This window comes from Anabaena sp. CCY 9910 (assembly GCF_963920875.1).
Taxonomy (GTDB): Bacteria; Cyanobacteriota; Cyanobacteriia; order Cyanobacteriales; family Nostocaceae; genus Trichormus; species Trichormus variabilis.
In genome coordinates this window covers 1-57,671 of sequence record NZ_CAWUDJ010000035.1, presented here as the reverse complement: position 1 = coordinate 57,671, position 57,671 = coordinate 1, and the positions used below count along the sequence as shown (strand labels likewise).

The 57,671-nt window shown below is 42.0% G+C and carries 40 protein-coding genes and 1 tRNA gene (1 of these 41 running past the window's edge); 20 read left to right on the top strand and 21 right to left on the bottom strand.

Translation table 11 applies throughout. From position 1 onward, the window contains the following. Positions 1-479: the 5' portion of a class I SAM-dependent methyltransferase gene (locus ACM5QX_RS21860; protein WP_414755471.1), read on the bottom strand. It extends 142 nt beyond the left edge of the window; 479 of the gene's 621 nt are visible here — the first part of the coding sequence; the start codon lies at positions 477-479; the stop codon falls past the left edge of the window. Positions 480-638: 159 nt separating this feature from the next. Here ACM5QX_RS21860 and ACM5QX_RS21855 point away from each other — a divergent pair, with 159 nt between their 5' ends. Then, positions 639-1,094: a DUF1392 domain-containing protein gene (locus ACM5QX_RS21855; protein ID WP_414755470.1), complete on the top strand. Its 456-nt coding sequence runs from the start codon at positions 639-641 to the stop codon at positions 1,092-1,094. Between the two features lie 3 nt (positions 1,095-1,097). Here ACM5QX_RS21855 and ACM5QX_RS21850 read toward each other — a convergent pair whose 3' ends face one another. The 6 genes from ACM5QX_RS21850 to ACM5QX_RS21825 all read right to left on the bottom strand — a co-directional run bounded on the left by ACM5QX_RS21850 (position 1,098) and on the right by ACM5QX_RS21825 (position 7,011). Next, positions 1,098-2,036, bottom strand: a complete 939-nt coding sequence (locus ACM5QX_RS21850) for an ABC transporter permease (RefSeq protein ID WP_414755469.1) — start codon at positions 2,034-2,036, stop codon at positions 1,098-1,100. 133 nt (positions 2,037-2,169) lie between these two features. Continuing rightward, complete coding sequence (locus ACM5QX_RS21845) at positions 2,170-3,222, bottom strand: ABC transporter permease (RefSeq protein ID WP_414755468.1); 1,053 nt, start codon at positions 3,220-3,222, stop codon at positions 2,170-2,172. Positions 3,223-3,327: 105 nt separating this feature from the next. Beyond that, positions 3,328-4,080, bottom strand: a complete 753-nt coding sequence (locus ACM5QX_RS21840; RefSeq protein WP_414755467.1) for a DNA polymerase beta superfamily protein — start codon at positions 4,078-4,080, stop codon at positions 3,328-3,330. 1 nt (position 4,081) lies between these two features. After that, the gene (locus tag ACM5QX_RS21835) at positions 4,082-4,270 is read right to left on the bottom strand and encodes a hypothetical protein (protein ID WP_414755466.1); all 189 of its coding nucleotides are present in this window, start codon (positions 4,268-4,270) and stop codon (positions 4,082-4,084) included. A gap of 215 nt (positions 4,271-4,485) precedes the next feature. Next, positions 4,486-5,961 carry an ABC transporter ATP-binding protein gene (locus ACM5QX_RS21830; protein ID WP_414755465.1) on the bottom strand — a complete coding sequence of 492 codons (1,476 nt, stop codon included), beginning with the start codon at positions 5,959-5,961 and terminating at the stop codon, positions 4,486-4,488. Then, a complete protein-coding gene (locus ACM5QX_RS21825) occupies positions 5,962-7,011 on the bottom strand; it encodes a BMP family protein (RefSeq protein WP_414755464.1) in 1,050 nt (349 codons plus the stop codon). 111 nt (positions 7,012-7,122) lie between these two features. Here ACM5QX_RS21825 and hetI point away from each other — a divergent pair, with 111 nt between their 5' ends. After that, complete coding sequence (gene hetI, locus ACM5QX_RS21820; protein ID WP_414755463.1) at positions 7,123-7,836, top strand: 4'-phosphopantetheinyl transferase HetI; 714 nt, start codon at positions 7,123-7,125, stop codon at positions 7,834-7,836. 36 nt (positions 7,837-7,872) lie between these two features. On the opposite strand, the gene ACM5QX_RS21815 is transcribed toward hetI, so the two are convergent. From ACM5QX_RS21815 to ACM5QX_RS21775, 9 genes are all read right to left on the bottom strand, one after another. After that, positions 7,873-8,736: an SDR family NAD(P)-dependent oxidoreductase gene (locus ACM5QX_RS21815; protein ID WP_011319363.1), complete on the bottom strand. Its 864-nt coding sequence runs from the start codon at positions 8,734-8,736 to the stop codon at positions 7,873-7,875. Between the two features lie 460 nt (positions 8,737-9,196). Further along, positions 9,197-10,717 carry a thioester reductase domain-containing protein gene (locus tag ACM5QX_RS21810; RefSeq protein ID WP_414755462.1) on the bottom strand — a complete coding sequence of 507 codons (1,521 nt, stop codon included), beginning with the start codon at positions 10,715-10,717 and terminating at the stop codon, positions 9,197-9,199. 207 nt (positions 10,718-10,924) lie between these two features. Beyond that, positions 10,925-12,583, bottom strand: a complete 1,659-nt coding sequence (locus tag ACM5QX_RS21805) for a PfaD family polyunsaturated fatty acid/polyketide biosynthesis protein (protein ID WP_414755461.1) — start codon at positions 12,581-12,583, stop codon at positions 10,925-10,927. A 131-nt stretch (positions 12,584-12,714) separates the two neighbouring features. Then, positions 12,715-16,044: a PfaB family protein gene (locus ACM5QX_RS21800; RefSeq protein ID WP_414755460.1), complete on the bottom strand. Its 3,330-nt coding sequence runs from the start codon at positions 16,042-16,044 to the stop codon at positions 12,715-12,717. A gap of 192 nt (positions 16,045-16,236) precedes the next feature. Further along, complete coding sequence (locus ACM5QX_RS21795) at positions 16,237-17,598, bottom strand: polyketide synthase (protein ID WP_414755459.1); 1,362 nt, start codon at positions 17,596-17,598, stop codon at positions 16,237-16,239. A gap of 526 nt (positions 17,599-18,124) precedes the next feature. Then, positions 18,125-19,837: an SDR family NAD(P)-dependent oxidoreductase gene (locus ACM5QX_RS21790; RefSeq protein ID WP_414755458.1), complete on the bottom strand. Its 1,713-nt coding sequence runs from the start codon at positions 19,835-19,837 to the stop codon at positions 18,125-18,127. Between the two features lie 157 nt (positions 19,838-19,994). Further along, the gene (locus tag ACM5QX_RS21785) at positions 19,995-25,289 is read right to left on the bottom strand and encodes a beta-ketoacyl synthase N-terminal-like domain-containing protein (protein ID WP_414755457.1); all 5,295 of its coding nucleotides are present in this window, start codon (positions 25,287-25,289) and stop codon (positions 19,995-19,997) included. 417 nt (positions 25,290-25,706) lie between these two features. Beyond that, positions 25,707-25,985, bottom strand: coding sequence for a hypothetical protein (locus ACM5QX_RS21780; protein WP_010999474.1), 279 nt, complete (start codon positions 25,983-25,985; stop codon positions 25,707-25,709). Positions 25,986-26,963: 978 nt separating this feature from the next. Then, positions 26,964-28,307, bottom strand: coding sequence for a ParB N-terminal domain-containing protein (locus tag ACM5QX_RS21775; protein ID WP_414755456.1), 1,344 nt, complete (start codon positions 28,305-28,307; stop codon positions 26,964-26,966). 939 nt (positions 28,308-29,246) lie between these two features. Here ACM5QX_RS21775 and ACM5QX_RS21770 point away from each other — a divergent pair. The 7 genes from ACM5QX_RS21770 to ACM5QX_RS21740 all read left to right on the top strand — a co-directional run bounded on the left by ACM5QX_RS21770 (position 29,247) and on the right by ACM5QX_RS21740 (position 37,628). Next, positions 29,247-30,449, top strand: a complete 1,203-nt coding sequence (locus ACM5QX_RS21770; RefSeq protein ID WP_011319355.1) for an ABC exporter membrane fusion protein — start codon at positions 29,247-29,249, stop codon at positions 30,447-30,449. Between the two features lie 75 nt (positions 30,450-30,524). Next, the gene (gene devC, locus ACM5QX_RS21765; protein WP_414755455.1) at positions 30,525-31,703 is read left to right on the top strand and encodes an ABC transporter permease DevC; all 1,179 of its coding nucleotides are present in this window, start codon (positions 30,525-30,527) and stop codon (positions 31,701-31,703) included. A gap of 66 nt (positions 31,704-31,769) precedes the next feature. After that, a complete protein-coding gene (locus ACM5QX_RS21760; RefSeq protein ID WP_414755454.1) occupies positions 31,770-32,771 on the top strand; it encodes an NAD-dependent epimerase/dehydratase family protein in 1,002 nt (333 codons plus the stop codon). A 113-nt stretch (positions 32,772-32,884) separates the two neighbouring features. Beyond that, positions 32,885-33,352, top strand: a complete 468-nt coding sequence (locus tag ACM5QX_RS21755) for a DUF2141 domain-containing protein (protein WP_414755453.1) — start codon at positions 32,885-32,887, stop codon at positions 33,350-33,352. Positions 33,353-33,594: 242 nt separating this feature from the next. After that, complete coding sequence (locus tag ACM5QX_RS21750; RefSeq protein ID WP_414755481.1) at positions 33,595-34,854, top strand: glycosyltransferase; 1,260 nt, start codon at positions 33,595-33,597, stop codon at positions 34,852-34,854. Between the two features lie 191 nt (positions 34,855-35,045). Beyond that, entirely contained in the window at positions 35,046-36,275 is a 1,230-nt protein-coding gene (locus ACM5QX_RS21745; protein WP_414755452.1) for a glycosyltransferase, read from the top strand. An 87-nt stretch (positions 36,276-36,362) separates the two neighbouring features. Beyond that, positions 36,363-37,628 (top strand): glycosyltransferase, encoded by a 1,266-nt coding sequence (locus tag ACM5QX_RS21740; RefSeq protein ID WP_414755451.1) that lies wholly within the window; start codon positions 36,363-36,365, stop codon positions 37,626-37,628. 213 nt (positions 37,629-37,841) lie between these two features. Here ACM5QX_RS21740 and ACM5QX_RS21735 read toward each other — a convergent pair whose 3' ends face one another. Then, complete coding sequence (locus tag ACM5QX_RS21735; RefSeq protein WP_414755450.1) at positions 37,842-39,071, bottom strand: tetratricopeptide repeat protein; 1,230 nt, start codon at positions 39,069-39,071, stop codon at positions 37,842-37,844. A 334-nt stretch (positions 39,072-39,405) separates the two neighbouring features. On the opposite strand from ACM5QX_RS21735, the gene ACM5QX_RS21730 reads away from it, so the two are divergent. Further along, entirely contained in the window at positions 39,406-40,005 is a 600-nt protein-coding gene (locus ACM5QX_RS21730) for a chromophore lyase CpcT/CpeT (protein ID WP_414755449.1), read from the top strand. Positions 40,006-40,108: 103 nt separating this feature from the next. Here ACM5QX_RS21730 and cpdA read toward each other — a convergent pair whose 3' ends face one another. Beyond that, a complete protein-coding gene (cpdA, locus tag ACM5QX_RS21725; protein WP_414755448.1) occupies positions 40,109-40,909 on the bottom strand; it encodes a 3',5'-cyclic-AMP phosphodiesterase in 801 nt (266 codons plus the stop codon). Between the two features lie 431 nt (positions 40,910-41,340). Between cpdA and ACM5QX_RS21720 the strand changes: the two genes are divergently transcribed. Continuing rightward, positions 41,341-41,412: transfer RNA gene (locus ACM5QX_RS21720), tRNA-Cys, on the top strand. Between the two features lie 13 nt (positions 41,413-41,425). Here the strand turns inward: ACM5QX_RS21720 and ACM5QX_RS21715 are convergent. Next, a complete protein-coding gene (locus tag ACM5QX_RS21715) occupies positions 41,426-41,632 on the bottom strand; it encodes a hypothetical protein (RefSeq protein WP_414755447.1) in 207 nt (68 codons plus the stop codon). A gap of 1,138 nt (positions 41,633-42,770) precedes the next feature. Here ACM5QX_RS21715 and ACM5QX_RS21710 point away from each other — a divergent pair. The 4 genes from ACM5QX_RS21710 (at position 42,771) to ACM5QX_RS21695 (ending at position 50,716) form a co-directional block, all read left to right on the top strand. After that, positions 42,771-45,326 carry a CHAT domain-containing protein gene (locus tag ACM5QX_RS21710; protein ID WP_414755446.1) on the top strand — a complete coding sequence of 852 codons (2,556 nt, stop codon included), beginning with the start codon at positions 42,771-42,773 and terminating at the stop codon, positions 45,324-45,326. 188 nt (positions 45,327-45,514) lie between these two features. Further along, the gene (locus ACM5QX_RS21705; protein WP_414755445.1) at positions 45,515-46,501 is read left to right on the top strand and encodes a DUF928 domain-containing protein; all 987 of its coding nucleotides are present in this window, start codon (positions 45,515-45,517) and stop codon (positions 46,499-46,501) included. Positions 46,502-46,598: 97 nt separating this feature from the next. Further along, positions 46,599-49,406: a CHASE2 domain-containing protein gene (locus ACM5QX_RS21700; protein WP_414755444.1), complete on the top strand. Its 2,808-nt coding sequence runs from the start codon at positions 46,599-46,601 to the stop codon at positions 49,404-49,406. After that, positions 49,403-50,716, top strand: coding sequence for a response regulator (locus ACM5QX_RS21695; protein WP_414755443.1), 1,314 nt, complete (start codon positions 49,403-49,405; stop codon positions 50,714-50,716). Before ACM5QX_RS21700 ends, ACM5QX_RS21695 begins: the two co-directional genes overlap by 4 nt. Positions 50,717-50,980: 264 nt before the next feature. Here ACM5QX_RS21695 and ACM5QX_RS21690 read toward each other — a convergent pair whose 3' ends face one another. Continuing rightward, complete coding sequence (locus ACM5QX_RS21690; protein WP_011319329.1) at positions 50,981-51,172, bottom strand: hypothetical protein; 192 nt, start codon at positions 51,170-51,172, stop codon at positions 50,981-50,983. A 54-nt stretch (positions 51,173-51,226) separates the two neighbouring features. After that, the gene (locus ACM5QX_RS21685; protein ID WP_414755442.1) at positions 51,227-52,294 is read right to left on the bottom strand and encodes a glycosyltransferase family 4 protein; all 1,068 of its coding nucleotides are present in this window, start codon (positions 52,292-52,294) and stop codon (positions 51,227-51,229) included. A gap of 451 nt (positions 52,295-52,745) precedes the next feature. Between ACM5QX_RS21685 and xth the strand changes: the two genes are divergently transcribed. From xth to ACM5QX_RS21660, 5 genes are all read left to right on the top strand, one after another. Then, positions 52,746-53,528, top strand: coding sequence for an exodeoxyribonuclease III (xth, locus tag ACM5QX_RS21680; protein WP_414755441.1), 783 nt, complete (start codon positions 52,746-52,748; stop codon positions 53,526-53,528). 171 nt (positions 53,529-53,699) lie between these two features. Next, positions 53,700-54,575 (top strand): SDR family oxidoreductase, encoded by an 876-nt coding sequence (locus tag ACM5QX_RS21675; protein WP_414755440.1) that lies wholly within the window; start codon positions 53,700-53,702, stop codon positions 54,573-54,575. Between the two features lie 97 nt (positions 54,576-54,672). Continuing rightward, a complete protein-coding gene (locus tag ACM5QX_RS21670) occupies positions 54,673-56,169 on the top strand; it encodes an HlyD family efflux transporter periplasmic adaptor subunit (RefSeq protein WP_414755439.1) in 1,497 nt (498 codons plus the stop codon). Next, on the top strand, positions 56,147-56,278 hold the full coding sequence (locus tag ACM5QX_RS21665; protein WP_414755438.1) for a hypothetical protein: 132 nt from the start codon (positions 56,147-56,149) through the stop codon (positions 56,276-56,278). Before ACM5QX_RS21670 ends, ACM5QX_RS21665 begins: the two co-directional genes overlap by 23 nt. Before the next feature lie 507 nt (positions 56,279-56,785). Then, on the top strand, positions 56,786-57,671 hold an 886-nt coding region (locus ACM5QX_RS21660), incomplete at its 3' end, for a tetratricopeptide repeat protein (protein ID WP_414755437.1).

The window sequence follows — 57,671 nt, the reverse complement described above, 5'->3', positions numbered from 1 at the left end:
TCGGCTAAGATTTTCTGAATTGGGGTTAGGCGATTCTGCCAGACTTGTACATTAGGCTTATTACTCAGTCCATGTTCTAGAAAAAAGAACTTACCGCCTGGTTTTAGTACCCGATAAACTTCCTGTAGGGCTTGTTCTACATTGGCAATACTGCATAAAGTCCAAGTGCTGACCACACTATCAAAGGTATTATCTGTCATAGGAAGATTTTCGCCTGATAGCAGGAGTTGTTGAACTTTAATCCCAGAGTCATCAATACGCTTTTGTGCTAGGTTATTCATCCCAGGATTCACGTCAACCGTGGTGATTTCGTGAATATGCGAAGGATAGTAAGCCAAGTTTAATCCAGTGCCAAAACCGATTTCTAGTACTTCTCCTGTTACGTCTGTTAGTAGTTCCTGACGATATGTAGCTAGGGTGGGGTCAGATAAGCTCCAGTCTAAAAGACGCGGTAAAATGACTTGCGAATAAAAACCCATAATTTTCATCCCTCCATAATTCGATTCTTTGCTGTTGGGCTAACGAAGTTATTGATTGGGGTGTGGTCTCTGTTGTCTTATTTTAAACAGATGGGAATTATGTTCCGGATATTACTCGCGTAAACGAGTCTATGTATAAAAATAGAACCGAAAAGCATCATGATGAATCAGATTACGACTTTAGAATCTTGTTGGCATATTTCTCCTGCTTGGGGTGCAGTCATACCTCCATTAGCTGTTCAAATTAGAGAAGAGGTATTGTTAAGCCCTGATTTATCAGGCTATTGCTGCGGAGTTCATTGGGAAGAGGAAGAATGGATTTATGCAATAGTTTGTCATAACAAAACTCTTTATTTACGAAGTGGTGAATTTTCACCAACAAGTGTACTCAAAAGTCAAATTGTTTCTCAGCAGGCTTTTCAATTAGGCGATGTGGTTGAGGTTGATTTTAGTGAACAGCCAAATCAGCGTATTATTCAAGGGGTTTTTAGTCTAAAACAAAATTGGCTTTATGCTGTGGAATGGCGATCGCCTATTTTGGAAGAAACTGCATCGGCTCAAAGTAGACTGATATGGTTGGCTGATATTGATTTGGTCGGTGTGAAGGTATGCTAGTTGTTAAATATCTTGGGGATGTTCTGGTGAGTAAGTAACACCGTTACCTTGGGGAGGTTTAGATTTACCAGCTAATCCTACTAAGGCAAAGAAGGCGATCGCATAGGGTAACATAGCAAGAAACTGATAAGGGATATTTGCACCCAAGGCTTGAATGCGTAACTGCAAAGCTTCTGTAGCGCCAAATAAAAAGCAAGCTAGAATAATACCTAAAGGATGCCACCTACCAAAAATTAAAGCAGCGATCGCAATAAATCCTTTACCTGCACTCATATTTTCCGTGAAAAATTTTATCTGTACTAAGGTGAGATAAGCACCGCCTAGACTGGCTAGACAACCACTGATAAATACAGCCACATATTGCACTTTTGATACTGACACACCAGCAGTTGCAGCTGCTTTGGGATATTCCCCTACTGCCCGTAAAGTTAAGCCAAAGCTAGTATGAAATAAAATATAATTACTTAAAATCACTAAAACTATTAGTAAATATACGAAAATATCTTGTTGAAATAATAAAGCTCCAAGTATGGGTATATTTGCTAGACCAGGAATAATAATAGGCTCAATTCCTGGTAATCTTTGGGTGCCACTACCATGAAATACTAACCGCGCTAAAAATGATGTCAACCCGGCCGCTACCAGATTAATTGCTAGTCCTGAGACTAGTTGATTGACGTATAAGCTTACACATAAAAAAGCGTGGAGTAAACCGACTAATCCCCCAGCAATTAAAGCACAGAAGACACCTATCCAAGGATTACTTGTGTAAAATGTGGCTATTGCACTAGTAAAAGAACCAGTTATTAACATCCCTTCTAGGGCAATATTGAGTACTCCTGAACGTTCTGAATACATTCCCCCAAGGGCCGCAAATGCTAGGGGTATGGCTAGGTTGACACTAGCAATGAGGTAATCGGAGAGGAAGTTAAGGTGATTCATGGTTTTTAAACGCAGCGAAAAGTTCTGTTCGCGTAGCGTCTCCGTTAGGAGAAGGAGGGTTTCCCTCCGTAGGAAACTTTTCAAGACAGAGTATCGCTAAGGAAAGCGCGGAGGAAGGCTGAGAGTTTTGGCGTTAAATCTCCGCGTTACTTTGCGTTTTGATTCGTGTTTCTACGGCGAGGCTGATGGCGATGAATAAGACAGTGAATCCTTGGATGGCGTAAACTACGGTGACGGGAACACCTGCGCTACGTTGCACAACGTTTGCACCACTACGCAAAGCCGCGAAAAATAGAGAAGTTAAGACTACACCGCTAATACTACCGCGACTTAGGAAGGCGATCGCAATAGCATCAAAACCATAACCAGGGGAAACTTGTTCAAAGAGGCGATATTTCAACCCCATGACTTCTGATGCGCCTGCTAAACCAGCTAAACCACCAGCTAAGGACATTACTAATATGGTGGTATTTTTGACGGAAATTCGCGCATAATGGGCGGCTGTGGGGTTAAAACCAACGGCGGAAATTTGGTATCCTAGAGGCGATCGCTCTAATAAAATCCACAGTAGTCCGGCGGTGAGTAAAGCTAGTAAAATACCTACATGGGCTAGACTTTGGGGTAGAATTATCAGCAATTGTGCAGATTTAGCAATCAATGGCGAATAAGGACTAGGTGCGCCTGGTGCTTTTAAGGGGTTCTGTACTAAGTAGCTGACTAAATTCACTGCGATGTAATTTAGTAATAGGGTGGTGATAACTTCATTGACTCCCCGCACGGCTTTGAGATAACCGGGTATCCAACCCCAAATTGCACCAAATCCAAAACCTGCGACAAGGGCTAGGGGAATATGTAAGATAGGGGGTAATCCTTGCACATATAACCCAACTAACGTGCTACCCAATGCACCGAGATAAATTTGCCCTTCGCCACCGATGTTAAATTGACCAGCTTTTAATGCTATTAAGACACCTAAACTGGTGAATAAGAGGGGTGTCATTTTGGTGAGGGTGTTACCAAAACCGAAGTAAGTAGAAAGGGATTCTTGGAATAAAGCTGTGTAGGCAGTGATGGGATTTGCCCCAGCAAGTAGGATGAGGATAGCACCGACGATGAGAGCAGAGGCGATCGCTATGAGGGGTGATAGGATTGGTAACAGGAGTTGAAAGCGTTTATTTGTGATCATGATGCGATGATTGCCATCCCTCAACCCCAAAAAATGAGTATCAGCATTCCTGAACTCTCCTGAGATGTTTCTGGATTGTTTAAACCAATATAATACGCTTTAGCTTTAACTTTTTATTCTCAAACGTATCAGCAAATTATGTAAAGCCGATTTCGCCGCAGGTGCTTCAGGTAGTGTACTTGCCTCATACGCTTCTTGCAAGCATTGGCGCAATCGTTCATATTCTCGATGATGAAAAACCGCATCAACATTTGATAGAGTAGACTTTTCTACATCTGCTAATTTTTGAGCAATTAAATCAGGAATATATGGCAATTTAAAATTCTCATTGAGTTTAATTAAGTTAGCCTCAACTATTCCTGTTTGCATTAGGTAAATCCCAGTCAATAATACTCGATAAGTATAAAGTAATGGCTTGACTCGATGTGGCTTTTCTTTTTCAAAAATTTTCCATTGTGTTGCCGCAAAACCAAAATAATGATGGCTATGATGACGAGTTATACAATCTTTGCTAATTACTTTTAGCTCTTGGTGTTCCGGCGTAGTTTTTAATATTAAAGGCGAATAAAGTTGCTCTAGTACATAGCCGTTCTTTTTCAAAAGTAGTAAAGAGAATTTTCTAAGATCGTGAGTTACTAAATCAATTTCTAAAGATTCCCGAAGCTCAGAAAATTCAATAGTTTCAGCCCCATTTTGTAATCCCACCACTTCTTGTACTGGTAAGATATGTACCCCGCGTAGATCATAGTCAGAATCTGGTGACGGAAAACCATATAAATGAGATCCGCTAATGGTGGCAAATAAAAGCGGGTAAGGTTGTTGCTCAATGATAGTATTGATAGAAGCTATAGAATTCATTTTATTTGCTAGAGTTTTGCTGAGTCTGAATCACTGGAATCTTATCAGCAGTTAAAGTTACAACCTTCCTATCTTGCATAATACTAATCGATTGACCAAGCTTACGATGTCGTTCTATAGCTGCGGCAATTGCGGCTTTAACTCCAGCGTCAATTTTACTAGATAAAAATTCTAATTCGTGGTCAGCCATTCTTATCCTCTGATTTGATTCCAAATTTTACTTTCATAGACAACAAGTTGTTGACTATAGTTATATTCAGCCACCAAGCTAGCATCATTACTAGAGTTATTATAAATAATCCAGCGATCGCACAAAGGTAAATATAGAGAAATTAAATTTACTCTCCCTCTCTCGTAGCGTCTCCGGAACTGTTTGCACCACCAATGATGTACAGACTTGGCATTTTATTCTCTGGGTGTTCCGCCAGTCATCAATAAACCAATTTCTTCTATTGTCGCCGTCTGTGCATCCAAAATAGCGACAAACTTACCTCTGTAGATTACAGCAATGCGATCGCTCATTGCCATGATTTCTTCTAACTCAGTAGAAATATACAATATTGCCGCACCGCGATCGCGTTCTGTTAACAAACGGGAATGAACTGCACTCGTCGCCCCGACATCTAAACCCCGTGTGGGCTGCATCGCTACAATTAAATCTGGTTGTCCCGCCAGTTCTCGCGCCAAAACTACCTTCTGTTGATTTCCCCCCGATAGTTGGCTTACCTGGATATCTTCCCCAGTCGCCCGGATATCAAATTCCTGCATTGCAACTTGGGCATGATGTTTAATTACTAATGATTTTAATAAGAAATGCCGACAGAAGGGTATATTTTTAAAAACATTTAAAATTAAGTTTTGGGCAATGGTAAATTGTAAAATCAGTCCCATTCTTTGCCTATCTTCAGGAATGTAACCTATTTTTTTTTGAGGAGAAGAGCTATTAAGTTGAATTGTACCATTGAGGATGCCTCTTAAATTGGCGATCGCATCAGCTAATTCTCGCTGTCCATTCCCATCTACACCAGCAATTCCCAAAATTTCCCCAGCCAGCAATTGAAAGGAAACATTGTGGACAGCAAGAATACCCCTATCATCAGCAACTTGCAAATTTTCTACCGACAGTATGAATTTTCCAGGTACAAATGCAGACTTATTGACTTGTAAAACTACTTCCCGTCCTACCATCAATTCTGCTAATTTTTGAGGAGTCATATCTTTAGTTGTCGTTGTCGCCACAACTTTACCTCGTCGCAACACTGTGACGGTATCGCAGAGATTGATTACCTCTTCTAACTTATGACTAATAAAAATAATCGTATTACCAGCCGCCGCCAGTTTTCGCAGGATATTAATTAATGATTCTACTTCTGTGAGTGTGAGAACGGCTGTTGGTTCATCGAGAATTAATAGTTTAGCTTGACGATATAAAACTTTGAGGATTTCTACTCGCTGTTGTGTCCCTACAGGTAAATCCTCTACTTTAGCTGTGGGGTCAATTTCTAATCCATAAGCTTGGGATAAAGCTGCAATTTCTTGTTGTCTTTGTCGCAGATTTAAACGCCAACTATTTTCCCTACCCAAGATAATATTTTCAGTTACAGTTAACTGTGGCACAAGCATGAAGTGTTGATATATCATACCTATGCCGAGTTTTATGGCTTGATTTGGCGAAGTAATTTTGACTGGCTGATCTTGTAAATATATTTCTCCTGCATCAGGCTGATATAGACCATTAATAATATTCATTAAAGTGGTTTTACCAGCACCATTTTCACCTAGAATTGCATGAATTTTACCAGCATCAACACTCAAGCTGATATTATCATTAGCAATAAATGAATTAAAGCGTTTACTAATATTTTCTAAACGTAAATACATTTAGGCTTTTTTGATACAACGTGTATTTTTACCAGCTTCCTGACAAGTTACAAAAGTGATTTTCTGATCGACAATTTCCTGTTTTATTTTTAAAGTATTTTGTTTTATAGCTTCCGGCACTGCTGCACCAAATTTACCTAAAGATAATATATCTTCTCGTTCCAAACCGATAGTATATATCTGCCCTTTCAATTGTTTTTGTTGGGCAAGTTCCGCTAAATAAGCTATGGCTATATCTAAGCGTTTAACTGCACTAGTTAAAACTGCTTTAGGGGCAATATCTAACTGGTCTTTGGTATTCCCAAAAGCATAAACACCCTTATCGCTAGCTGCTTGTAAAACTGCGGGTGAGGCGCTATCAAACCATTGATAAATGACATCAACCCCAGAGGAAATTAAAGCTAGTGTCGCTTCTTTTGCTTTAGCAACATCACTCCAATCGCCCGTAAATGTGGAGATAATTTGCATCTTGGGGTTAACGGATTTTGCCCCTAATTCAAATCCTCTTAGTTCTTCCTGTGTGGCGGGAAATTCTTGTCCAGCAATATAAGCTAATTTATTAGATTTAGTTACAGACGCGCCAATAATGCCACATAAATAACTACCTTGCAAGTGGTCGATTCGCAAAGAGGCGATATTTTCTGCTTTGGTATTACCATTTACACCCACAAAAAATGTATTGGGAAATTGCGGCGCGACTTGTTCTATCGCTGCATCAAATTGTCCACCGTGGGCGAATATAAGATTATAACCCTTACGGGCAAAGTCTGTTAATGCTTCTGTTTGGTCAGCTTGGGCGACTTGTTCCACATAGGCGACTTCTACATTGAGCTTTTGTTTAGCTAAGTTTAGTCCTTCATAGCCAGACTGATTCCAAGCTTGATCTGTGATTGCACCAGGTAGGGCGATCGCTATTTTAAACCTTTCCTGTCCACTACTAGCCGTTGGCGTAGAAGTTTGATTACTACTGCAAGCTTTTAGTAATAGAGTAGTAGTAAAAGTAGCTGCACCATATAATACAAATTTACGCCGGCTAAAGTCTTGCTGCATATACTGCCTTTCGAGGTGTAGTCATTTTAGTAACTTAATATAAGTCTCTACGACAAAAGTTTAATAAAAATCTTATATTAATAATTGCATTCATTTATTTTTAATTGTTAATTGTTGCAGCATACTTGGCTACCAAAACCCCCAAATTTAACCTTATTATCAGATGAAGTTCATCTCTGGCGCATTCCCCTTGACAGACCAGAATCACAACTACAGCATTTAGCCGCCACCTTATCTAGTGACGAATTAGCCCGTGCTAACAGATTTTATTTTCCCGAACATCGGCAACGCTTTACTGCTGGTCGTGGTATTCTCCGCAGTATATTGGGACTTTATTTGGGGGTGGAACCAAAGCAAGTTAAATTTGAATATGAATCCCGTGGTAAACCAGTATTAGGCGATCGCTTTGCTGAGAGTGGTTTATTATTTAACTTGTCACACTCCCAGAACTTGGGTTTGTGTGCAGTCAATTACACGCGCCCAATCGGCATCGATTTAGAATATCTCCGCCCCACATCTGATTTAGAATCCCTTGCCAAAAGGTTCTTTTTACCGCGAGAATATGAGTTATTGCGATCGCTACCCGATGAGCAAAAACAAAAAATTTTCTTTCGCTACTGGACTTGTAAAGAGGCTTATCTTAAAGCAACGGGTGACGGCATCGCTAAATTAGAAGAAATTGAAATAGCACTAACTCCCACAGAACCAGCTAAGTTACAGACAACTCCAGCGTGGAGTCTCCTAGAGCTAGTGCCAGATGATAATTGTGTTGCTGCTGTTGCCGTGGCGGGTTTTGGCTGGCAGCCAAAATTCTGGCAGTATTGATATAATCAAAACCTCATTCCCTAAGCAACTGCGGTGTCATGAGCGATGAGACTCGACAGCTACATAGCCGTCTTTGACTCTATTTTCAGCTCGTTTTTGATTGAAATCCACTACCCCCAACCAACGATAAATTCTATCCACCGAAGTGGGAGAAATTTGCCCTATAGCCAACATGAATTTTGTCAAACTTTCCGTGATGGGATTTTGATTGACAACAACTTCAGATGTTTTCTTTTTAATAGCTTTGACGACGGCATTTGCTACACTTTTGGGCGTAGAAATACCTGCTAACTTGGGCGCAGAGACGCGAGTATCAACAGTCATCCCAGTTTGCGAGACATAGCCTGGACAAACCACCGAAATGTTGACACCAGTACCAACTAATTCCTGACGCATCGCATCAGTCCACATAATCAAACCTGCTTTGCTAGCTGAGTAAACGCTGTTGAAAGCAACGCCCTTTTTACCAGCTAAAGAAGCAATATTGACAATTCGACCACTACCGCGTTCCATCATGCTGGGTAGTAACAAACGTGTTAATTCCATAACAGCCAATAGATTAGTGTTGAATATTGATTGAATTTCCGCTAGAGAATAATTCGCAAAAGCTGCGTTAATTTCTATGCCAGCATTGTTAATCAAGACATCAATAGGGCCGACAATATCTTGAGCCTGCTGGACAAGAGCCGATAATTGTGATATGTTCCTCACATCAAAAGGAATAGCGATCGCTTTACCACCCGCAGCCTTAACTACATTACAGGTTTGAGCTAATCCTGATTGAGAACGAGAAACACAAACTACCGTTGCCTGTTCTTTCGCCAAAGCACGAGCAATGTAGACACCAAGACCGCGTGAAGCGCCGGTTAACAGTACTGTCTTACCTGTAAGAGTTGTCATTGTAACCTGCTAGTCTCCAAATTCTGAGCCGCAGGATTTACGCATCGATATCTTGGGTAAACTCTGTGTAGCCTAATTTAGACATGACCACAGATATTTGAAACCATCAAACTACCCACCCATCCACAACTAAATGCGATAAAGACAGCTACACTTTAAACTCGCTCATAGAACTTACGCGCGTAGACTGCACTTGTTTGGCAAAAACTAGGATAACTCACTCATAACAGTGTTGATCGCCTATGTTGCAGAACAGGCATTCATTTATTTAAGCTAGGGATTTGTTCAATGAGGTTTAACCTGAATTCAACTCCATTTATAGCATTTATTTAAGGGGGGTAGTGTTATTGATAAACCTTATTTAATATCATGCAACAGGAAAAACCCAGTTTCTCAGAAAAACTGGGTTACACGCATGAAATAAACCATCTGTAGAGACGCGATTCATCGCGTCTTCTCCTCAAGCCAAGGTCAAGAACCCAGTTTGAATCAAGTAAGCTGTGTAAGTCATGAATAATTTGCCATCAATCGGTGGGCAACCAATAGAAGTACCAGCTAGGGCTTTGAGGGTGTCTTGACAGCTAATGTGGGGTCTTCTGGCTTTGAGGTACAAATCGGGGATAGTGAGTTGTTCATCAGACCAGCGTTCTAGGAGGAAAGGACGCAAGGTGTATAAAGGATTATCTACAGAAGTGGCATTTGCAATTAACTCTGCTTGCCATTCTTCGTAGGGAAGGGTTTTAATCTCGTAGCCAAAGGAACGTACCCAGTCAACTAAGACACTTAAAGATACTGGTTCTGGGTGTTGTAAGTGGAAAGCTTTACCTAGCGATTCCTTTTGCATAGATAGATGCACAATCGCTTTGCTGACATAATCTACAGGAGACATATCTAGCATATACTCTACATCGGGAAAGCATTTCATTTGCAAACAACCCTTAACCATCAAATTGATAAAGTCGTGGGTGTTGCCGATACCAGTGGCACTATCTCCACCAATTAAGGGTGGTCTATGGATAGTAACAGGTAAACCGCGATCGCTCGCAATCTTCACCAACTTTTCTGCAACCCACTTGGTTTGGGAATAACCAAGGAAAATCCCTTCCCAATGGCTAAAATCATCACTTTCCTTGACTACCTTACCAGCATAGACAGGTGATTCAAACACCGCCACACTAGAAACATAATGCACAGGCTTAACCTTAATTTGGCAAGCCAATCTTAAAACCTCTTGAGTTCCCAATACATTCGCAGCCTTCAAAGCTGAGTAAGGGAAAACATAATTCAACAACGCGCCACTATGATAAATAGTGTCAATTTCCGCCGCCAAAGTCTGAAACTGTGTAGAACTTAAACCCAACAAAGGTTCCGCTAAATCACCCACAACAGGAATAATTCTCGACGCATATTCTTCCTGCCAAATCGCGTAACCTTCCAGATTAGTTTGGATTTTAGCTTTACCTGCTTGAGCATCAGCAGCGCGTACCAAACAATATACATCAGCCTGAGTTTTTTGTAGCAGTTCCCGAATTAAGAAAGCGCCTAAAAACCCAGTCCCCCCAGTCAGAAATACTTTCTTAGGTTGAGTTACCGGAAAATCAACCGGGATAGCACCACCAGGATGAATTGTGGGGTCAAGAACCACCTCAGCTTGTAAGTCGAGGACTGGTGTACCATTGCTGTGGCTAGCAGTAGCAGAATCTGTATCTTGTTCCTCTGATTGTTCTGCCAACTCTTCAGCTAAACGTTCAGACAATGACTCAATAGTAGGGTAATGCCACAACAATAAAGGTGAAGGTTGAAATCCCAACAATTGCTCTAGTTTACTAACTAGAACCATTGCCTGTGCCGAATCCAAACCATAGCTTTCTAAATTGATAGTAGCATCGATTTCATCACCATCCACTCCCAACAATTCAGCTAGATTAGCTATCATCCAAGCTTGAATATCTGCTGCACTATAATTTTGTTTTAGACTCATTATGAAATCTCCGAATTATTTAGTAAGTCAAGTTGTCGATTTATAATCTTGGTAATTAGTAATTAGTAATTGGTAATTGGTAATTGGTGTTTTACCGTGAATATTTCAACTATTACCCATTACCATTCGGACTTCAGCGTGAGAACTACTTCGACTCTTCGACAAGCCCACAGCCCATTACCATTACCCATCACCCATTACCCCTTCCTAGTAACGAACCGGATGATATTGACAGTAGTAATCAGGAATTTGCATTCCTTGAATTTTCAAACTTTGAATGCGATATAAGAATGTCGCACCAGTCATAATATGATGAGCCACATCCACAACCCGCCGATTATTTGCTTCTGCCAAATAAGAACCACGCACCCAGTCATTAAACCCACCCATTGCCGGGCCGCACCAAATTTGATAATCTACTTCTCTCCCTTTTTCTCCAGCACTAGACCAACGGGAAGACAAACCTAAATACCAACGGAAAATCAACGCCATTTTTAATTTAGGATTATTAACTGCCTTACCCAATTTCTCAGGATTTCTCTGAGATAAATAAGCCGCAGTTCCTTCCCAAACTTCAGCAATTGTCTTGCGAAAAACTTGTTTTTCTAACTTCTCTCGCTCACCTAAAGGAATTGCTTCAATTGAGTCATAAGTGCGGTACAACTCATACAACTTTTGCGCCCGCATAGCAAACATTGTCCCCCGTTTGAGGACTTGTAATTTCACTCCCATTTCAAACATATCGGCGGCGGGAGCCATAATTACATCAGCCATTTCCGCTTGCGCTAATAATTGCTTGGTATGGTCACAAGCACCCGATTCAATACAAGCTTGATTCACCGAACCAGTCACCACATAAGCAGCACCCATGATAAAAGCTGCTAATGCTGATTCTGGTGTGGCAATTCCTCCGGCTGCACCGACTCTAATAGGTTGCGAGTAATTATATTGTCTTTGAATTTCATCCCGCAAAGCAATAATAGAAGGCAGCAAACAAACCAAGGGACGATTATCTGTATGACCGCCAGAATCAGCTTCTACAGTAATATCATCCGCCATCGGTACATTAGCAGCCAGCTTGGCTTGCAACTCAGTAATTAAACCTTGTTCCAGCAGTTCTTTAATGATTCTGGCTGGTGCAGGCTGCATAAACTTACTCGCAACTTCCCGGCGAGAAATTTTGGCAATGACTTTATTTTTAATTTGAATTTGATTGGCATCATTTAAACTTAACCCCGCCACCCGATAATAAACAATGTTGGCGGTTAAATCTAAAAATGCTGAAGCTTCTACAGTTGTTACCTCATATTTGAGGTATAAATCCACTGCCCGGCGTTCAATTGCCATATCGTTGGGGCTGTGAATTAAATTGAAGGCATAGGGGCCATGAGGTAGCGCTTGTTGAATGCGATTAATAGCTACTTCTAAACGTTCTGGAGGTAAACCACCTGCACCAAAAGAACCGAGAATTTTTTCTCTACCTAAAGCAATGACCATTTCCTCAGAAGCAATACCACCAGCCATTGCTCCAGTCATATAGGCAGATTGTACGCCGTAAAATGAGAGAAAATTGGGGTCGCCTAATTGTTGAATGCGGATAGATGGTAGAGATGTTAAAAGTTCTACTTGTCCTGTTGTTCCAAGTTCAGCCGCAGATAAATAACCGTCATTTGTGAGACCAATCTTGCCAGCAACCTTCACAATATAACAAGGTTTATCTAAAGCCAGTAATTTATTTTTTATGGCTGTGTGGTCAAAAGATATGCAGTCTAAAGAACCTTTCCAAGCTAGATTTTGATATGAGGTATAAGCTAAAAAGCCTAAGCCATTATCATATTTATTTATCAACGCATCAACAGTGGTCACGGTCGTTCCCTCGCACGATTAGCAATGAATTACTACCTATTGGTAATGGGTAATGGGTAATAGGTAATGGGGAGTAGAGAATGACCAATTATCTATTACCAAATCCCCCTCAAACTAAAACTCTTACTAAACTAGTTACCGTCTTCCTGCAATAAATCTTCGGCACAAACCATTTGTAATTGAATAATTTCGCTCATTTGCTGACTAAAATCTTGTCTGGCTTTTAAGAAGGCTGTGTGATTTTGCGTGATTTGCAGATTATTCGCATTCAGTTTTTGATACTGAGCCTTATTTAAATCCAACATATTGATGATGGTGGCAAATTCGATATCGGTGGTGGTATTGGAGAGAAAATCTGCCGATTTGGCTGATTGAGTTGCAGTTAACTCAGACGATTTTAATGGTTCTTCTGGCTTTAAACCGTGTTCAATGATATTTTCTGTGGAAAATGGTTTTGGCCTTGGTAGACTTTTTTGATGAGATAAATACGTTGAATTAATACCTAAAGCATTACCAGAGGGTGCTATATTTTGTGGCTTTTTCTCCCTAATTTCTGCAAATAGCTGGAGGTTTTCTGGACTCAAGATTTTGCCACTGATAGAGTCACCACCCACAGTTATCTTCCGCAGTGTGACTTTATTTAAGTTGCTAGTTTCAATCACTGAGCTGTACAGTGGCGACAAATCCACATTCACCCGATGACTGACAAGTTTAGCTAAAGCTTTCACAAAAGAAGTATGGTCATCAATTCCCCGACGATTGAGGGAGACGGTGATGTGTTCTTTGTCTTCTAAAATTTTGTCAATCCAACGAGAACAAACACTACCAGGGCCAGCCTCAATGAAGATTTTTGCCCCGTCGTCGTAGATGCGGTTGACTAACTTGGGAAAATCTAGTTCTTGAGACAACCCAGTCGCCAGACTGTTAGCAACAACTCCAGTCTCCAGCTTTATCGGTTGATACTCAGCCGCAGAGTAGAAGGTGATATCAGCAATATCTTGGACTGGTAAGCTATTTAATTCAACAAACTCATCATACTCCGATCGCATGGCCTGACAGTGAATTACATGATCAAAGGGCGCTGTGAAAGAATTACAGCCAATAGTTTTAATCACCCTTTGACAAGCGGCTGGGTCGCCAGCAATTAATACTTCTTCCGGTGTATTAATTTGCGTCAGATATACGCGGGGTTCGTTTCGGATAGCATCCCGCACCTGGAGGGGACTAGCCATCAATACATAATTACCCCATAAATTATCACCTGAAGCCGTAGTAGCTTTTGGTAATCCCCAATACTCACGCACCGCATTTTTCGGCCCGGATAACCTATCACCAAATAAAGTTGATGAGTTAAAAGAGTTACTAACTTCCGAAAAATTGCTCCAAATCCCTTGAGCAACCATCATACTGGTTTCACCCAAGCTATAGCCAAACACATATTTGGGGTGGACTTGAAAATCATCCCGAATAATTGTCGTCAGCAATCTGGTGCAGAAAATTTCTGCTTCAAACATTGCTAGGGAATCGCTCAAAAGTTTTTTCTCTAGCTGTTCTAATTGCCTAGTAGGTAACTTATTCAAGCTTCTGGGGAAAACCAATCTTTCAATATCCGCAGCTCGTTTGTAGAGGCTTTTGACAAAGGAATTGTCATGGAGTTTGGGGAAGAGGCGGAAAAGATTGCGCCCGATACCTATGTAGGAATTCACCGCCGCCGGATACACATAAGCCACTTCGCCCTTTTTACCCAAGGGTTGGGCTGTGAAATAACTACCTACAGGGGTTTGCCAATCTGTACCCTTATCAAAAGCTGTGTTAATACCTTTCCGTGCCGATTCGATTTCTCGGAGGAGTTCTTTTTTGTTCCGCCCCGTAATTGATACCGCGTAGTTAGCTTGTGATTGTTGCTGGAAAGTAGTAAAAGCCAGGCTAGCACTACGAGAAAAATCAGCACTCTCAGCAATACTCTTTTGCAGCTTATCTAAAGCCTCTAATAGGCTTGTCCGGTCATCACCAGCCACCGGGAACAGCAAAAAGGGCATCTGTTCCAAATACTGATTAGGGCGTTCGCCTTGATTGGTTTCTTCCGACAAGATGACATGGGCATAACTACCATCACAGCCCATACCATTAATCGCCGCTATGCGTCGGGAGGCGTTCTTACTCAAAAACCAAGGTCTAGATTCTGTGACTACATAGAAGGGGCTACCCTCAAATACTTGGGGAGTCTTCACGCCAGACCAGTTAGGAGTAGCCGGGATATATCTGTAATACAAACACAGAGCCGTTTTAATTAAACTGGCAATTCCCGAAGCCACAAAAGTATGACCAATGTTCGCTTTGACACTGCCTATAGCACAGTGCAAACCATCACCCACCGATGGATAAGCCTGGACTAAACCAGCGATTTCCGCCTCATCTTCCTGGGAAATCCCACTGGCGCAAACCTCCACATACTTGACTTGCTCTGGTGGTACACCTGCCATCTTTAAGGCTTGCTGACAGGCTTGGTTAACACTGTCCCCATCGACTTTGGTGTGGGATTGTCCAATACTAATAGCATCAATTACAGCATAAATGCGATCGCCATTTTCCATCGCTTGCTGATGACGCTTGAGAACAACAGCACCCGCCCCTTCTCCCACCGTCCAACCATTGGCTTTTTGGTCATAGCTGAGAGTATTAGCACCAGTGTTAATTGGTGCAGATTGACTACGTAATAATACGCTTTCCACACCGCCAGCCAAATCTACCGCGCCCACAACCACTGCATCCACTTCTTGAGTCATCAACAGCATTTGGGCAACTTCCACCGCCTTAAAAGCCGAACTTTCTACAGCCGTGAGAGTGAAAGAAGGACCGGTGAAATTCCACAAAGAGGAAATCCGACTAGCCATAATATTGGTGATGTAGCTCAAATACTCACCAATTTCCACCTGATGGTGGACACTGTCTTTAACAATACTTTCCAGTTGGGAAACTTGTGGTGATGGTAAGGTAATTTCCGCCGCATTCAAACCATCTTTAACTTGCCAAGATGAATCCCACCGTTGTTGTAGCTTGTGTACAGACAATTCGGCTTCAGCCGCAATAATCACAGCTACATTGCCACCTTCAGGAATTTTCGCATCTTTCAGGGCGCGATCTGCTACTGTCAACAGTAGCAATTGTTGAGGGTTGAGTTTTTCGACTTCGTTGGGAGGAATCTTATAAGCGAGAGTGTCTAAATCAAAATCTTTGATATAAGCACCTATAGGGGCTTTGGCATCAGTTAAACCATACTCTTGCAGTAAGTCTTTCTGCTCGTCAATACCGTACCATCTTTTCGGCGGTAGGGTAATGAAATGCTGCTTACCGTCATAAATACTGCGTTCAAAAGCATCTAAGCCATTGCACTCACCAAAGAAGGCATCCATACCTACAATGGCGATTTTTGCTGTGTTGTTATTTTCTGCTGCAAACATCACTTTACTATTAGCCTGTCAAGGTTGAATTGATAGAAGAAAGGCAGGAGGCAGGAGGCAGAAGTGAGTAGATGTAGGGTGCGTCAGTGCAATAAAACCTAAACATACTCAGAAATTATTCATACTGACGCACTCTACTAAACTAATCAGCAACGCCTATTTTTTGGTGTTCCCTTAGCCCTCAAGTCCTGATTACGAATCTGCTGCTTTTTCCAAAATCAGATGGGAGTTAGTACCACCAAAACCGAAAGCGCTTAAAGCTGCGTGTTTAGTTCCTGTGTTGTTAGGCCAGGCTGTGGGAGTCCGAACAATGTTTTGGGGAGAAATGACATTGTTTTCAGTACCTATAGGGTCATTGACATTAATCGTGGGTGGAATCACACCATAATTCATGCCGTAAATCGCCTTCGTCAAACTCACCATCCCCGCCGCAACTAATAAGTGACCTACATTAGCCTTGCTTGAACCTATTAATGGTGCGGCTTGATGTTCTCCAAAAAAGGTTTCGATGGAATTAAATTCGGTGGTATCTCCTAACAAAGTGCCGGTAGCGTGACACTCCATATAATCTATAGCTTTAGGGTCAAGTTGGGCTTCTTTATAGGCTCTCTCAAAAGCTGTAACTTGCCCTTTAGTGTTGGGACTGAGCAAATGCTTACCTTTCCCATCATTAGAAAGACCATTACCGCAAACTGTAGCCAGAATGTTATCCCCATCTCTCACAGCATCGCTATATCGTTTTAGCATTACCATACCAATGCCTTCGGATGTAACTAAGCCTCTGGATGATTTATCTAAAGGAGAGCTAATCCCATTTTCTGGATAGCCTTGAATCCCAGAAAACAACATCCGCAAAAACAAAGGGTCTGAGCAACTAATAGCGCCAGCTAACATTACATCAGCTTTACCTGTCCACAGATAATGAGATGCCAACTTGATAGCGTAGAAAGCAGAAGAACAAGCCGCATCGATACAGAAATGAGTACCTGATAGAGAAAAAGCCTGAGCAACTAATGCGGCTGGTAAACCAGATATCATCGCATTATGTAGAGATGGTTTAGTTGCTGTAGGTAAAGCAGCCAGATGAAAATCTTGATTTTGTAAAAGTTCGGCAACAGCAGGTTCTATAGTTTGTCGATAAATTGGTGTAACCAGTTGAGTAGAAAGCTTAGTTGGGAAAGAGAGAGTACCTAAAATGACTCCACATTTAGATAGGACATCTTGATTTCCCCAATAACCACTATGTTTTATTGCTTGTTTAGCCGCATATAGCGACCATTTGAAGGTATTATCCAAGCTTTCCACATATTCTGATGGCAGATTGTATTCACTAGCATCAAATTGGAAGTTTTGAATAAATCCGCCCTTGAGAAAATAAAATTTTTCCGGCTTGCCTTTTACCGGGTCGTAAAATATTGTGGGATCTACACCCATTTGGGCAACAGTTACAGATGATGTCGAATCTTTCTGCTCGGTGAGATTCTGCCAAAATTGCTCAGGATTATTAGCATCAGGAAACAGGCATGATAAGCCAATGATGGCGATTTTTTCCACTACTGATATCCTCGTTAGGGTATAACGAATTACGAATTCTTGGATTTACTAAGACCCGTTGGGGTGGGTGTAGGGGTTTAGGGGTGTAGGGGTGTAGGGGTGTAGGGGTGTAGGGAAAAAAGACGCTTCCTCTACTCAAATCTTGCACCACTTTCTTATTGACAAAATAACAGCCCCAAAAGCTTACTATTTCGTAGGGTGGGCAATGCCCACCACCTACCGATTGAGAAGATGCAAGATATGAATCTACACCTATATCCTTAATACCCCTAATGAAGCTATTCCCCAAACTTAATATAAGAACCTGCTTTGATTTTTGTCCGCGCAGTTTGGCGTAGCTATTACTTAGAATCAAATCGCAGTCTTACGGGATTTACGCCACTTTACAGACAAGCAAAGATGTGAGGCTAATTTCATTTCGGCCTACTATAGCAATCCTAAATCATTTAGGATATTTTGAGGGTTTTATTTTAAGAATTGGGGAGTGAGGAGAAGGTCACCCCCTACGCCTTAGCGCTTACTTTGGTTAGTGTAAATTCATCGGTGCAATGATTGCTTTCGCTTGGTAAATACGGAAGTAGATTTTTCCATCTCGGTCATGGAGGATGATATCAGCTGTGACACCAGATGGTGTTTTGTTTTCGATTTCGCAAGAAACATAAAATGGTTTGTTGCGAGGGATGGCTCGAAACTGCTCTGATTTGGTTATTTGTCCGGGTAAGCATACTTCTTGATGTACATGACTCAACCATAACCATAGGGGTTGTGTACTCAAATCTGTGGCGTACGGATTGTGCCATTTGACGGGGAATTGTCCTTGAACTTCGAGGGGAATTTCTGCCCAACAACATTCAACAGTAATTTTTCGGGAATTGATATTTAAAACTCTGGTGATTTCTTGGAAAGAGATTCCATGAAATAGGGATAAACCACCTTTTTGATAAAAATCTTTACCGATCGCCCCAATAGTATGATCTTCAGTCATATCAAGGGATTCATATACTGGCGCTGCTGGTAACTCTCGCACTATGGTGATGTGGGCGCTGAAATGATAATGAATTTTCCCTTCTGGTGTCTTGCTAAGTACCTTGGTCTTAAATTCGATGGATTCAGAACCATGTTTAGCAACTTCTTGTATTTCTAAAATATGTTCGCTAGCTACCTTGTCATTGAAAGTAATACCTTTCAAAATTTTAAAATCTTGACAACGGAAATACCTGTAACCGGGATAACACTCCTCACAAGCATTAATCATCCAAGACATCCCACAGGTAGCCGGTAATACGGGAGTACCAGCAATCACATGGTCTAGGAGAAAGGGATTAGCCTCTACAGTCATGCGGCGACGGATGCGATAGCTGCGTAACTGGGGGTCAATGTTTCCCGGTGCGGGGATGATAGGGCTACCAATGACCACCTGTGTAGAATCATGGTGACTAGGATGTAACTCATTTACCAGCATCTTTGTCCCCACATCCACAGGGATAATATCAATTCCCCGTTCTGCAAAGGCTTTTTTCAGTTCTGGTGTCACCATTCCGCTATCCCAACCGCCCCAATTAATAGCCACAACATGACACTGGGGATAGTTTTGCTTAATCAAATGGGCAGACTTATTGAGAATTTCATTAGCGATCGCATAATCCGATTGCCCCATATTCCCATAAAATCCAGCCACAGAAGAAAACAACACCAAATGTTCTAACTGATTAGCATCCACACAGGACAGCAGATTTTCTAATCCTTGCACCTTGGCAGTATAAACCTTCTCAAAATCCTGGTCTGTCTTCTTCTCAATCAACTTATCCGCCAAATTACCCGCACCGTGGATAATACCCGTAATTTTGCCCACAGCCGCTAACTTTTGACGTAATTCAGCCACATTAGTCACATCAACATCAATATATTCTACCTGCGATCCTGTGGCAGCGATCGCCTCCAAAGTCGCCTTAATTTCCCGACTAGAAACAATCTTGTGATAAACTTTTTGCACACTCATCGGCGTAGGCTTTTCCCCTTGCGCCACCAGGTGTTGCATAATAGCTTTTTTTAAAACCGATTCCTCAACACAATCACGAGCAAAATCCGGCTCATTTTCAATAACTTCCGACCGACCAAGAAGAATAAAACGACAAGGCTGGTGCTGCGCCAATTCAATCACACACTGCGCTGTAATGCCCTTCGCACCGCCACTTACAACAAAAACCGAAGCAGGACGAACTTGAGTGAGTATAGCCATATTATCAAAAACATTATATTTGAAACTTTTGCGCCCTTCCTTCTTTGCGCCTACCCTGCGGGTTCCGCTTTAGCGGTATGCGCCTTTGCGTGAGATAAAAAAGTATATTTCTCAACGCAAAGGAACGCGGAGGTAAGCGCAAAGTTTCGCGGAGTAATTAACTGATGAGGGTGACACGGCCTTGGGAACCGTAAGCGACTTCAGGGATATAAAGGTTGGAGTCGTGTAGTTCGTCGAGAATAAACTGTGCTGACTGTTGAGGATTCAACGCGGGGCTTAAGTCAATCCCTCTGGTGAAGACATTTGGCCATTCCCATCTCAGGGTTTTCACTAGTCCAAACAACCCGCCAGCGATCGCGCCAAAATTGGTGTTATGCTCTAACCCAAAGGCTCCATCTAATCGGGTCACTGTGACGAAACAACTACGCTCGTAACGTCCGGCTTCGGTGAGGGATTTCTTCAGGTATTTCGCCATGAAGAATACGTGCTTGACAATATTCTTTTCTTTTGGTAAGTAAATTCCCAAATTTTGGAACGCTGGGTGGATGTGGATGAAAGCGCCAATCTTGCCGTAGTTTGTGGCGATCGCTGATAATTTGTGTTGGAGTAATTCTTCACTCATATCTGCGAGGGTGACGCGGTGGACGCTGGTGGGTAAAGTGGACTGCTGGGGAACGAGGGATTGGGGGAAGCTTAAGACTACGACTTTCCAACCACGCTCTGTCAGAGATTGGGCTACTTGGGAGGTGGTGAGGGAACCATCATCGGTAATTAAACAGATGTGTCCCTCTGGTAAAGAAAAGTCTAAGCTATCCGGTGTTGGCAGGTATTTGAGTTTGGCTGGACGGCGAGGAACGTTGCCGATTATGCTGACTGGTTGCCAGTCCCGCTCAGACTGAGACTTTTTTTTTTCACCTCCCGCCAGCTTCTGGAGGTAGTCAACAATTTGCCGAATGGTGCGGAGGTCGCCTAATTCCTCGATGTTGGGCTTGGGTAGGTTGGGGTACGCTTCCTGCATTGCTCCCAGGATTTCTACCCGTTTGATGGAGTCAATCCCCAGGTCTGCTTCCATGTCCATATCGAGTTCTAGCATTTCCACTGGGTAGCCAGTCTTATCGCTAGTAATGTTGAGTAGGGTTTGTCCTAAGTCTGCGTAGTCTGAGGTGTTGGTTGGGGCTGCCGGTGCTGGAGTTGCAGGGATAGCTACAGGCTCAGGCACAACTACGGGGGCTGGTGTAGGTATACTTGCAGTGACTACCGGTGTTGGCATCTCGGCTGCTTGTTGCGCTTGCTGAATGGCAATGCCTACAGATTGGCTAATAGCGGTGTTAGCTTTGAGATAATCGACAATCTGTCCGATGGTGCGTTTTTCTGCGAGTTCTTCTAAGTTGGGCTTGGGTAGGTCGGGATACACTTCTTGTAATCCGCCTAAGATTTCTACCCGCTTGATGGAGTCAATCCCTAAGTCCGCCTCCATGTCCATTTCCAGTTCCAGCATTTCCACTGGGTAACCAGTTTTATCACTGATGATTGCTAGAAGATTCTTATCCAAGTCAGCAACATCAATAGCTGGTGTAATGACAGGAGCGACTACAGGTGCAGGTGCAGGAGTAAATTCTACAACTTGGTTGACTACAGGTGCGGCAATTACTGGCTCAGGCTCAATTGTAGAGACGACAGAAGCGGGTGCTGTCACCACAGGCTCGGACTGAATTTCCCAGGTTGTGGGTGCGGGGGGAATGGGTGCGTCAACTATGCTAAAGCCATTTTTGACTACAGACTCAGGTTGAGGTTCAACGATTTTGGGGGTGGGAGTTACAGGTGCTTCGATGGTGAAAGCAGGAACTTCCTTGACTGGGGTTGGAGTTGCTGGGGGATTCACCTGACCAGACAACACCATTGAGTATTGTTGTTGAATCAGTTCAAAAAATTCTCTGGCGTATGCTACCTGTTCCTGGAGATATTTTTCATGGATGCGGAGGGTTTCGCCTTGTTGGGAATGAAACTGCATCATGCTGCGATCCAAGCTTTCCATCACCACTAGTTTCAGCTCGGCAGCTTCTTGGGAAGATTTGGCGTTTGCAAACAAGGCGTTTTGTTGCTGCATCAGTTGGAAGAATGCTTTGGTGTATTCCAGCTGATGGTTGAGGTAAGTACCATGAACTTGGAGATTCTCAGTTTGGTTTTGTTGGAACTGAGTTGTCAGGTACTCTAGGCTTTCTAGCACTCGCTTGTAGTTGTCCAGTTTTTCTGGTGTTTGCATCTTCTTTTCTTCGACTAGTTGAGGTGAAACGATCGCAGAATTCATTTCAGGTTTGGCAGGGGTAACACTAGTAGAGTTATTAATAATTTTCGGCAGTTCGGAAATTTTGCTGTGTCCGTTACCGTTTGTCTCTTTGAGGGGGGGAACTGTGACAGTAGGTGCAGGAGGTAAGGAGACTTTGAACCCATCGTTCATTGCGTCTTCCCATGCCTTTTTGGTTTTTTCCGATCTGTAGTTGATACCCCGTAAGGTGACGCTCAGACCTTTCTTGGTTTCAGTTGGGGGTAGTGCAGGTGGGGCTTGATATGGGTCGAGGTTCTGCAACTGCATCCCAATCACGCGCATTTGTACGGCTGCTTCCCGCAGAGAGCGATCGCTGTTCTTTTGGGTGCTGGGGTTCAAGGATACGGTGATGTGGGGGCGATCGCCAAGGATATCTTTCACTAAGTTGGTAAGTATCCGCTTCGGCCCAAACTCTACAAAGCAATGACCACCAGCAGCGTAGATATTTTCAATTTCCTGTTTGAACAACACCGAGTTAGCCAGGTGAGTTTCGAGGATTTTTTGAATCGCTTGGGGTTCTTTGGGATAAGGCTTACCTGTAACGTTGGTGAATACAGGGATTTTCGGCTCGTTGAATTGGACTGACTTAGTAGCGATCGCAAAGGATTTTTGGGCGAAAGCAATCAGTGAGGTGTGGAAGGCGGCGGACACTGGTAAGGGTACAGCCGCGTAACCTTGGGCTTGTAAAGCTTGACGAACTTTAGCGATTTCGGCGGTCGGCCCTGCTAAGACAATCTGGGTGGGAGAATTGTAATTAGCAATGCTAACTTGAGGAAACTGTTTGAGGATGGGTTCAATTTTGCTCAGGTCTTCCTTCACCGCCAGCATTGTCCCTGCATCATGGTCTGGGTCTTCTGGCGCAGCCATTGCTTGACCCCTAGCTTTCACTAGGTACATATAATCTGCGTCACTCAACACACCCGCAGCCCACAAAGCGGTGATTTCCCCAAAGCTGTGTCCGGCGACAAAGTCAGATTTAAACCCAGCTTGCTTCAGGATGGCATACAACCCAGCGCTAAATGCCCCAATCGCTGGCTGTGCGTATTCTGTGCGTTGCAGTGCAGCCACTTGAGCATTTTTCTCGGCTTCAGAGAACACAGGATGGGGGAAAACAATTTCCGACAGAGGGCGTAAGTTATCTTTGAGTAACAACCCATCCATGTAACCGAACAGACGGCGCAAGGTGGGGAAGTTCATCACCAGTTCCCGTCCCATTTCCAGGTATTGGGAACCCTGACCGGAGAACAGGGAGACAACTTTACCGCCTAATTCCATACCAGAGGCGCGGTAATAAATCCCTTGGGGATGTTCCCAATTTGCTACACCAGCTTTATGCTTCAGCCAGTCAATGCTGGTTTGCATAAACTTGCAAGCTTCTTGCAGATTCTCGGCGACAAAGCCGACCCTAGCTGCATTTTGGGGAATTTGTAACGCTTGACAATCCTGCACCAATTGGGAATAGTGCTTGTCACCACCCTCTGATTGCAACTTACCTAAAACTTCCTCACATTGTTTGAGGAGTTCCGCCGGGTTCGCCGCAAACAGTAAGATTTCACTGGCGCTGTTGTGTAAGCGGTAAGGGCGATTTTGTTCTGCTTCGTGTTCTTCAAGAACTACGTGGTAGTTTGTTCCACCAAAACCGAAGGAACTCACCCCAGCCCTTCTTGGTGCTTCCCCTTCTGGACGAATCCAAGGTCTGGTTTCAGTATTGAGATAAAAAGCGGATTCTGTAATGTTGAGCTTGGGGTTAGGCTCAGTGATGTTAATTGTCGCTGGTAATACTTTATGATGCAGTGCCAAAGCTGTTTTAATCAAGCTGGCTGCACCAGCCGCCGCTTTGGTGTGACCGATTTGAGATTTCACACTACCCAAAGCAATGTGCTGCTTTTTCTTGTCGTGTTCGCCAAAGAAATCTCTTAAAGAACCGAACTCGGTGGGGTCGCCAGCCATTGTCCCAGTACCGTGGGCTTCCATTAGACCGACTGTAGCGGGAGAGAAACCTGCATCTTCATAAGCACGGCGTAGGGCGTTGACTTGTCCTTCCTTACGAGGTGCATATATACTCTTGTAGCGTCCATCACTGGAAGTACCAATCCCTTTGATGACTGCGTAAATGCGATCGCCATCACGTTCTGCATCTTCCAAGCGCTTCAGCACCAGCATACAAATACCTTCACCCAACATCATCCCGTCGGATTTAGCATCAAAGGGTTTGACGTTATCACCAGGCGATACGGCTGGGGTTTTGCTGAAGGAAATATAAGCCATGATGGTGTTATCAGTATCCACACCACCAGTCAGCATCATATCCGCGCGATGTTCGACTAGTTCACTAATCGCCATCTTCAACGCACCGAAGGAACTCGCGCAAGCCGCATCCACGACGCAGTTCATCCCGCCAAAGTTCAAGCGGTTGGCGATGCGTCCAGCTACGACGTTAGCTAGCATACCGGGGAAGGCGTTTTCATCCCACTTGACGTAAGCGCTTTTGATTTTATCGACGATTTTTTTGGTGTCTTCGTCGGAAAGTCCACTATTTTTGAGAACCTTTTCCCAAATAGGATATTCTAACCGTGCAGACAATGGCATACCCAATTGTTTCGCCATCGCCACACCTAAGATTACCCCCACCAAATCGCGGTTAAATTCGCGGGATTCGCCGTAACCTGCATCTTCCATTGCTTCTTTCGCAACTACTAAACTTAATAGTTGGGAAACGTCGGTTACTTCCAAGATGCTGGGAGGAATCCCAAATTCCATTGGGTTAAAATCAACCTCCGGAATAAACCCACCCCGTTTACAATAGGTTTTATCTTCGGTGGTTCTGGGGTTGGGGTCGTAGTAATCTTCAACGCTCCAGTGAGTAGAGGGAACATCAGTAATACAATCAATTTTGTTAACTATGTTTTGCCAATACTCCCGTAAATTTCTCGATTCGGGTAGTAGGGAAGCCATGCCAATAATGGCAATAGGATTATGTTGTAGCTGTCTATTAATTTTGTTGATTGACATTGGTTTTTCTGATTTCATTTTCTTTTCCTCAATACACCTCAACAAAGCCTTTTCGCAGTTATTTATTTGGGCTTCTAACTCCGCTAAGGCTGTATCAATTGGATTAGCAGACATAGGACATATACTGTTCTGAAGTACTGTGAAAATTGCAGCTACAGTAGTTTCTGTTGCTCAGTTAAAATAAGCGATTCGTTCTTGTTAGCAACTAGCTATCCTATGTGCGTTGGCACAGCCGATATCAATTCAAAATTCAAAATTCAAAATTCAAAACTTATAATTTATAATTTAAAAACCCATCTTCTCTCAGGTTTTCGAGTTTGAATTTATGAATGAATTTTGGAGAATTGCTATTGCTGTAGGTCAGGCTAAATGCTTTTTTGAAACACCACACTATACATACTGGTCATTCAACCCTGTTAATTTGAAGGGTCTAGGGGTCTGAGGGTGTGGGGGTGTAAGGGCTGAAGATTTTTATAACCTACACATATACCCCTATACCCATGCACCCCTATACCCTGAATCAGTAGAATGTTATCCAACGCTTGACTCTTGATATTGTGGTAATAGGTCAATCACGTTGTTGAAACTGGTAAAATAATCTTGGATAACGGTAGCTGCTTGACCAGTAAATTCTATCCATTCGTAATGGTAGAGATTTTGAGCAATTGTATCCCACTGGAACGATGGCAACTGAGGAGTAGCTATTAGGACAGAAACGCTTTTTTCTCCCAAACTAGTTTGATTTTCTAGCTTCACCGCAGCCACGTAGCTGGTATTAATGACAACGTTCTGTATCTTGATGAATGCCATAGCCAGTTTCAGCGTCCAGGATAATATATGTTATGGGATTTGACCCAGAAAATTTGACAAGTTAGTTACAGAAAGAACATCACCTTAACTCCGAATTCACACCATTATTTGAAAGACTAATCAAGCATATAAAAGGTGATGGTGATGCAGTAATTAGAAGGCAGGAAGTCGGTAACAGCAGGCAGAAGGGAAATAAAGTCTTGTAGCTTTTTCCATTGAGTAGTTATTTCTGCCATTCTCACCAGGTTTAGTTTTTACTGTTACAGATGCGATTAAATAACTAATTTGCCTTGCCACTTTTTAACGTTGAATTAATACAAACAATAGCACAGTTCATGGAAACTAAATCATTTGTTTAAATTATTTTTATAAAAAAACTAGTTGTTTGTTGATGAAATTTACAGTTTAGATATAGTAGAAAGGTATAACTAAGAACCCATAAATATAAACAGTTAAGTTGCTTGATCCAAGCTGTAAGGCTAACTACATCTTGATATACAGGGAATTTCAGTTATTTGTTACATCAGTAATCATTCTGGAAACTAATAAATTTAATGACTTAAATCTATAGATTAATTTTTCAGCATAACGACATAATTAAGCTGTCATTTTTGAGGGTTTTTTAATATAAATGACCCATGAACAAGCATGAGTATTTATCAAGCAAATATCGATTTTATTGATTGTGCATAATAAACATATAAAAGGCTTGTTAGGAATTACCTAAATTGCATCTACCTAAATTAGTATTTGGTAAACAAGCTACAGAATAAATTTTAATTCGTAATAGTCTGGGGCAATACTAACTTATACCAATTCAATTAATGATTGCAGCACATCCTTGGGTGTAGACGCGATGAATCACGGGATGTAGACGCGATGAATCGCGTCTCTACAAATGGTTTATTTATCACATTCTTTTTTTCAAATTGGTATTAATGCTTTTATGGTCATCTATTTTGGTGTATTGATGAGTGATTATGCTTTTTTAATTTTGGTTTCACTAGTAACTGATTTTATGGCTTTTTTACTAGTCCATTTTTGCCATCTGCCAATACCTCGACTAGTTAGTTCTGCATTACTGTCGCCAATAAAACAAATTCTTCCCATCCTCTCACAAGTAATCAAAATTTCACCATGTCCCATAAATGGAGCAATCACAAAATGATTAGGACTGGTGTACAAATTGATCAAATAGTTAACAATTCCTTCCACGCCCTCAATATTAATTGGCGTTTGCGGTTTAGCTATTACCTGATGAGAAAAAATTCCTACATAAAGATTGCCTAGTAATAATTCATATTGAAAGGGCATTTGACTACGCTTGTAAAATTCGTAAATATGTCCTTCCGAACGGATAACCGCCACAACTTTGGCTTCATCTACCAAGTAATTATGCTCCCATGTGGGTGAGAGAGTAGCGATCGCCAGCGCTGCATCTGAAGGTAATAAATTGCGGAATTCCCCCTTGGCTGTGTCGCCACAATATACTAAATGTCTGCCTAATATCCATTCATCACCAATTTGAGTCCTGGGTTCATCGGCGGTGACTGGTTCTGTTTGGCGTTGAGTTTTCTTCGCTGCTAACTTCGCTTCCTTTTGAGCGATCGCACTTTTATAAGCCAATAACTGCGCGGCTTTCTGCTTTACCTTTAACTCTTCAATTAACTTTGCTTGTCGTTCCGCTTCTTCTTGATCACCCTGAGTCTTGGCTAACTCCCAAGCCTGCTGTGCTTCCTCTGCCAAATTTCGCTCCTGTGTCCCCGCCCTCGCCACCTGTAACAAAGCTGTGGGACTATCCGCAATGGGTGTACCCTTAATTAACTCCTTGACTTCCGGATGAATACTTTTGGCAATTTGCTTACCATGCTGAAAGGTGCGTTCCGAGTAACCAGCCTCTTTCGCTAACTCTATTGTTCTTTTAGGTGGTGAAATGGTTTCACCACCTTTAAAAGTATGTTGATTATCCCCAACTTTCGCCCGCAGTCCCATACGTGCTAGAATTTGGTCACGTTCCAACCACAACTCTGAACGCTCCAAAGGTTCTAACTCATTGCGAATCAAATTCTCATCGATTTCGGCTAACCTGCCTTGGTCAGCATCATCGTAATTAACAATATTGCACTCAATGGCCTCTAACCCCAACAACTTACAAGCTGTCAGCCGGTGTAGTCCAGCAATCAAGGTAAGGCGTTGATCTACCGTGATAGGGTTTAATAGACCATTAGTCTTGATGGACTCCTTCAATTCATCAACTTTCTCACCCTTGACCGGACGGCGGTTGCGACCAATTTTAATTTGGTCTATGGGTACTGTAGGCATAGTTATACCAATTCAAAATTCAAAATTCAAAATTAAGGAAGCCAAGCTGAATTATGGTTTTGGAGTATATATCTGTCCCATTCTTTTCTCAAAGAGGTACTACTATTTTTTAGGGCAGTCAATTATCACACCAAGCAAATACGACTAAGATACATCTAATAAGTTTCATCAGTATCTAGAAATGATGATTTTCCCCCCAGAATCTATGAGAATGTCTTATACTACACAGCTAGGGCAAGAATAATGCGTCGATAATACAGTGGTCAATCAGCCAATGTCAGCGCCATTCTTGACGGTAGAGTTTTTTGCTAGATATTCACAGGCGATCGCTGATCAAAAGAGCATAAATACCTTCGTTGCGTCCTCTCGGTTCTCAGGACTTGAACGCTTTACTTTTAAATACAGGCCAGTCCATTCGCATTGACTTATACCAACTCTCTATGAAGTTGCGCCAAGTAAATGATGTAGAGACGTTGTATGCAACGTCTCTACAGTACAGAATAAAGTGCATCCTCATCAAGAAACGGTATTAGTACTCTGGCAAGTCAACTTTGTAAGGTTAATAACAGCAAAAAAACCTCCTTCGCCCCCTGCTTCCCCTAGCCGAGAAATTTTGGGTTGGTAAACTCTAGGGACTGGAATTTTCACTCAGCAAGGCCACTACATTAACAGCATTTTCAAGTCAGTCCCGATGAAAAAATTTCACAGTCATAGATAAAAGATATCCTTCCCCTACACCCCCATACCCTTACACCCCTACACCCTCTTTCCAGACAGCCACCAAACATGAAAAAGTTTTTCCCCTACACTCCTACACCCTGTTTTCAAAAAACCATTTAAGAAAAGAGTCTTTGGCGAATTGCCGATGAGTAGCAGTTTACCAATATAGCCATCTGGGCTACCTCCTAAATAATTACAATTAGAAAATGGAATGAAAATATGGCAGTAAATAAAGAACGCCAATTATTTATCAAACCCCAAGGTCGGTGGCGGTTGATTTTGGCAGCATCCCTCACCTTAGCGGCTGGGCTAATATCCCTCTATAGTTTGTCTTCCAATCGATTTTCCGCACCAGTAAAAACCCCTGTTGCCAATACTCCCAAAGCAGCACCAGTGAGAGTTGCTGTCACCGCTTTAGGACGCTTGCAACCACAAGGTCAAATCACTACTTTATCTGCGCCTAGTTCCACCAACGGTATCCGTGTAGATAGACTATTGGTGAAAGAAGGTGACGAAGTACAAGCAGGACAAGTATTGGCATATCTGGAAGATTATAGCCGTGCGACTTCAGCCCTAGAACAAGCTTTAGATAAACTGCAAATTGCCAAAATCAGACTTGCACAAGTAAAAGCAGGTGCTAAACCTGGAGACATTGACGCTCAAAAAGCAACTGTTGCTCGTTTAGAGTCGCAACTAAAAGGAGAAGTTGCTACCCAACAAGCAACAATCAATCGCATCAACGCTGAACTCAACAACGCCCAAACTGAAAACGATCGCTATCAAAAATTGTTCAAAGAAGGCGCTGTTTCTGCATCTGTATCCGACAGTAAAGCCTTACAACTCAAAACTGTTGAACAACAACTCACAGAAGCCAAAGCCTCTCTCAGTCGCTCTCAAAACACCCTGGCTGACCAAATCAAAGAAGCTAAAGCTAAACTCAGCAGCGTCAAAGAAGTACGGGCTGTAGATGTAGACTTAGCCCAGATGGAAGTGAGAAGCGCTGTTACAGCCGTCAAACAAGCCAAAGCTGATCAGGAGTTAACTTACATAAAAGCTCCCATCGATGGCAGAATTTTAAAAACTCATGCCAAAACAGGGGAAGTTATCCCCAGTAGTGGATTTGCTGATATTGGTAAGACATCGCAGATGTATGTAATTGCCGAAGTTTACCAAACTGACATTCAAAAAGTGCGTGTAGGTCAAAAAGCAACAATTACCAGCACAGCATTTTCTGGCAAACTCCAAGGAACTGTTAAAGAAATTGGTTGGCAAGTTGATAAACAAAGCATCTTCAGCCTCAACCCCAGATCAGATACCGACCGGAGAATCATTGAAGTTAAAGTCTCCATTGATAACCCCGCAGATAGCGAAAAGGTCGCACGTTTAACCAACCTACAAGTTGATGTATCAATTCAAATTTAATTGTCATTAGATTATGGACAACTGTACAGACGCGATTAATCGCGTCTCTGACAACTATCAATTGACACAATCAATATGAATTTTAAAATTCCTTTAGCATGGCTACAGCTAGTCCAACAGAAAATTCGTTTTCTTATAGCTGTAGCTGGCATTGCTTTTATTGTCTTACTGATGTTTGTGCAGCTTGGTTTCCAAGATGCGCTTTACTCCAGTGCTACCGCAGTACATCAAAATCTACGCGGTGACTTATTCTTAGTCAGTTCACAATATAAATCTTTGACAGCAAGTCAAAGTTTTTCTCGCACTCGATTGTATCAAGCTTTAGGGTTTGATGGGGTAGAATCAGTTAGCCCCATGTATTTGCAGTTTGCAAAATTAAAAAATCCGGAAACTGGAGAGAAATATTCAATCTATGTAATTGGTTTTGACCCTGGTCAGCCAGTGATGAATATTCCAGAAGTGGAAGAAAATTTAGACAAGCTCAAAATTCCTGATGTCATGCTTTTTGACAGAGATTCCCGGCCAGAATTTGGCCCAATCGCTGCCAATTTTAACAAAGGAGATACAGAGCAGACAATTGAAATTTTTCCCTTCGATGCGCCTATTGGCTATAAAGTCAGAGTAGGTGGACTATTCAGTTTAGGCCCTTCTTTTGGCGTTGATGGTAACTTAATTGTCAGCGATTCCACATTTCTCCGCATCAATCCTAATACCCGCCCCGCAGAAAAAATTGATATTGGTGCAATCACTCTTAAAGCAGGTGCTGATCAAGAGAAAATTGTTGCTAATTTAGAAGCTAATTTACCTAATGATGTGAGAGTTTTCACTCGTAAAGGCTTCATCGATTTTGAAAAACAATATTGGTCAGTTAGAACACCAATTGGTTTTATTTTGAACATAATGCTAACAATGGCTTCGGTTGTGGGTGTGGTGATTGTTTATCAAATTCTCTACAGTAATATTGCCACCCAATTTATTGCTTACGCCACCTTAAAAGCTATTGGTTACCCTAATATTTACCTCTTAAATGTGGTATTTCAACAGGCTTTAATTTTGGCATTATTAGCTTACATCCCAGGATTTTTATTTGCCGTAGGCTTATATGATTTTGCGATGACAGCTACTAAGTTACCAATTGTGATGACGGCAAATAATGCCCTCATCGTCTTTGTATCAGTAGTCTTAATGTGCATCACTTCTGGCGCATTGGCTATTAACAAACTTCGTTCTGCTGACCCGGCTGATATTTTTTAGGGAGTAGAGAGTAATTTCTCTCCTGGGTTGAGAATGGAAATTTTAGTAAAACAATAACTCTGGATTATGGATTTGCAAAATAAAACTCTGCTGATTACTGGGATTGATGAATTTATCGGTTTGCGTGCAGCTGAGTTGGCGATCGCGCAGGGAATGAAAGTGCGTGGACTGCAAACTTCCACTAATAAAGATAAAGCGCAGAAATTAGGTGCTGAGGTGATTGTTGGTAGGATAACTGATGAAGCGATCGCCCACAAGGCTTGTCAAGGAGTAGACATTGTTCTACATACAGAACAATTGACAGAAGAAGCAGGCCCCATCAAGAATTTTCGGGAAATTAACGTGGCTGGTGCAGTCAATATGGCTAAGGCTGCCAAAAATGCTGGTGTGAAGTGCTTTGTGCATCTTTCCAGCGTCATGGTTTATGGGTTTAATTATAGCGATCGCATCACTGAATCTGGGACACTCTCCGGTGATAACAATCCCTATTGTCAAACCAAAATCGAAGCTGAAACCGAACTTTTACCCCTCAATTCTCCACCCGATTTTGGCTTAATTATCATTCGCGCTGGCGATATTTACGGGCCGGGAAGTATTCCCTGGATAGTTAGACCAATATTGATGATGCGGCAAAAATTATTCGCCTATGCTAACGAAGGTCAAGGAGTTATCAATCATGTGTATATCGATAACTTAATTGATGCCATCTTTTTAGCAGTAGAAAAAGATGCCTATGGGGAAATATTTAATATCACCGATGGCGAAGAAACTTCTTGGAAAGAATACTTCATGCGCCTAGCGGCAATGGAAGGTGCATCTGCTCCTATGTCTATACCAAAGGATGAGATGAAGTTGTTTTTAAAACTGCGAAATCAGGGACAAAAACTATTTCGCAAAAAAGCCGATATTCTGCCAGAATCAGTGGACTTTATGACTCGTCCCTATGCCTATTCCATCACTAAAGCCCAAACAATATTAGACTATAAACCAAAAGTTGACCTAGAGAAAGGTTTAAGTCAAACAAAAATTTGGTTGCAAAATACCGACATTCAGAAGTTAGTTAAATAGTGGTCTGGATAGATTAAAAAATTGGCAGTCGTGAGCAAAATAATTCCCTGCTCATTTCTTTGACTGCATTTTCCTAGAATTAACCATCTCAAATAATCTGAGGAATAGCAATTATGTTGAGTATTTCACGTTTGCGCTACTTTTTATTAGCTGCTGTATTAAGTCTTGTTTCCTTAAAAACAGCGAACGCAGAAACTACAACTAAATTAACTGTTGTAGTCAACGGGATACGCCAACAAAAAGGCGCGATATGCTTCCGGGTGTACGCCAGTGAAAAAGGATTTCCCATGAGTGATACTAGCGAAATCCAAAGTGGTTGTACAAGAGTTACAGGTAAGACTGTAACCAAAAGTTTCTCTGGCTTGAAACCAGGTAAATATGCGGTGGCGATCGTCCATGATGAAAATGGCAATCGCAAGTTAGATACAGACTTTTTTGGTATTCCCAAAGAAGGTTTTGGAATTTCTAATAATCCCATAGTGTCTATCCAAACAGGAACACCAGCATTTAGCAAGTCAAGTTTTACAGTCACAAAAAGCACCAGCGTTAATATTTCCGTTAAATACTCACTTGATCCATAAGGAGTAGAGATTGGGGACTGGGGGGAAATAAATATTTAGGACTTACGCACTGAACCAAAAAAATCTTTTGAGGGTAGTCTATAGTCCACAATCCAAAAATCTTGATTTTGACTATTGACTATGGACTATTGACAAAAAAGCCAGAAAATTTAGTAACACTACGTAAGTCCTATTATTTACTCCTCACTCCCTATCTTGACCATTACACAAGCAAGACAAAATTTGCCGGAGACAAAGATGTGATGAAAGAGTTGGCAATTTTCTTGTCTAAGTCTTTGCTGGGGTGGTTAGTTATTCAGATGTGTCTTTCATTAGTATTTTTGCTGTATGTGCGGACATGGCGGTCTAAAAACATACCTGATGAGCAGTTACCAAAAGCGGCGGTAATTATTTGTTTACGAGGAGCCGACCCTTTTTTACCCAACTGCTTAGAAGCATTATTACAGCAAAATTACCCAAATTACGATTTAAAGGTAGTTGTTGATAGTCAGGATGACCCTGCTTGGAAGATTGCTAGTGATAGCATCGATAAATTAGCCGCAACCAACGCTCAAATCAACCATTTGCGAGTTATTCGCCACAACTGTAGTCTTAAGTGCAGTTCTCTAATTCAAGCTATTTCCGATTTGGATGATTCTTATCAAGTAGTTGCTTTAGCCGATGCAGATACAATCGTTCATCCTCATTGGTTGCGGGAATTAGTTAGCCCTCTGGGTGACCCCAAAATTGGGGCGACGACTGGTAATCGTTGGTATGTTCCTACTAACCGCTATTGGGGTTCTTTGGTACGTTACACCGGGAATATAGCTACTGTTGTGCAGATGTACCTATTTGGTATTCCCTGGGGTGGGACTCTAGCTGTGAAAACAGAGGTGTTGCGTCAAACAGGACTGCTGGAAAAGTGGGCGCAATCCTTTGGCGAGGATTTAATGATACCCAATGTGCTGAAAAAGCATGGTTTACGGGTTAAATTTGTGCCTTCTTTGATTATGGTCAATCGTGAAGAGTGCGATTTGTTGGGAATTATCGAATATCTCCAGCGCTTTCTGCTTTATTCTCGGCTTTATCATCCCCAGTGGCTAGCTATAGTTAGTGAAGCTGTTTCTAGCATTTTGTTCCCCACTTTAAGCATTATTGTGTTTCTGTTGTCTTTGGGTGATGCCCAATGGGATGTAGCAGGTTTATTGTTAAATTCCTACAGCATTTATACTCTGGGATTGCTGTTACTCATGCTGGTGATGGAGATAGGACTACAACCAGTAATTTGCGCTCAAGGTCTGCCAGGGACACAGTTATCAATTGCCAGGATGGGCAAAATGTTGCTGGCAATTCCCCTAACACAATGGGTATATGGGTTAGCAATGCTATCTTCTGTGTGGATATCAACTGTTAAATGGCGGGGCATTATTTATCGGATTCATAGCCATGACGATATCCGCCTAGTTGAGTATCATGCCTATGATTTTTTAGATCAACCTATTGATAGCAAAATGTCTCTGTGAAGAATAGCAATAGGGGTATAGGGGTATAGGGGTGCAGGGGTTTAGATGTTCAAAAACCTCACACCCTCACACCCTCACACCCCTATACCCTCACACCCTTACACCCTCACACCCTCACACCCTCACACCCTCACACCCCTATACCCTCACACCCTTACACCCTACTAAATTGTGTAGAGGTAATCAATAAAATGGACGAATTGGCGATATCAATATCTAAGTTATTGGTGATTTGGTTAGTTGTTCAGGTGGGCTTGGTACTAAGATTTTTGTGGTCTTTGAACTTACGCTCCCATAGCTTACCTGATGAGAAGTTGCCAAAAACGGCAGTATTGTTATATTTGCGGGGGGCAGATCCGTTATTACCTGATTGTTTGCGATCGCTCCTCCAGCAAAACTATCCACGCTATGATTTAAAGCTGATCGTCGATAGTGAACAAGACCCAGCTTGGCAAGTTGTCAACGAGACTATTAAAGAAATCGGGGCAAATAATTTTCAAATTAATTATTTGCGGACTATCAACCAAACTTGTAGTCTCAAATGCAGTTCCTTAGTGCAAGCTGTTTCAGAATTAGATGATTCTTATCAGGTAGTGGCTTTAGTAGATGCTGAGACTATCGTCCATCCCAATTGGTTACGAGAATTAGTTAGCCCTCTGACAAATTCGACGGTAGGAGTAACTACAGGTAATCATTGGTATGTACCTACAGGCGTGTATTGGGGGACTGTGGTTCGGTACATTGGCAATATCTCGGCGATCGTCCAGATGTACCTATACGGCATTCCTTGGGGTGGAAGTTTAGCTATAAAAACGGAAGTGCTGCGCCGAACAGGGTTGTTAGAGAGGTGGGAACATACCCTGAGTGAGGATACGATGCTATCTAGCGTCATGGCTAAATATAATCTTCAGGTGAAGTTTGTACCTTCTCTGATTATTGTCAATCCACAAGAGTGTGATTTACCAAATTTAAAATACTCGTTCCAGCGCCAACTACTTTTGTTCCGACTTTATCATCCTTGGTGGTGGGTGTTAGTAGGTGAAGCGGTTTTAACAATAGGGCTACCTCAACTTCTCTTGTTTGTGTGGTTTATCTCATTTTTTAGTGGGCAAGGAGATACAGCCATTTTTGCTTTGAGCTGGTATGTCATTTATATATTGGCATTAACTATGCTCATCCTGTTTTTAGAGTTGGGTATACAACCAATCATCCGTTCACAAGGTAAACCTGTAACTCAACTGTCAGCATCGCTCATCTTGAGAATAGTAATGGGAATACCACTTACACACTGGGTTTATGGCTGGGCAATGATCACCTCTCTACGGATGCAAACAGTTAATTGGTGTGGTGTCACCTATGAAGTTAACGGGCCTGTGAATATTCGCCTAGCTGATTATCGTCCTTATCAACCACTGAATTAACCCATAACTCCTGACTATTGACTAATAAACAATAGGGCGCTTGCAAATACCAAATTTCCCTAAGAAATACGAAAATTTACTAAAAATATGCAGAAATCAAAGCTTCGCATTGCGCTGTTTAGCGGATTGTATGCACCTTTTTTAACTGGAGTTTCAGTTGCGGTACACCAGAGGGTTCATTGGTTGTTAAAACAAGGTCATGAGGTATTACTTGTTCACCCCCAAATTAACGACAAGTTCCCCAAAAATGTGGGAAGCCGCCCAATGGCGGGACTAGATGAACTAAAACCTTTCCCCAATTTTTCTTCCTTTGCATTTCCCACACAGCCACTGATATTTTATAAGTCTCTTCCCCAACCTTTAAACTATCGCCATTGGAGTGATAGTAAATTACTTTCAGACTTCCAACCAGATATCATCGTAGTGGAAGAAGCAGCACAAATGCGGGGTTTATACTCAGGTTTGTTGCAGGGTTATGGTCGTCCTGTAGGTGTGAAATATGCTAAACGCACCCATACACCCATTATTTCCGTCTTCCACACAGACATTGTTGCCTATATCAAATATTACTTCGGTGATATTTTCTTTAGCTTGGTGCGCCCTCTGATTCCACTGTTAGTAAAACAGTTTAGTGACAATTATGACTTGAATGTGTTTCCTTCACGAGAACAACTCAAGAAATACCACAACTTAAAATGTCAGCGTAGCGAATATGTGCCTTATCAAGGAATTGATTGCGAGAAATTTCATCCCCGCAACATCATTCACAACCCAATTCCCAACGATAGTAGACCTACTCTATTATTTGTAGGACGCATCACCGCCGAGAAAAATGTCACCCAACTCATAGATATGTATCCTATGATTGCTGCCAAAATTCCTGATGTGCATTTGGTAATTATTGGTAGTGGGCCTTTAGATGAAGAAATCCGCAGACGCGTGCAAAAATTTCCTTCCGGTATTACCTTCTGGGGTGAGTCTCACGGTACAGAACTTTTAGGTTGGTTCGCCCGCGCCGATGTTTTTGTCAATCCTTCTGTAACAGAAAACTTCTGCACCACAACCAACGAAGCCTTAGCCTCTGGTACTCCCGTCGTTGCAGCGATCGCACCATCAACTTCAGAACAAGTTTTCCCTGGTCTGAATGGTCTTTTAGCAGAACCTAATAGTCCACAAGATTTTGCTCAAAAGATAATTACAATTTTGGAAAATCCTGAACTCAAATCTGCCTTGAGTGAACAAGCCCGTCCTTCCATACTGGGTTATGATTGGTCAGCTTGTATGGAAAAGTTTGAAAGCAAACTGTATGAATTAGTGCAATCTTCCGACAAGCAAGAAGTAACTTCTGTGTAATATTGAGTTCAGTTACTGACTGAAAATATGGTGAACTTGGTTGGTAATAGGTAATAGGTGAACATCTAATATAGGAATCCGATTTGATTATTGAACAAACATAAGTATGTGTAGGGTGGGCAATGCCCACCAAAACCCGGATAAGGTGAGCTACATATAATTCACAAATCAAATAGTAGTTCCATATAAGCCACCCATTACCAATTACCAATATTAAATACTGTTAATTTGCTGTGTAAAATAAGCTTCTTGATGTTTTAATTGTCTCGCCAGTTCTAAACCCTTTTGAAATGCGGCGAGGGCGGCTGAGGAGTCTTTACGCTCTAAGTATAATTTCCCTATTTGGTCGTAAGCCTCCATCAGACCGTAAAAATTGACGGCTCGTGTTTGTATTTCTAAAAGAATTTCGCTGGCTTGCAAAGCTTCATCTAGTTGTCCTTGAGAACGGTACAAAGAGATTAATTTCTGTACAGCTTCCGCCGCACTAGGATATTGTTGCAATTGCCACGCAGTTATATAAGCTTCTTGGTAGTTTTTAAAAGCTGCTTCTATTAAAGCAGGATTTTCTCGCGCTAAGATTTCATAATTAGCGGCGATCGCTAGCTGTAAAGTTGGCAACTGAGTAAAATTATTATTCTGGGAATAAATAGCTTTTATTTTGTTCAAAACATCAATAGATTTTTGTGCTTGCTTAGATTGTTGATAAATATAAGCTAGCTTTTGCAAGTATGTGAACTCCTGCTGATTTTGATTTTCTCCCCCAGAGGTAGCTAATCTAAGCAATTCCTCATAGGCGGTAGCAGCTTGGGGATAATCAAACCAATTAAGATTTAGTTCCCCTATTGTGGTGAGAGTATTTACTTGGGCAACTAAATCTTGTTTTTCTCGAACTGTGGCTAAAACTTCGTTGTAAACTGTAATGGCACTTTTTAGCGATCGCACTTTCTGATAGGCTTCGCCCAAAGCTTGTAGTAGTGGTAAGTCAACACTGTGCTGCACGTTTTTGTTTTGCGGTTGTGCCTGTTTTTGAATAGCTTGTAATCGTTGAGTAATGTATTGTAGCTCTTGGCGATCGTTTTGATTCCAAGCAATCTCACCAACCCGCGACAGCGCTTGTACCTCAGCGACAGCCCCTAAATAACGGCGTAAGCGTAGTTCACGGTTCCAAATTTCAAACGCCCCTAAATTATCCCCAGCTTGCAACTTTGCTGTTGCTTGTTGGTTTAACTCATCTAACGCCGCCTCCAACTTTTGTTGTTCTGCAACAGTTAACTGCTGTTTATCGCGCAAAGTGGGTACAAGGGGATCAGGTGTAGTAATTTCCAATGGACTAGGAGGAAAACTGTCTGCTTGTTGAGGATCGTTACTCCTGGCTAGAGTTACAGAATTGGTAAGTTGCCAAATAATCACAGTCGTAATGAAGAGACTTAAGCGCCTTAGCATAAGGATTTGACGATTTTGTGGGTATGAAGGTGAGTAACCGATAATGGGTAAGCTGTTACGCATTTAAATCGTATATTTCGCACTCAGGTTGTCAAAAGTCCAAAGTCCACAGTCCAAGCTAACCTTTAACTCTGGACTCTTAACTATGGACAGCCCTGACGCAAGAATATTTGATCTAAGTGCGTATCACCTTATGAGTTGCTGCCTAATAACTTTAACTGCAAATCCATTAGACGCATCAACCTGAAATAAATATCCCCAATTCCTAATCCCCAGTCTCCAATCCCCATTAAGCTTTAAAATACTCTCAGATATTTTTAAGAAATCTGATGTAATGACTCATTCTACAGACATAGCCACCTTAGCACGCTGGATGGCAGCCGACTTTAGTAATCAGGCACAAGCTTTTGAAAACCCCCCTTTTTACGCCCATATTCGTGTGTGTATGCGTCCCCTACCGTGGGAAGTATTATCTGGAGTAGGTCTTTTTGTGGAACAAGCTTATGATTATATGCTGAATGATCCCTATCGTTTGCGGGTACTCAAGCTGATAACTGTAGGCGATCGCATCCATATCGAAAATTATACAGTTAAGCAAGAAGAGAATTTTTACGGTGCATCCCGTGACCTTAATCGGTTGAAAACTTTAACTAGCGAATCTTTGGAAAAATTACCAGGCTGTAACATGATTGTTGAGTGGACTGGTAACAGCTTTAAAGGTACGGTAGAACCAGGAAAAGGTTGTATTGTTGTTCGTAAAGGTCAAAAGACCTACTTAGATAGCGAATTTGAAATTAACGAAGAGAAATTTATCAGTCTTGATAGAGGGCGAGATTTAGAAACCGATGCACACATCTGGGGTTCTGTTGCTGGGCCGTTCTACTTTGTACGTTTGCGGAATTTTGCCGATGAGGTCAAAATAAGTGCCGAGTGATATTAGCTGTAGTGGGATGTTGAGCAGCTTTCTCAGTTTTGAGTATTACTTAGTAATATTCTGCGTCCCTCTGCGCTTTCTTTATCTATAAAATTCCTGGTAATTAGTAAGATACCGTTACTGCCGATTCTATCGGAAGGGAATAAGGCACTCGCTCAATTTTAGTCGTCCATGTGCCATCGGCGTATAGTTTCAACAAACGAAAACCTGGTAGTTCTTGGTTAATGGCAAAAGTAGGGCTTTGCGACTGGAACTGATAGCAAGTTGAGGGAGATCCTAAGTAATGAACATTGTGGCGCTGATGTCGAAATTCTTGGTGAATATGACCAAACAAGACTAGCTTGACCTGCGGGTAACGATCAATCACAGCAAATAACTCTTGAGAATTCCGGAGACAGCTACCATCTATCCATGCGGAATTGACTGATACAGGAGGATGATGCAGCGCTATTAAAGTAGGGTTATTAGGTAGCATTCTTAACTCAGAATCCAGCCAATCTAGGGTAGTAGCTGAGAGATAACCATACACACAATCAGGAATACTAGAGTTAAGCAAAATGAAATTCCAATTTCCACGTTGAAAAGACTTACGTCGGGAAACCATGCCTAGATTTAATATTTTATCCATTGCGATCGCACAGTCATGATTTCCTGGGAGCCAATAAGCGGCTATTTGCAATGAATTTAAATAGTGTTGTAGGTTTTCATAAGATTCTGGTGTCCCATCGTCGGATAAATCTCCCGTCATCAGCAGCAAGTCTAACTCTGGTCGTAGTTCCTCTAGCCGCTTCATCACAGCTAAAAAAGACTCTATTGTAGATATTCCTTGTAGCCTTTGGCTTTCTGAAGCCAACAGATGTATGTCCGTTATTTGAGCAATTGAGATGGGTAACTTTTCGTTCATTTTTACGTTTGGCCACTTATGCGTATTGATACTAGATTCTCCCTAACAACATGAAATGAGTAGTAAATTCATTTTTTAACTTATCAATGAAGCAATAGGCTATCTCATCTCAGGTATATAATTAACGGCTTGCTACTATATCTAAGTAAATAAATATAGGAAAATTTTTGTTTCTTTTTATACTTTTATAGCTACTTTCAGATTTTCATCTATCTTAAGGAGTAAATTATATTTTTTTTGTATTTTACGACACTCATAACTCATAAATAGAAGTGTAAATGCTTCTCTCTCATAAGACTAGTTTATAACTTATATTTTTTTAACTTAACACTGCCTATCCGTTGAAAGTTACACTAGCGATAGCAAAAATTTTGCAGCTTGGGGATGCAATACGAAGCAAACCTATGCTATGATAGTTGACTGTAGAGTGTGGCGGCATAGCCAAGTGGTAAGGCAGAGGTCTGCAAAACCTCCATCCCCCGGTTCAAATCCGGGTGCCGCCTTTATTGTAAACAATCAATCTGCCATAACTTCTCTGTTGGATACTGTGCAGACACCGTTTGGCGCAATTTTTCTGCACTTCCAAGCAATCTGGACATTTAAATCTGGTCGGGAAAAGCGTTTTGTGCTGTGCTGAAATGACAAAGGGTGATTTCTTTCTCTAGTAGAATTCGGCAGGGAAGGAGCGATCGCTCTGTAGTGGAATGTCAACCAGTAATTCATGTGTGGTTAGCTCAAATTTATAGAAGATTGGAACAAAAGCTGACAGTCTAATAAAAATGCGACAAAATTAGCGGCATCAAAGTTGTTGAAATAATGTGCCAGTCATGATTTAGTATATAAAAATTCTGAATTAGACTGGAAAAGATTACGTCTAGCAGCACAAATTAAAGCAAACTTTGAACAACTAGATACGCTTATTCTTGCTTTTGAACAAACATCTCTTATTATTCAAGAAAATAATTATCCTGATATAAAAATTAAACGTAAGTTAGCTACTGAAATTAACAAGCTATTTGAAGACGGCGAAATTCCTAATGAACTACAACCAAAGGACATGAACCGTTTTTGTGATAACTTATATCGCCTTGCTGTCGATGCTAAAAAAGAAAATAATATACCAGAAATTATTGAAAAAATAAAAAAAGAAATTAATTCTAATTCACCTAAAAATTTTCCTCGAAGCATTTCATTATTTCAATATTTTTTTTGCTATATTAATACGTAATAAAATCATTGAAATTCCTATAAAAAACTACCATTGCCACGTAACAGAAGAATTAACTACTTTATATCCCGATATACAGATAAATAATGATTTTATTTTTCTCTATAGTGAAGATCGTTAGATTATCAAAAAAATTTTCGCCTTTGGCTTAAATCAATGTTTAAACACAAGAATCTAACAATAAAAAAGCTTTTGCTTGCTTGTCATCTCTGCAAAAGTTATAAAACAGATTCTGACACCATCCACCCCCACAACGCCGGAACCTTAAACCTCGCCCCACAATTAACACATTCCGACAATAACCTTAACTGATTCTGCTTACACCCCTGCATTACCTTCAACTACCATTGAATTTTGCGGCAAGGAACTGAGCATAACAAGCTGCACATAACAGAATTGGCTTTCAACTGTTGTCAAAAAAAGAGGCGGATTAAACCGAAACTTTTCCTAAAGTGCAACAGCACTGCCAATTCCTGGGGCTTTACCTAACCCAGTAGACGTGAGGACTTTACGCATCATGACTCATACAAGCAGTTATCCATTGATAGTTTACAGCTATACCTGGGCAATATAAGTATGCAAGATGAATCGTTTTATGAAAACCTCTAAGCAGCAAATTTATCAGTAATTTTTATGATTTTCCCCATCAAAAAAAATCCTTGGCTTTATCTGTGCTTAAGTATTCTGAGCTTTTGTTTAGCAGTAACCATCACTCCTGCAAAAGCATCCATACCGTTACAGACAACTCTTAATGTGTCATTATCCACTCCTCAAACTACCAACGGGTTAGAACAAGGACGAAACCTCTACCATGCAGGACGTTTTGCGGAAGCTGCTACAACATGGCAAACGGCAGCACAGAAATATCATATCCAAGGCGATCGCACTAATGAAGCTCTCAGCTTGAGTTACTTATCATTAGCACAACAGGAACTCAATCAGTGGGACATTGCTAGACAATCTATCGAGCAAAGTGTGAAAATTCTGCAAACGGCTAAACCTTCTGTTGATGCGATTATCTGGGCGCAGATATTAAATACTCAGGCAAATTTACAATTACGTACTGGCAAAGCTGAAACCGCACTGGAAATTTGGCAACAAGCTCAAAAATATTATGAACAAGCAGGCGACAATGTGGGCAGCTTGGGTAGTCAAATCAATCAAGCACAAGCCTTACAAAGCCTGGGATTTTATCGCCGCTCGAAACAACAATTGGAGACATTAACGCAAAAGCTACAAGAAATGCCAGATTCGGAAGTTAAAGTGAGTGGGTTGCGATCGCTAGGTTTAACGTTGCACGCGATCGGTGATAATAAAAGTCAGCTAGTTTTAGAACAAAGTTTAGCCACCGCAAATAAAATTGACGCTAAAACTCATTTAAGTTCTATTCTTGCGAGTCTAGGGAAAGTTGCCTCTGACTTCCAAGATCCAGAAGTGGCATTAAATTACTTTGAAGACGCAGAAAAATTAGCCACAAACCCAAATGAATCCTTGCAAGCGCGTTTAGCTCGGTTCAAATTATTGATAGATTACGACAAACTAGAATATGCAGTTCCCCTCGCACCTCAATTACAACAACAGTTATCAGAACTACCGCCCAGCCATAGCTCACTCTACGCAGCCATTAATTTTGTGGCTACATTGAATCGCTTGGAAAAACCTGACCAAGTTTTACCAATTAAAGATTTGGCACAACTGATGGCATTGACTGTTAAGTCTGCACAACAAATTGAAGATTCTCCAGCCCAAGCTTATGCACTGTATCAGTGGGGGCAACTCTACCGTCGCACAAAGCAGTGGGCGGAAGCCAAGGAAGTAGCCCAAAAATCCCTCAATATTGCCCGTCAACTCCAAGCTGACGATATCATTGCTCAATCAGCATGGCAAGTAGGACAGTTGTTTAAGCAACAGGGCGATCGCCCAAAAGCGATTACAGCTTATACAGAAGCAGTTAAGTCATTAAAAGCATTGCGGGGGGATATGGTTGCAGTGAACCCGGAGGTTCAATTTTCTTTCCGCGAAAGTGTAGAGCCTGTCTATCGGGAGTTAGTAGGTCTACTTCTAGAAGAACAACCAACCCAGACTGCTTTAATGCAGGCTCGTGAATTGATCGAATCGTTACAAATTGCTGAACTTGATAACTTTTTCCGCGAAGCTTGCTTAGATAAAGCCCAGCAAATTGACAAAGTTGACCCCACCGCGACGGTTATTTATCCGATTATTCTCAGCGATCGCCTAGCAGTGATTCTCTCCCAAGCTGGACAGCCTCTGCGTTACTATGTAACCCGTCAATCTCAAGCTGATATCGAACAAACTCTTGATAATTTGTTAGTAGCCCTCAACCCTGTTTCCAATTCCCAAGATAGGGTGCGATTGTCTCAACAAGTGTATGATTGGCTGATTCGTCCGGCAGAAGCAGAACAAGCATTTAAAAATACTAAAACACTAGTGTTTGTTTTAGATGGCAAGTTGCGGAATATACCAATAGCTGCTCTGTTCGATGGACAGCAATATCTGATCGAGAAATATGCAGTGGCTCTCTCACCAGGGTTGCAATTAATAGCTGCTCAATCCTTGGAGCAAAACAAAATTAAGGCAATCATCGGTGGTATTAGCGAATCCCGCTCTGGTTTTGCTGCCTTACCTGCCGTGGAATCAGAAGTGAAGCAAATCTCTCAGACAATAGCTTCTTCTATGCTATTGAACCAGAAATTCACCAGTCAAGCCCTAGCAGATCGTATCAAGTCTAGCCGTGCCGATGTGGTTCACCTCGCTACCCACGGACAGTTCAGCTCCCGTATCGAAGATACTTTTTTATTGACTTGGGATGGACAAGTAAATGTCAAAGAGTTGTCTGAACTACTCAAGAATCGTAGTGGTGACTCATCAAAAGCGATCGAATTATTGGTACTAAGTGCCTGCGATACTGCAACTGGAGATGATCGCGCCGTTCTGGGACTGGCAGGTTTAGCGGTCAAATCCGGCGCTCGCTCAACTATTGCCACCCTCTGGCCTGTCAAAGATAAAGCTGCTGAAATGCTGATGACGCGCTTCTATGACCAACTACGAAAGCCAAAAATCACCAAAGCCGAAGCATTGAGGCAAGCCCAAATCAACCTGATTCATCAAACTGATTTCCAAGATCCTTTCTTTTGGTCTGCCTTCGTTCTGGTTGGCAACTGGCTTTAATTAAGTAATAATACGCATGCAAATCAAAAACTTTGCAATATCTTTTACCTATATCTAGCCAGAGTTGGTTTATATTGGTATCAGCTATTCTTCACTTTGATTAGTAGCCAAAGAGACCTTACACGCTTCTTCCCGCAATCAGAATAAATCTACTTAGTATTACCTTTCATCAAATAAGGGATAGAATCATGAGACTTGGATATTTAGCTAGTACATTAGGCTTGATTGCTCTAATGACTAGCGGTATGTGGAATAGTGCCTACGGTATAACCTTTACCCCACCAATCGATAGCGGCGCTCCTAGACAAGCAACTGGAGGAGCTTCCAGAGGCAACCTCTTTACTCCCAATTCTCGCAATGCTGCTCCTAGACAAGCAACTGGAGGAGCTTCCAGAGGTAATCTCTTTACTCCCAATTCTCGCAATGCCGCTCCCAGGCACGCAAGTGGAGGAGCTTCCAGAGGTAATCTCTTTACTCCCAATTCTCGCAATGCTGCTCCTAGACAAGCAAGTGGAGGAGCTTCCAGAGGCAACCTCTTTACTCCCGCTTCTGACAAAGGCGCACCTAAAGAGGCAAGTGGAGGAGCTTCTCGCGTTGGTACTTACTACTTGAATCCTTCAATTGTGGGAGCGGCAGGCCCAGCAGCCCTAATTGCACTCTTACCCCAAAGCTTCTACGGCACCACGGTATCTGAGCGTCCCACCATTATGGTGTACATACCTACTACTAATGCAGAAGAGGCTGTCTTCAGTCTCAAGGATGAAGCTGGCAATACCCAGTATCAAACAACCATTCCTGTTTCTGGGAAAAATGGGGTTATGGGAGTAAAATTACCAGCAGACGCACCAGCTTTAGCCGTAGGGAAGAACTATCAGTGGTTTCTGGCACTGAAGGTAGATGGAAAACTCAATCCTAGTACACCTTACGTTGATGGTTGGATTCAGCGCATCCAACCCACTGCTGAACTGGCAACAGCAATGCAGCAGAGGGATGCGTTGAAGTTGGCAACTGCTTTCGGTAAATCTGGCGTTTGGTATGACTGTGTAGAAACACTGGCTACCCTGCACACATCTCAACCCAATAATGCAACTATCCTCAAGCAATGGGAAGAACTCCTTTCTTCAGTTAGCTTGAAGGAGATTGTTAAAGCTCCGTTATTAGCATCTGCTAATTAATCAAGATTAGGGATTGGGAACCAGAAAAATTTATTCCTCAAACCCAATCCCTAATCCCCAATGCTCATCAATTTTAATTAAAGCGTGTGACGGAACTATGTGGCGCAAATTCCAAGCTTTCATCCAGCGCACTCGCACTGTCTTGATTATTACGCCTAGTGTTGCCTTAACGATTATTGTCGGACAATCGTTAGGAATTTTCAATTTGCTTGAGTGGAAACTTCGTGATGAATGGGTGCGACTGCGTTCGTGTGAAGCAAATACCCTTCTGATGTGTTCCCACAATACAATAGCTGACGAAATCATCATTGTCACAATTGACGAGAAAGATATCCAATCGGTTGGTAAATGGCCGATTCCAGATAAGTCACTGGCAGAGTTACTAGAAAAAATCCGATCGCAACAACCTCGTGCCATTGGCTTGGATCTGTATCGGGATTTACCAGAAGGTAAAGGCCATGAACAACTCGTAGAAGTTTTCCGTACTACGCCCAATTTGATTGGAGTTGAGAAAATCACTGGTGAGCGTGTCAATCCGCCACCTGCACTGAAAAAAAATGACCAAATAGGATTAGCTGATTTGGTGTTGGATGGCGATCGCCATGTGCGTCGCGCCCTCTTGACTGCGGTTGATACCCAAGAAGAAGGCAAAATCAAAGCCGGACTAGCAACTCTTGTAGCGCTCAAATACCTGGAAGCCGAAAAAATCACCTTAGAATCAGTTGATGCCAAACAGCAGAAGTTTCGCTTGGGTAAACAAATACACTTACCACTACAAAATTTAAATGCGGGTTATACGGATTCTGATTTAGGTGGGTATCAAATTTTGCTGAACTGGTACGGCTCAGAAGCAGCCTTTCGCACAGTTACCATGCGCGATGTGCTGGCAAGGAAAATTCCTCCAGAACTGATGCGCGATCGCATGGTTTTTATCGGTTCAACTGCTGCCAGTACCAACGATTTCTTTAGTACACCTTTTAGCTCCTCTTTGATTTCTGCTCAAAAACCTACACCAGGTGTTGTGATCCATGCCAATATTGCTCATCAACTGGTACGAGGGGCAAGAACAGGGAAAGCGAATCTACATGGTGTTTCTGGCTTGTCTATGGCAGGCTGGATTATTTTATGGTCTGTGATCGGTTCTAGCGGTAGTTGGTTTTTAGCTAGCGCACGCAGTGGACGAAGGATTCCAGGCGGAAAAATTCTTTGGACAACCACATCCATCAGTGGGGCATTTCTGGGAGGTGGCTATGGAATGTTTCTGCATGGTGTTTTGATTCCGGTCACACCCCCCTTAGCCGCTTTCATCGTTAGTGTGATTGCCACAACTAATGCCTATAAACAGCAGAAGTTAGAAGAAGCAAATCAGCAATTAGAAATTGCTAATAGCCAACTTTTAGATTATTCCAAAACCCTAGAGTTAAAAGTCCAAGAACGGACTCATGAACTGCTGGAAGCCAAGCAAGCTGCCGACGCTGCTAACCAAGCTAAAAGCGAGTTTCTGGCAAATATGAGCCACGAACTACGCACACCACTGAATGGCATCCTTGGTTTTGCTCAGGTGCTAGAGGTATCACCGAATCTGAAAGAGAAAGACTTAGAGGGAGTGAACATTATTCACCAATGTGGCTCACATCTTTTGCTACTGATTAATGACATTCTTGACTTGTCAAAAATTGAAGCTCGTAAATTAGAGTTGGTGGAGGCTAATGTACATCTGCTAACTTTCTTACATGGTGTGAGCGAGATTTGTAGTATCCGAGCAGCGCAAAAGGGGATTGCATTTAAAGTCTCCGTGGGCGATCGCCTACCAACAGTCATAGAGGTGGATGAAAAGCGCCTAAGGCAAGTGTTGATCAATTTACTAGGTAATGCTGTCAAATTTACGGATAGCGGCGAGGTGGCTTTTAAAGTAGAGTTACTGGACACTCAAGATCAGGATAATCAGCAATCCTCTGTTGCCAAACTTCGTTTCCAGATTGAAGATACAGGCGTGGGTATGTCCCCAGAGCAGCTAGAGAAAATCTTCTTGGCTTTTGAGCAAGTAGGTGATTACAAACGGCAATCTGAAGGTACTGGTTTAGGATTAGCCATCAGTCAAAGAATTGCCGAATTAATGGGTAGCCAAATTCAGGTACAGAGTCGCCTGGGTGAAGGAAGTATCTTCTGGTTGGATTTGACACTTCCAGTGCCAATTTCCCACGATTGGCAGACCTACGCCCCAACGCACCAGAAAATCATTGGTATTCAGGGTAGCGCGCCGCAAATTTTGATTGTCGATGATGATGACAACCACCGTTCTATGTTAAACAGTCTGCTACAAGAAATTGGCTGTCAAACCCTAGAAGCAAGCGACGGCAAACAGGGACTACAGATGGCACATGAACATCATCCGGATTTGATTCTGCTTGATTTAGCTATGCCTAATATGGATGGCTTTGAGCTAATGGTTCAGCTACAAGAGAATCCACAAACTAGTTCTATCCCCATCATTGTCTCTAGTGCCAGCGTATTCGAGGAAAATCGCCAACGGAGTTTGCAAGCTGGAGCAACAGCGTTTTTGCCGAAACCCTTACAAATTGATGAACTATTTAATGCGCTGCGATCGGTACTCCAAGTCGAGTGGATTTATGCCTCATCTGCATCTTTGTCTTTATCTCCTCAACCAGAACATACAACTCATACTGAATTGGTTTTGCCATCACAGGATGTTTTGCAAGAACTCTATCATCTGGCCATGATGGGGGATATACCAGCGATTGAGGGAATTCTTAGAGAGCTAATTCAGCATAATAGCCAGCTAGCTCCCTTCGCCACTGAGTTGAGTAAACTCACTACCAACTTCCAAACCGCAAAAATTCGCCAGTTCCTGAAATCATTCGTTATAACGGAGTCGCATCCATGATCACAGAACATCTTGTACAACCAACATATGTCCTTTTAGTAGATGACAACCCCAATAATCTGAAAGTTTTATCAGAAGCAGTTCAGGGATGTGGTTGGAAAGCACTCATGGCGACGGATGGAGAGTCGGCGCTAGAACAAACAGAATATGCTCATCCTGATTTGATTCTCCTTGATGTCATGATGCCGGGTATTGATGGATTTGAAACTTGCCGTAGATTGAAAGCCAATCCCATCACTCAGAATACTCCGGTCATTTTCATGACAGCCTTATCTGATGCTACAGATAAAGTCAAAGGACTAGAAATTGGTGCAGTTGACTACATTACCAAACCCTTCCAACATGAAGAAGTTATTGCTCGATTAAAGTTACACCTGAAAATATCCCATCTCACCCGTACCCTGGAACAAAAAGTCCAAGAACGTACAGCAGAATTAACACAATCTCTACAACAGTTAAAGCAAACCCAAATACAACTCATCCAAAGCGAAAAAATGTCCACCCTTGGACAACTTGTTGCTGGTATCGGTCATGAGATTAATAACCCGATTGGTTTTATTAGTGGAAATTGTTCTCATATTGAAGAATATGTCAAGGATATTCTTCGTTTAGTTCATCTCCAACAGCAAAAGTTATCACACTCAGACCCGGAAATTGAAGAACTAGTTGAAGAAATTGACTTAGAGTATTTAGCAGCAGATTTACCAAAAATCTTGGGGTCAATGCACCAAGGGATTGATCGTCTAAAGGATATCAGTCTTTCTCTGCGAACTTTTGCCCGATCTGATATCTCCTCTAAAGTAGAGTTTCAAATTCATGAAGGTATGAATAGCACCTTAATGTTACTGAAACATCGGCTGAAAGACCAAACCGATCGCCCAAAAATCGAGGTGATCAAAGAATATGGTACTTTGCCACCAATCACTTGCTATCCTGGACAGCTTAACCAGGTGTTTATGAACATTATTGCCAACGCTATTGATGCCTTTGATGATCTCCATCAGAAATGTTCAGATCAGAAAATAAAGGTTTCTGAACCTCATACAATTACAATTAATACATCGGTTGATCAGGAGCAAGCAAGTGTGACAATTTGCATTGAAGATAATGCTCTTGGTATACCTCCTGAGGTGCAAGACAGAATTTTTGAGCCATCTTTTACAACTAAGGCCGTAGGTAAGGGAACTGGACTAGGATTAGCCATCACCCATCAAATTATTGTCGATAAGCACAACGGACAAATTAAGTGCTTGTCAACTTTAGGTAAGGGAACAAAATTTATTATTACTTTGCCAATTTCTAGTCAGTAAGTCAGAATGAATTGCCTGTATTTAATAATATAAAAAATAAACTAGCTTTACAGTGATCTTATAGCTGTAGCCAGATAGATTAGGAAATCAAGCTAAGATAAAACCCTGACAATAAAAGGCTTTCAAGTCTGTCAACATTCAACCATCAACAGCTATACCTTTTACTAAGTAGGCATGAACAGGAAGACAGCCGCCTAGAAAGGTTTTCTCTCTTAAGCAGACTGTCGTCATCAATCCTGCAACGCAGTGGCTCCTCCCTATTCCCTATTCGACGCTCACAGTTGTTTGGACAACTCCTCCATTATTGCGAGTATCTACATTCGGTAAACGACTATTGTTAGTTAGTAGTGGGACTTCTTGGCGGCAAGATAGGCAGAACCAATATAGTTCCCCGTGACGGACATGGCGGAGGAGAGAACCACCGCAACATGGGCAATTATTGGCTCGCAGACTCATACCAATGTCCTCCTAAAAGAAAAATGTTGTTGAAAATGTAAAAAAAGTTGTTGTTTAAAATCGGATTTTAGCTGTGTGGATATAACCGTTTAAGTTAACGCGGTCTTTGATAATTTGTTGATATACTGCTTCATACCCATCAACCATTTGGCTAACGCTAAATTTGTGGACTACGGATTCTCTACAATCTCGACGATTCAATTCCAAGGTAACAGCTATCATCTGAATCATTTCTTCATAAGTTCGGCAGATAAAACCTGTTTTGCCTTGGTCGATCACCTCAGGTACAGAACCTAAATTCATCCCTATGACTGGCGTACCAGTTGCCATTGATTCAATCATCACTAAACCAAAAGGTTCTTGCCAATTGATCGGAAAAAGAGTAGCAGCAGCATTGCCTAGTAGTTCAGCTTTTTCTGTATGGTTAATTTCGCCTAAATATTCAATTTGCTGACCATCTATATGAGGGAGAATCTCTTGTTCAAAAAACTTGGCATCTACTATATCAACTTTTCCTGCCATCTTTAAACGCCAACCACTCTGCTTAGCGATCGCGATCGCCTGATGTGGGCCTTTTTCTGGAGAAAAGCGTCCTAAAAATGCTAGATATGGCGGCTCTTTTGGTTGAGAAATGAACGGATAATCTTTTGGCTCAATACCGTTATAAACGGTTTTTATATAGTTGAGATGAATTTGACGCTGGGCGTTGCTAATACTAACGTATGGTTGTTGATGATGATGACTGAAAACGTTTTGGTTATCTTTGGTAAAATGTCCATGCAGCGTATGTACTGTAGGGGTTTTTACCAAATTCGCTAAAGGTAAAGCCGAAATCCCTAAATGAGAATGGATAATATCGAATTCCGTCGCGTTCTGGTAAACTTGGCTCAGTTCTAAAGTTTCATAAGCGGCATAGTCTTGAACATTTTTGTCTAAGCGCAATGCACGCGGACAAACTGTTTCTAAATGTGCCAAGGTTTGAGAATCGCCAGAGGCAAATAATGTTACCTCATGACCACGACGAACTAGTTCGTTTGTCAAGTGACTTACTACTAGTTCAATACCTCCATAACTAGGAGGTGGAACTCGTTCCCATAAGGGGGCAACTTGAGCGATTTTCATAAATTGTTTCGGTTCAGTCGGTAAGATGCTCCCCACAATTAAGACTTACATCATTTTATGAGGAATAAAATTATTACTTCCTTTTTTGACATTTAAATTAACCTAATGAACACTTTCAAGGGGAATATTAGGTTGACCATACTGTAACAACTTACAGAATGTATTTTAACCCCTGAATCATAGGCACTAGGCTACTACTTTTAGAATATAGCTTATATTTTTCGAGTTCATCTGTCTGAAGAATCATAAGCAAGTAAAATATTTTGTAGCCTAGCTGACAAAAAGGAGGATTTTGTAGCGAAAACTACTAAAAATATAGTTTGGGATCAATTCTAAAAGACTTCTCTTCCAAGAAAAGGCAAAAAAAATGAAGGAATCTGATAAATATTAAATAATCATAAAAAAAGTCGATGTCATAGTCATTATTCATTTACATACTGTTAATTAACTAATGAAAATCGCTACTTGGAATGTTAACTCGATTCGCACTCGTCTAGAGCAAGTTGTGGATTGGTTAAAACAAAATCCCGTTGATGTTCTGTGCTTGCAGGAGACAAAGGTTGTAGATCATGATTTTCCACGATCGCCTTTTGAAAGTTTGGGCTATCACTCATATATATCAGGACAGAAAGCTTACAATGGCGTAGCCTTAATTAGCCAGCAACAGCTTACAGATGTAACCACAGGATTCACACCGATTTTGCCAGATATAGAACCGATATGGGACGAGCAGAAACGAGTAATTACTGGGGTGATAGATGGTGTCCGGATTGTTAACCTCTATGTTCCCAATGGTTCAGCGATCGCCAGCGAAAAGTATGAATATAAGCTACGTTGGTTGACTGTATTGAGAGAGTATCTGCGATCGCTTCTCTTATTACAACCCGCCATCTGCATCTGCGGTGACTTTAATATTGCTTTGGAAGACAAAGACATTCACGAAAAAGTCAAAGCGGAAAATCACATCATGGCATCTGAAGCCGAACGCCAAGCCTTACGAGATGTTTTAGAACTAGGCTTTGCTGATGCTTTTCGCAAATTTACCACCGAAGGCGGACACTTTAGCTGGTGGGATTATCGCGCGGCTTCTTTCCGCCGCAACCAAGGTTGGCGCATAGATCATCACTACCTCACACCAGTACTATATGAACAGGCAAAAAGTTGCACTATTGATGTCTCCCCCAGAAAATTAACTCAACCAAGCGACCATACTCCCGTCATTGTCGAAATTTAAAGTTGAGACTTTAGATTAGATACTGGGGGACTGGTGAAAGAAGAGAGCAGGGAGCAGGGAGCGGGGAGCAGGGGGAAAAATTTCCCCAATCTCCAATCTCCAATCTCCAATCTCCAATCCCCAATCCCCAGCCCCCAATCCCCAGCCCCCAATCCCTAATCCCTAATCATTATGTTTTTGGTAACTGGAGCAACAGGAGACATTGGCCGCAGAGTTATAAGACTCCTGCGCGAACACGATCATTCTGTGCGAGCTTTTGTCCGTCTTACCTCGCGTTACGGTGAACTAGAACACCGAGGAGCCGACATCTTTATTGGTGATTTGCGGTGCGAACAGGATATAGAAAAAGCTTGCCAAGGTGTTCAATATATTATCAGCGCTCACGGCTCTGATAACGATGCACTCACCCTCGACTATCGTGCTAACATCGCGCTGATCGACCAAGCGAAAGCTAACGGAGTGCAGCACTTTGTTTTTATTTCCGTATTAGGAGCTGAACGGGGGTATGAAGACGCTCCCGTATTTAAAGCCAAACGAGCTGTAGAAAATTATTTGGCAGCTAGTGGCTTGAACTACACCATTTTACGTCCGGCTGGATTAGCATCTAACTTGCTACCTTTAGCAGAAAGGTTTCGGGAAACAGGGTTATATTTGCTAATTGGTGACCCCAAAAACCGTACCTCCATTGTGAGTACAGATGATTTAGCAAGGATAGTAGTGGATTCAGTGACTGTTCCAGAGGCTCGTAATCAAATTTTTTCCGTCGGGGGGCCAGAGATTCTATTACGTGAGGACATTCCCCAAATTTTCAGTCATATCTTTAAGAAAGAACCAATAGTGGTTAACTCACCATTATTAGTCATTGATGGATTGCGAGGTGTCTTGGGTTTAATTAATCCAGAAGCAAAACAGGCTTTAGGAACTTTCCGCGCATTACTGTCCAATGAATTTTTCTGTAGAAAAGATGAAATAGCTAAATTAGAGCAGACCTTTAACTTCCCCTTGGAAACTTTGGAAAGTTTCTTAAGGCGTTATTTAGCTGTTTGAGTAAGTCGGTTGTTAGTGGTCGGTGGCTAATTGTCACTGCATATCAACCACTAACTACTGACAACTGACAACTGACCAAGCCCAAATCAAAAACTTTATGAAATATTCTCTATTAGCTAACGCTCCTCAAGCTCGTCAAACAAAACAACAGTTTGCTAGACCAGAAGACCAACTATCTTATGAACTAGGTAAGGCAGTTAAAGAATTACCGCCACTTTATACTAGATTATTAGCAGGAACCATTAGTTTAGTAGTATTTGGGACGATCGCCTGGGCTGCTCTCTCAGAAATAGATGAAGTAGCCGTTGCACAAGGGGAATTAATTGCTTCTGCTCAGGTCAGACCCGTAACATCCCTTGGTGATGGCACAATTAAATCCATTAAAGTTCAAGAAGGCGATCGCGTCACTAAAGATCAAGTTTTAATTCAACGCGACCCAGACCTCAAACAAACTGATGTCACCCGATTAGCCCAATCTACTAAACTGATTCAACAAGATATCCAGCGTTTGCAAGCAGAACGTATTGGTGGACAAAGCACTGGTACACCAATCCAAGATGAACTTTTAAAATCTCGCCTGCGGGACTACCAAGCACGCCAAGCCGCAGCCGAAGCCGAAGCCAGCCGTCAGCGATCGCTCATTGACCAAGCCAGAGTTCGCCTCATTCGGTTACAAGATAATTTAGTCAATGCTAGAACTAGTGTTGCCAATGCCAAAACGAACCTGTTCAATGCTAGAACCATCAGTAGCAAAGTAGAAGAAAACCTCGAAATTGCTCAAAGTAGAGAGAAAAACTTACGCATCCTCATAACTCCTGGGGCTGTTCCGCGAGTTGATTATCTAGAAGCGAGAGAAAGATTAACTCGCGCTCAAACAGATATTACTAGGGCTAAAGATGAAGTCATCAACGCCCAAAATCGCTTAACAGAGGCTGAAGATAAAGTTACATCTTTAGAAAAAGATATTTCTGCACAAGACCAAGAAATTCGCCAAGCCGAACAAGCGTATCAAGCTGCTCGTAATCAAGTGCAACGGGTAGTATCAGAACGCCAAAGTGAAATCCTGACAGAAATGAACAAGCGCAAAGAAGAACTAACCAACGTTTCTGGACAATTGGAGCAAGCCAAAAAACAAACAGACGGTGAAACCATCAAAGCTCCCGTTGCTGGCACAATTTATAAAATCAAAGCCACCAAAGGGCCAGTACAGTCAGGCGAAGAGTTATTATCAATCTTGCCAGAAGGCGAAGAGATGCTCTTAGAAGTGAAAGTTCTCAACCGTGATATTGGATTTATTCGCAAAGGAATGAGAGCTAAAGTAAAAATGGCAACTTTCCCCTTCCAAGAATTCGGCACAATTGAGGGTGAAGTTGCACAAGTCAGTCCTAACGCCACCGTAGACAAAGAATTAGGCTTAGTTTTCCCCACCAGAATTAAATTAAATCAGCACTTTGTAAACGTTCGCGGTCAAAATGTGACATTTACACCAGGAATGGCTGCAAGTGGTGAAATTGTCACTCGGAAAAAATCAATTTTGACCTTCATTATGGAACCAGTAACCCGCCGATTCAGTGAAGCATTTTCTGTCAGATAGGGTGTGTTATGCCGTAGGCGCACCTTATATATTAAAGAGCGATCGCCTAATGAAGTTGATTTTAGGCGATCGCTTTTATCTTTCATCAACTCTCTCATTTCTTCTCTGACCTCTCCTACAAAGAGAAAAACTTTGATTCTTACTCCCCTTCCCTTGCAGGGAAGGGGCTGGGGGTTAGGTCTGTATTTAACTTAACTGCAAACCACTATCAAACACTCACCCACAAGTATCAACCACTCACCCACGAATATCAACCACTCACCCATGAGTATCAACCACTCACTCACGAATATCAACCACTCGCCCACAAATATCAACTACTCACCCGCGAATATCAAACACTCACCCACAAGTATCAAACACTCACCCACGAATATCAACCACTCACCCATGAGTATCAACCACTCGCACACGAATATCAAACACTCGCCCACGAGTATCAAACACTCACCCACGAATATCAACCACTCGCACACGAATATCAACCACTCGCCCACGAGTATCAACCACTCACCCACGAGTATCAACCACTCACCCACGAGTATCAAACACTCATCCGTCTTATGGCAACCTTTACGTAAATATTGGTAGAATCTGAAAAAGCATCAGCATTCTTATGCGCTACCGTATATTTACTAATTTATTATTAATTTCATCTCTAACTACGACACCCCAGCTTGTATTTGCTCAAAACACCATTGAACAGCTATTTAAACAAGGCGAAGCTGCGGAAACATTATGGAATAACTCCCAAGCCGAGACAATCTGGCGGCAAGTTTTGCAACTTGAACCAAATAATAGCAAAGCTCATAACAATTTAGGTAATGCCTTGCGGCGACAAGGAAAATTAGAGGAAGCCTTAGCAGCACACCAGAAAGCCTTACAACTCAATCCTAGTGATGCAGAAGCTTATGTTGGTATAGGTAATGTGCTAAACGCTCAAGGGAAACCAGAGGAGGCGATCGCACAATATAAGAAAGCGTTGCAAATTAACCCTAACTTAGCGATCGCTTACAACGGTCTCGGCGTTGTCCTAAGTGACCAGAAGAAATTAGACCAAGCAGTTGCCGCCTACCAGAAAGCCATCGAACTCAACCCTAACTTAGCGACTGCTTACAACAATCTCGGCAATGCCCTAAGTGACCAGAAGAAATTTGAACAGGCAGTTGCTGCCTACCAAAAAGCCATCGAACTTGACCCTAAATATGCCACTGCTTACAACAATCTCGGCAATGCCCTAAGTGACCAGAAGAAATTTGAACAGGCAGTTGCTGCCTACCAAAAAGCCATCGAACTTGACCCTAAATATGCCACTGCTTACAACAATCTCGGCAATGCCCAATATGACCAGAAGAAATTAGACCAAGCAGTTGCCGCCTACCAAAAAGCCATCGAACTTGACCCTAAATATGTCACTGCTTACATCGGTCTCGGCAATGCCCAATATGACCAGAAGAAATTAGACCAAGCAGTTGCCGTCTACCAAAAAGCCGTCGAACTTG

Coding starts and splice junctions, on each gene's coding strand:
- ACM5QX_RS21855 (WP_414755470.1), top strand. CDS start 639: ATGATGAATCAGATTACGACTTTAGAATCTTGTTGGCATATTTCTCCT.
- ACM5QX_RS21850 (WP_414755469.1), bottom strand. CDS start 2,036: ATGAATCACCTTAACTTCCTCTCCGATTACCTCATTGCTAGTGTCAAC.
- ACM5QX_RS21845 (WP_414755468.1), bottom strand. CDS start 3,222: ATGATCACAAATAAACGCTTTCAACTCCTGTTACCAATCCTATCACCC.
- ACM5QX_RS21840 (WP_414755467.1), bottom strand. CDS start 4,080: ATGAATTCTATAGCTTCTATCAATACTATCATTGAGCAACAACCTTAC.
- ACM5QX_RS21835 (WP_414755466.1), bottom strand. CDS start 4,270: ATGGCTGACCACGAATTAGAATTTTTATCTAGTAAAATTGACGCTGGA.
- ACM5QX_RS21830 (WP_414755465.1), bottom strand. CDS start 5,961: ATGTATTTACGTTTAGAAAATATTAGTAAACGCTTTAATTCATTTATT.
- ACM5QX_RS21825 (WP_414755464.1), bottom strand. CDS start 7,011: ATGCAGCAAGACTTTAGCCGGCGTAAATTTGTATTATATGGTGCAGCT.
- ACM5QX_RS21815 (WP_011319363.1), bottom strand. CDS start 8,736: ATGACAACTCTTACAGGTAAGACAGTACTGTTAACCGGCGCTTCACGC.
- ACM5QX_RS21810 (WP_414755462.1), bottom strand. CDS start 10,717: ATGAGTCTAAAACAAAATTATAGTGCAGCAGATATTCAAGCTTGGATG.
- ACM5QX_RS21800 (WP_414755460.1), bottom strand. CDS start 16,044: ATGTTTGCAGCAGAAAATAACAACACAGCAAAAATCGCCATTGTAGGT.
- ACM5QX_RS21790 (WP_414755458.1), bottom strand. CDS start 19,837: ATGGCTATACTCACTCAAGTTCGTCCTGCTTCGGTTTTTGTTGTAAGT.
- ACM5QX_RS21785 (WP_414755457.1), bottom strand. CDS start 25,289: ATGTCTGCTAATCCAATTGATACAGCCTTAGCGGAGTTAGAAGCCCAA.
- ACM5QX_RS21780 (WP_010999474.1), bottom strand. CDS start 25,985: ATGGCATTCATCAAGATACAGAACGTTGTCATTAATACCAGCTACGTG.
- ACM5QX_RS21775 (WP_414755456.1), bottom strand. CDS start 28,307: ATGCCTACAGTACCCATAGACCAAATTAAAATTGGTCGCAACCGCCGT.
- ACM5QX_RS21770 (WP_011319355.1), top strand. CDS start 29,247: ATGGCAGTAAATAAAGAACGCCAATTATTTATCAAACCCCAAGGTCGG.
- devC (WP_414755455.1), top strand. CDS start 30,525: ATGAATTTTAAAATTCCTTTAGCATGGCTACAGCTAGTCCAACAGAAA.
- ACM5QX_RS21760 (WP_414755454.1), top strand. CDS start 31,770: ATGGATTTGCAAAATAAAACTCTGCTGATTACTGGGATTGATGAATTT.
- ACM5QX_RS21755 (WP_414755453.1), top strand. CDS start 32,885: ATGTTGAGTATTTCACGTTTGCGCTACTTTTTATTAGCTGCTGTATTA.
- ACM5QX_RS21750 (WP_414755481.1), top strand. CDS start 33,595: ATGAAAGAGTTGGCAATTTTCTTGTCTAAGTCTTTGCTGGGGTGGTTA.
- ACM5QX_RS21745 (WP_414755452.1), top strand. CDS start 35,046: ATGGACGAATTGGCGATATCAATATCTAAGTTATTGGTGATTTGGTTA.
- ACM5QX_RS21740 (WP_414755451.1), top strand. CDS start 36,363: ATGCAGAAATCAAAGCTTCGCATTGCGCTGTTTAGCGGATTGTATGCA.
- ACM5QX_RS21735 (WP_414755450.1), bottom strand. CDS start 39,071: ATGCTAAGGCGCTTAAGTCTCTTCATTACGACTGTGATTATTTGGCAA.
- ACM5QX_RS21730 (WP_414755449.1), top strand. CDS start 39,406: ATGACTCATTCTACAGACATAGCCACCTTAGCACGCTGGATGGCAGCC.
- cpdA (WP_414755448.1), bottom strand. CDS start 40,909: ATGAACGAAAAGTTACCCATCTCAATTGCTCAAATAACGGACATACAT.
- ACM5QX_RS21715 (WP_414755447.1), bottom strand. CDS start 41,632: ATGAATTACTGGTTGACATTCCACTACAGAGCGATCGCTCCTTCCCTG.
- ACM5QX_RS21710 (WP_414755446.1), top strand. CDS start 42,771: ATGATTTTCCCCATCAAAAAAAATCCTTGGCTTTATCTGTGCTTAAGT.
- ACM5QX_RS21705 (WP_414755445.1), top strand. CDS start 45,515: ATGAGACTTGGATATTTAGCTAGTACATTAGGCTTGATTGCTCTAATG.
- ACM5QX_RS21700 (WP_414755444.1), top strand. CDS start 46,599: ATGTGGCGCAAATTCCAAGCTTTCATCCAGCGCACTCGCACTGTCTTG.
- ACM5QX_RS21695 (WP_414755443.1), top strand. CDS start 49,403: ATGATCACAGAACATCTTGTACAACCAACATATGTCCTTTTAGTAGAT.
- ACM5QX_RS21690 (WP_011319329.1), bottom strand. CDS start 51,172: ATGAGTCTGCGAGCCAATAATTGCCCATGTTGCGGTGGTTCTCTCCTC.
- ACM5QX_RS21685 (WP_414755442.1), bottom strand. CDS start 52,294: ATGAAAATCGCTCAAGTTGCCCCCTTATGGGAACGAGTTCCACCTCCT.
- xth (WP_414755441.1), top strand. CDS start 52,746: ATGAAAATCGCTACTTGGAATGTTAACTCGATTCGCACTCGTCTAGAG.
- ACM5QX_RS21675 (WP_414755440.1), top strand. CDS start 53,700: ATGTTTTTGGTAACTGGAGCAACAGGAGACATTGGCCGCAGAGTTATA.
- ACM5QX_RS21670 (WP_414755439.1), top strand. CDS start 54,673: ATGAAATATTCTCTATTAGCTAACGCTCCTCAAGCTCGTCAAACAAAA.